This is a genomic window from Martelella sp. FLE1502, from assembly GCF_053484255.1.
The window spans coordinates 1-57,671 of record NZ_JBAKFQ010000017.1 but is presented as its reverse complement, the minus strand read 5'-3'; the positions used below and the strand labels follow the sequence as shown (position 1 = coordinate 57,671).

Annotated in this window: 48 protein-coding genes and 1 tRNA gene (1 of these 49 running past the window's edge); 29 read left to right on the top strand and 20 right to left on the bottom strand. The window is 61.6% G+C overall.

Translation table 11 applies throughout. The features are described 5' to 3' along the window. Positions 1–1,868 carry the 5' portion of an aconitate hydratase AcnA gene (gene acnA / locus V6767_RS15045; protein ID WP_448474224.1) on the bottom strand. It extends 826 nt beyond the left edge of the window, so 1,868 of the gene's 2,694 nt are visible here — the first part of the coding sequence; the start codon lies at positions 1,866–1,868; its stop codon lies off the left edge, out of view. 281 nt (positions 1,869–2,149) lie between these two features. Between acnA and ccmA the strand changes: the two genes are divergently transcribed. From ccmA to V6767_RS15020, 5 genes are read left to right on the top strand one after another with little or no spacing between them, the layout of a single operon-like run. After that, on the top strand, positions 2,150–2,809 hold the full coding sequence (gene ccmA / locus V6767_RS15040; protein ID WP_448474264.1) for a heme ABC exporter ATP-binding protein CcmA: 660 nt from the start codon (positions 2,150–2,152) through the stop codon (positions 2,807–2,809). 3 nt (positions 2,810–2,812) lie between these two features. Next, a complete protein-coding gene (gene ccmB, locus V6767_RS15035) occupies positions 2,813–3,472 on the top strand; it encodes a heme exporter protein CcmB (protein ID WP_448474223.1) in 660 nt (219 codons plus the stop codon). Between the two features lie 34 nt (positions 3,473–3,506). Then, positions 3,507–4,277, top strand: a complete 771-nt coding sequence (locus V6767_RS15030; RefSeq protein WP_448474222.1) for a heme ABC transporter permease — start codon at positions 3,507–3,509, stop codon at positions 4,275–4,277. After that, positions 4,274–4,435 carry a heme exporter protein CcmD gene (gene ccmD / locus V6767_RS15025; RefSeq protein ID WP_448474221.1) on the top strand — a complete coding sequence of 54 codons (162 nt, stop codon included), beginning with the start codon at positions 4,274–4,276 and terminating at the stop codon, positions 4,433–4,435. The genes V6767_RS15030 and ccmD overlap by 4 nt, the downstream gene beginning before the upstream one ends. After that, complete coding sequence (locus V6767_RS15020) at positions 4,432–5,019, top strand: DsbE family thiol:disulfide interchange protein (protein ID WP_448474220.1); 588 nt, start codon at positions 4,432–4,434, stop codon at positions 5,017–5,019. The genes ccmD and V6767_RS15020 overlap by 4 nt, the downstream gene beginning before the upstream one ends. Before the next feature lie 4 nt (positions 5,020–5,023). On the opposite strand, the gene V6767_RS15015 is transcribed toward V6767_RS15020, so the two are convergent. The 6 genes from V6767_RS15015 to V6767_RS14990 form a co-directional block, all read right to left on the bottom strand. Continuing rightward, positions 5,024–5,671, bottom strand: a complete 648-nt coding sequence (locus V6767_RS15015; RefSeq protein ID WP_448474219.1) for a septation protein A — start codon at positions 5,669–5,671, stop codon at positions 5,024–5,026. A 202-nt stretch (positions 5,672–5,873) separates the two neighbouring features. Beyond that, the gene (locus V6767_RS15010; RefSeq protein WP_448474218.1) at positions 5,874–6,878 is read right to left on the bottom strand and encodes a Gfo/Idh/MocA family protein; all 1,005 of its coding nucleotides are present in this window, start codon (positions 6,876–6,878) and stop codon (positions 5,874–5,876) included. Then, entirely contained in the window at positions 6,875–7,162 is a 288-nt protein-coding gene (locus V6767_RS15005; RefSeq protein WP_448474217.1) for a YciI family protein, read from the bottom strand. The genes V6767_RS15010 and V6767_RS15005 overlap by 4 nt, the downstream gene beginning before the upstream one ends. 5 nt (positions 7,163–7,167) lie before the next feature. After that, entirely contained in the window at positions 7,168–8,142 is a 975-nt protein-coding gene (locus tag V6767_RS15000) for a CobW family GTP-binding protein (RefSeq protein ID WP_448474216.1), read from the bottom strand. A gap of 3 nt (positions 8,143–8,145) precedes the next feature. Beyond that, entirely contained in the window at positions 8,146–9,534 is a 1,389-nt protein-coding gene (locus V6767_RS14995; protein WP_448474215.1) for an amidohydrolase family protein, read from the bottom strand. Between the two features lie 213 nt (positions 9,535–9,747). Beyond that, positions 9,748–11,004, bottom strand: a complete 1,257-nt coding sequence (locus tag V6767_RS14990; protein WP_448474214.1) for a hypothetical protein — start codon at positions 11,002–11,004, stop codon at positions 9,748–9,750. A 194-nt stretch (positions 11,005–11,198) separates the two neighbouring features. Here V6767_RS14990 and V6767_RS14985 point away from each other — a divergent pair, with 194 nt between their 5' ends. Then, positions 11,199–11,984 carry a DeoR/GlpR family DNA-binding transcription regulator gene (locus tag V6767_RS14985; protein WP_448474213.1) on the top strand — a complete coding sequence of 262 codons (786 nt, stop codon included), beginning with the start codon at positions 11,199–11,201 and terminating at the stop codon, positions 11,982–11,984. On the opposite strand, the gene V6767_RS14980 is transcribed toward V6767_RS14985, so the two are convergent. After that, entirely contained in the window at positions 11,976–13,007 is a 1,032-nt protein-coding gene (locus V6767_RS14980) for an NAD-dependent epimerase/dehydratase family protein (protein ID WP_448474212.1), read from the bottom strand. The two genes, V6767_RS14985 and V6767_RS14980, sit on opposite strands and share 9 nt — an antisense overlap. A 78-nt stretch (positions 13,008–13,085) precedes the next feature. On the opposite strand from V6767_RS14980, the gene V6767_RS14975 reads away from it, so the two are divergent. The 12 genes from V6767_RS14975 (at position 13,086) to V6767_RS14920 (ending at position 31,691) form a co-directional block, all read left to right on the top strand. After that, positions 13,086–13,643, top strand: a complete 558-nt coding sequence (locus V6767_RS14975) for a TetR/AcrR family transcriptional regulator (protein WP_448474211.1) — start codon at positions 13,086–13,088, stop codon at positions 13,641–13,643. A gap of 151 nt (positions 13,644–13,794) precedes the next feature. Continuing rightward, positions 13,795–14,922 carry an ABC transporter substrate-binding protein gene (locus V6767_RS14970; RefSeq protein WP_448474210.1) on the top strand — a complete coding sequence of 376 codons (1,128 nt, stop codon included), beginning with the start codon at positions 13,795–13,797 and terminating at the stop codon, positions 14,920–14,922. Between the two features lie 129 nt (positions 14,923–15,051). After that, positions 15,052–16,080: a LacI family DNA-binding transcriptional regulator gene (locus V6767_RS14965; RefSeq protein WP_448474209.1), complete on the top strand. Its 1,029-nt coding sequence runs from the start codon at positions 15,052–15,054 to the stop codon at positions 16,078–16,080. A gap of 23 nt (positions 16,081–16,103) precedes the next feature. Beyond that, complete coding sequence (gene xylB / locus V6767_RS14960) at positions 16,104–17,561, top strand: xylulokinase (protein ID WP_448474208.1); 1,458 nt, start codon at positions 16,104–16,106, stop codon at positions 17,559–17,561. Positions 17,562–17,639: 78 nt separating this feature from the next. Next, positions 17,640–18,950, top strand: coding sequence for a xylose isomerase (gene xylA / locus V6767_RS14955; RefSeq protein WP_448474207.1), 1,311 nt, complete (start codon positions 17,640–17,642; stop codon positions 18,948–18,950). Positions 18,951–19,068: 118 nt separating this feature from the next. Next, positions 19,069–22,020, top strand: coding sequence for a DNA polymerase I (gene polA / locus V6767_RS14950; protein WP_448474206.1), 2,952 nt, complete (start codon positions 19,069–19,071; stop codon positions 22,018–22,020). A 21-nt stretch (positions 22,021–22,041) separates the two neighbouring features. Then, complete coding sequence (locus tag V6767_RS14945; RefSeq protein ID WP_448474205.1) at positions 22,042–22,386, top strand: DMT family transporter; 345 nt, start codon at positions 22,042–22,044, stop codon at positions 22,384–22,386. Positions 22,387–22,727: 341 nt separating this feature from the next. Next, positions 22,728–24,116: a dipeptidase gene (locus tag V6767_RS14940; protein WP_448474204.1), complete on the top strand. Its 1,389-nt coding sequence runs from the start codon at positions 22,728–22,730 to the stop codon at positions 24,114–24,116. A gap of 407 nt (positions 24,117–24,523) precedes the next feature. After that, positions 24,524–26,605: a transglycosylase domain-containing protein gene (locus tag V6767_RS14935; protein ID WP_448474203.1), complete on the top strand. Its 2,082-nt coding sequence runs from the start codon at positions 24,524–24,526 to the stop codon at positions 26,603–26,605. 453 nt (positions 26,606–27,058) lie between these two features. Then, positions 27,059–29,023 (top strand): TRAP transporter permease, encoded by a 1,965-nt coding sequence (locus V6767_RS14930; RefSeq protein WP_448474202.1) that lies wholly within the window; start codon positions 27,059–27,061, stop codon positions 29,021–29,023. A gap of 48 nt (positions 29,024–29,071) precedes the next feature. Next, entirely contained in the window at positions 29,072–30,094 is a 1,023-nt protein-coding gene (locus V6767_RS14925; RefSeq protein WP_448474201.1) for a TAXI family TRAP transporter solute-binding subunit, read from the top strand. Positions 30,095–30,257: 163 nt separating this feature from the next. Further along, positions 30,258–31,691 (top strand): amidase, encoded by a 1,434-nt coding sequence (locus V6767_RS14920; protein WP_448474200.1) that lies wholly within the window; start codon positions 30,258–30,260, stop codon positions 31,689–31,691. Positions 31,692–31,822: 131 nt separating this feature from the next. On the opposite strand, the gene V6767_RS14915 is transcribed toward V6767_RS14920, so the two are convergent. Next, entirely contained in the window at positions 31,823–33,601 is a 1,779-nt protein-coding gene (locus V6767_RS14915; RefSeq protein ID WP_448474199.1) for a DUF4422 domain-containing protein, read from the bottom strand. Positions 33,602–33,827: 226 nt separating this feature from the next. Between V6767_RS14915 and V6767_RS14910 the strand changes: the two genes are divergently transcribed. The 8 genes from V6767_RS14910 (at position 33,828) to rfbA (ending at position 42,194) form a co-directional block, all read left to right on the top strand. Next, complete coding sequence (locus tag V6767_RS14910) at positions 33,828–34,901, top strand: NAD-dependent epimerase/dehydratase family protein (protein ID WP_448474198.1); 1,074 nt, start codon at positions 33,828–33,830, stop codon at positions 34,899–34,901. A 94-nt stretch (positions 34,902–34,995) separates the two neighbouring features. Continuing rightward, positions 34,996–35,877: a glycosyltransferase gene (locus tag V6767_RS14905; RefSeq protein WP_448474197.1), complete on the top strand. Its 882-nt coding sequence runs from the start codon at positions 34,996–34,998 to the stop codon at positions 35,875–35,877. Beyond that, complete coding sequence (locus tag V6767_RS14900) at positions 35,874–37,730, top strand: methyltransferase domain-containing protein (RefSeq protein ID WP_448474196.1); 1,857 nt, start codon at positions 35,874–35,876, stop codon at positions 37,728–37,730. The genes V6767_RS14905 and V6767_RS14900 overlap by 4 nt, the downstream gene beginning before the upstream one ends. Positions 37,731–37,733: 3 nt before the next feature. After that, positions 37,734–38,813 (top strand): acyltransferase family protein, encoded by a 1,080-nt coding sequence (locus tag V6767_RS14895; protein WP_448474195.1) that lies wholly within the window; start codon positions 37,734–37,736, stop codon positions 38,811–38,813. A 38-nt stretch (positions 38,814–38,851) separates the two neighbouring features. Beyond that, positions 38,852–39,409 (top strand): dTDP-4-dehydrorhamnose 3,5-epimerase, encoded by a 558-nt coding sequence (rfbC, locus tag V6767_RS14890; protein WP_448474194.1) that lies wholly within the window; start codon positions 38,852–38,854, stop codon positions 39,407–39,409. Positions 39,410–39,418: 9 nt separating this feature from the next. Next, positions 39,419–40,462, top strand: a complete 1,044-nt coding sequence (gene rfbB / locus V6767_RS14885; RefSeq protein WP_448474193.1) for a dTDP-glucose 4,6-dehydratase — start codon at positions 39,419–39,421, stop codon at positions 40,460–40,462. Then, positions 40,459–41,307 (top strand): dTDP-4-dehydrorhamnose reductase, encoded by an 849-nt coding sequence (gene rfbD / locus V6767_RS14880; protein WP_448474192.1) that lies wholly within the window; start codon positions 40,459–40,461, stop codon positions 41,305–41,307. Before rfbB ends, rfbD begins: the two co-directional genes overlap by 4 nt. Beyond that, a complete protein-coding gene (gene rfbA / locus V6767_RS14875; RefSeq protein WP_448474191.1) occupies positions 41,304–42,194 on the top strand; it encodes a glucose-1-phosphate thymidylyltransferase RfbA in 891 nt (296 codons plus the stop codon). The genes rfbD and rfbA overlap by 4 nt, the downstream gene beginning before the upstream one ends. A gap of 89 nt (positions 42,195–42,283) precedes the next feature. On the opposite strand, the gene V6767_RS14870 is transcribed toward rfbA, so the two are convergent. From V6767_RS14870 to V6767_RS14830, 9 genes are all read right to left on the bottom strand, one after another. Continuing rightward, complete coding sequence (locus V6767_RS14870; protein WP_448474190.1) at positions 42,284–42,844, bottom strand: type 1 glutamine amidotransferase domain-containing protein; 561 nt, start codon at positions 42,842–42,844, stop codon at positions 42,284–42,286. A gap of 194 nt (positions 42,845–43,038) precedes the next feature. Continuing rightward, positions 43,039–43,263, bottom strand: coding sequence for a formate dehydrogenase subunit delta (locus V6767_RS14865; RefSeq protein WP_448474189.1), 225 nt, complete (start codon positions 43,261–43,263; stop codon positions 43,039–43,041). A 42-nt stretch (positions 43,264–43,305) separates the two neighbouring features. Next, entirely contained in the window at positions 43,306–46,179 is a 2,874-nt protein-coding gene (fdhF, locus tag V6767_RS14860; protein ID WP_448474188.1) for a formate dehydrogenase subunit alpha, read from the bottom strand. 4 nt (positions 46,180–46,183) lie between these two features. Continuing rightward, positions 46,184–47,755 carry a formate dehydrogenase beta subunit gene (locus tag V6767_RS14855; RefSeq protein ID WP_448474187.1) on the bottom strand — a complete coding sequence of 524 codons (1,572 nt, stop codon included), beginning with the start codon at positions 47,753–47,755 and terminating at the stop codon, positions 46,184–46,186. Beyond that, on the bottom strand, positions 47,752–48,231 hold the full coding sequence (locus V6767_RS14850; protein WP_448474263.1) for a formate dehydrogenase subunit gamma: 480 nt from the start codon (positions 48,229–48,231) through the stop codon (positions 47,752–47,754). The genes V6767_RS14855 and V6767_RS14850 overlap by 4 nt, the downstream gene beginning before the upstream one ends. Positions 48,232–48,348: 117 nt before the next feature. After that, on the bottom strand, positions 48,349–49,230 hold the full coding sequence (locus tag V6767_RS14845; RefSeq protein WP_448474186.1) for a LysR family transcriptional regulator: 882 nt from the start codon (positions 49,228–49,230) through the stop codon (positions 48,349–48,351). A 110-nt stretch (positions 49,231–49,340) separates the two neighbouring features. Then, positions 49,341–51,023 (bottom strand): OFA family MFS transporter, encoded by a 1,683-nt coding sequence (locus tag V6767_RS14840; protein WP_448474185.1) that lies wholly within the window; start codon positions 51,021–51,023, stop codon positions 49,341–49,343. Between the two features lie 367 nt (positions 51,024–51,390). After that, a tRNA-Phe gene (locus V6767_RS14835) sits at positions 51,391–51,466 on the bottom strand. Between the two features lie 146 nt (positions 51,467–51,612). Beyond that, positions 51,613–51,945 (bottom strand): ArsR/SmtB family transcription factor, encoded by a 333-nt coding sequence (locus tag V6767_RS14830; protein ID WP_230719226.1) that lies wholly within the window; start codon positions 51,943–51,945, stop codon positions 51,613–51,615. Between the two features lie 448 nt (positions 51,946–52,393). On the opposite strand from V6767_RS14830, the gene V6767_RS14825 reads away from it, so the two are divergent. After that, positions 52,394–54,169, top strand: coding sequence for a sugar phosphorylase (locus V6767_RS14825; RefSeq protein WP_448474184.1), 1,776 nt, complete (start codon positions 52,394–52,396; stop codon positions 54,167–54,169). Positions 54,170–54,305: 136 nt separating this feature from the next. Beyond that, the gene (locus tag V6767_RS14820; protein WP_448474183.1) at positions 54,306–55,199 is read left to right on the top strand and encodes an MBL fold metallo-hydrolase; all 894 of its coding nucleotides are present in this window, start codon (positions 54,306–54,308) and stop codon (positions 55,197–55,199) included. Between the two features lie 9 nt (positions 55,200–55,208). Here the strand turns inward: V6767_RS14820 and V6767_RS14815 are convergent, their stop codons facing one another. Then, entirely contained in the window at positions 55,209–55,976 is a 768-nt protein-coding gene (locus V6767_RS14815) for a molybdopterin-synthase adenylyltransferase MoeB (protein ID WP_448474182.1), read from the bottom strand. 66 nt (positions 55,977–56,042) lie between these two features. Here V6767_RS14815 and V6767_RS14810 point away from each other — a divergent pair, with 66 nt between their 5' ends. Beyond that, positions 56,043–56,246: a SlyX family protein gene (locus V6767_RS14810; RefSeq protein WP_448474181.1), complete on the top strand. Its 204-nt coding sequence runs from the start codon at positions 56,043–56,045 to the stop codon at positions 56,244–56,246. Here V6767_RS14810 and recF read toward each other — a convergent pair. Beyond that, entirely contained in the window at positions 56,240–57,373 is a 1,134-nt protein-coding gene (gene recF, locus V6767_RS14805; protein WP_448474180.1) for a DNA replication/repair protein RecF, read from the bottom strand. The two genes, V6767_RS14810 and recF, sit on opposite strands and share 7 nt — an antisense overlap. Positions 57,374–57,671 lie beyond the last annotated feature (298 nt).

Sequence of the window (57,671 nt, the reverse complement as noted above, 5' to 3'; positions counted from 1 at the left end):
TTTTCGTCGCCCTTGAAGACGTCGGCATATTTGGTCTCGTAGAGTTCGCGGGTGACGTATTTCTCGATCGTCTCCTGCACTTCCTTCGAGGACGGCCAGATGTCCTTGAGGTAGACCGGGTTGCCGTCCTTGTCCTCGCCGAGCGGTTCGGTGGTCAGGTCCTTTCTGACCGTGCCGGCCAGCGCATGGGCGACGACCAGCGGCGGGGAGGCCAGGTAGTTGGCCTGAACGTCCGGCGAGATGCGGCCTTCGAAGTTACGGTTGCCGGACAGAACGCCGGCGGCAATCAGGCCCTTGTCGTTGATGGTCTTGGAGACCGGGCCTGGCAGCGGACCGGAATTGCCGATGCAGGTGGTGCAGCCGAAACCGACGAGGTTGAAGCCGAGCGCGTCGAGATCCTTCTGCAAGCCGGCCTTTTCGAGATATTCGGCGACAACCTGCGATCCGGGCGCGAGCGAGGTCTTGACCCAGGGCTTGGTCTTCAGGCCCTTCGCCACGGCGTTGCGGGCGAGAAGCCCGGCGGCGATCAGCACCGTGGGGTTGGAGGTGTTGGTGCAGGACGTGATCGCGGCAATGGCGACATCGCCGTGGCCGAGATCGTAATCGGCCCCTTCGACGGCATAGCGCTTGTCGATCTCGCCCTTGTCCTTCTTGTACATGTCGACCATCGCTTCGGAAAAGCCGGAGGCGATGTTTTCCAGCGCGATGCGGCCTTCCGGGCGCTTCGGGCCGGCCATGGACGGCACGACGTCGCCGAGGTCGAGTTCCAGCGTGTCGGTGAAGACCGGGTCTTCGCCGCCCGATTCGCGGTACATGCCCTGCGCCTTCGAATAGGCGTCGACCAGCGCGATGCGCTCCTTGGTGCGGCCCGACATGTCGAGGTAACGCAGGGTTTCGAAGTCGACGGGGAAGAAGCCGCAGGTCGCGCCGTATTCCGGGCCCATATTGCCGATGGTGGCGCGGTCGGCGAGCGTCATCGAATCAAGGCCGGCGCCGAAGAATTCGACAAACTTCGAGACGACGCCCTTTTTGCGCAGCATCTGGACGACGGTGAGCACGAGGTCGGTCGCGGTGACGCCTTCCTTGAGCTGGCCGGTGAGCTTGAAGCCGATGACTTCCGGCAGCAGCATCGAAACCGGCTGGCCAAGCATCGCGGCTTCCGCCTCGATGCCGCCAACGCCCCAGCCGAGAACGCCGAGGCCGTTGATCATCGTGGTGTGGCTGTCAGTGCCGACGCAGGTGTCGGGATAGGCGATTTCCGAACCGTCCTCTTCCTTGGTCCAGACGGTCTGGCCAAGATATTCGAGGTTCACCTGGTGACAGATGCCGGTGCCGGGCGGCACGACGCGGAAGTTCTTGAACGCCTGCTGGCCCCATTTCAGGAAGCGGTAGCGTTCGCCATTGCGCTTGTATTCATATTCGACATTGTGGGCGAAGGCCTGCGGCGTGCCGAATTCGTCGACGATGACCGAGTGGTCGATCACGAGGTCGACGGGCACCAGCGGGTTGATCTTTTCCGGATCGCCGCCGAGATTGACGATGCCGTCGCGCATGGCGGCGAGGTCGACGACGGCGGGAACGCCGGTGAAGTCCTGCATCAGCACGCGGGCCGGGCGGTAGGCGATTTCGGCGCCGGCGGTGCCCTTGTCGTTAAGCCACTTGGCGACAGCAAGAATGTCGTCTTTGGTGACCGAGCGGCCGTCTTCATTGCGAAGGAGGTTTTCGAGAAGAACCTTCATGGAGAAAGGAAGCTTCGAGACGCCTTCGAGCCCGTTCGCTTCAGCCTTCGGCAGGCTGTAGTAGACATACTCTTTTCCGTCCACATCGAGTGTGGAACGACATTCAAAACTGTCCAGTGATTTAGCCACGGATAAAACCCCGCTCATTCTGATTGGCCTAGACCAGCCGTGCGAACGCCCATGTACTTACGACATCAGGATGCGGGTACGACCATTTCCGCTGTCCGCACGTGGGACAAATGTCCCAGGTTCGGCGCAAGGATGTGATTCACGCCGGCCGCTGGCGTGGTTGCGCATCTTATAGATAATTTCTAAGAAAGGTGCCAGATCAACTGTGTTGAAATTTGAATTTTTTTTAAATTTGCCGTTCGGGCGGCAGAGACGGCTCCAGGGACAGAGACATCATGACAATTGCCGTCAGGGCCGATGATCTGACCGTGAGCCGGGGCGACATGCTGATCTTCAGCGGGCTTTCGCTGTCGCTTGGCGCCGGCGAAAGCCTGGTGTTCACGGGCCCGAACGGGGCGGGAAAATCGACCGCGCTCAGGGCAATGCTGGGGCTTGTCGGCGGGGCTGAGGGCAAGGCCTGGTTTTCTGCCGGGGAGGGCGCCGAACCCCTGCCGCTTGCCTTCGCCGCCCACTATCTTGCTCACCTGAACGCGATGAAACCGGAAATGACCGCGCGCGAAAACCTCGTCTTCTGGAAGGCGCTGACGGGCGATTTCGGCGACGGCGCGGGCATGGCGGTCGATGATGCCGCCGATGCGGTTGGCCTGATCGATGTGCTCGACCTGCCCTTCGGCTTTCTTTCGGCGGGCCAGAAGCGGCGGATCGCCTTTGCGCGGCTGCTCAGCAGCCATCGCCCGGTATGGCTGCTCGACGAGCCGACCGCGGCACTCGACAGCGCGGCGAAGACGCTGTTTTCCGGCCTCATGAATGCGCATCTTGCCGCAGGCGGGATCGTGATCGCGGCGACCCATGAGCCGCTCGATCTCGTAAATGCGAAGGAAATCCGCTTTGCCGGCCCGGTGCGGCTTGCCGCCGATCCGTTCATGGATGCGGAGGCTTAGGCGATGTGGGCGCTGTATCGCCGCGATGTGCTTCTGTCTGTCCGCGCCGGCGGCGGGGCGCTGGTGGGCCTGTTGTTCTTTCTTTCGGTGATCGCAGTCGTGCCCTTCGGCGTCGGTCCCGATCTGGCGCTGCTGGCGCGGATCGGCCCGGCCATGGTGTGGATCGCGGTGCTGCTGTCGACGCTGATCGGGCTCGACCGCATGTTCCGCGCCGAGCGCGACGACGGCTCGCTCGACATTTTGAAGATGCGCGATGAGCCGCTGGTGCTGATCGTGCTGGTCAAATGCCTGGCGCACTGGACGGGCTATGTGCTGCCGCTGGTGATCCTGTCCCCGGCCATGGGTCTGTTGATGAATATCGGCCCGCTTGGACTTGGCGCGGCCTTCGTCACGCTTCTCGTCGGTTCGCCGGCGATCACCTTTATCGGCGCGGCGGGGGCGGCGATCGCGGTTTCGCTGCCGCGCGGCGGGCTGCTGGTGCCGATCCTGATCCTGCCGCTTGCAATCCCGGTGCTGATTTTTGGCGTCGGCGCGAGCTATGCGGTGACGTCGGATATCGATCCGTTCCTGCCGCCCTTCCTGCTGCTCATCGCGATCACATTGTTTTTTGCGGTGGTCGGCCCGGTTGCCGCGGCTGTGGCCTTGCGTCAGGCGGATGATTGAGCGAAACCATGCCCAAGAGGAAACGGTGACGGCGATGAACCAGACGACGGTAAAGGGCGGAATGTTTTCGGGGCTTGCGAACCCGACCCGGTTTCTGGGCCTCGTCAGGCGGGTGCAGCCCTTCATGATCGCCATCACGGTCGCGCTTTTCGCCGTCGGGCTGTGGCTGTCCTTCACCTCCGAGGCCGATTATCAGCAGGGCGATACGGTGCGGATCATGTATATCCACGTGCCCGCCGCCTGGCTTTCGATGATGTGCTATGTGGTGATGGCGATTGCCGCGCTCGGCACGCTGGTCTGGCGTCATCCGCTCGCCGATGTCGCCCACAAGGCGGCTGCCCCGATCGGCGCCGCCTTTACCTTTCTGGCGCTGCTGACCGGCTCGCTCTGGGGCAAGCCGATGTGGGGCGCATGGTGGGTGTGGGATGCGCGGCTGACCTCCGTGTTCATCCTGTTTTTGATGTATCTCGGCATCATCGCGCTGCACCGCGCGGTGGACGAGCCCCAGCGCGCCGCCCGCCTTGCCGCGATCCTGATTCTCATCGGCGTCGTCAATATCCCGATTATCAAGTTCTCGGTCGACTGGTGGAACACGCTGCATCAGCCGGCAAGCGTGATCCGGCTGGACGGGCCGACGATCGATCCGGTGTTCCTCTGGCCGCTCGGGGTGATGGCGCTCGCCTACACTTTTGCCTTTTTCACCATGCATCTTGCCGCCATGCGCAACGAGATCCTGCGCCGCCGCGTTTCCGCCATGCGCCGGGTCGCGGCCAGCCGGGCGGAAGCGCCGAGGATGACCCATTGAGCCACGCCTTCTTTATCTACGCCGCCTATGGCGCGACCGCGCTGGTATTCGCCGCGCTGGTGCTCTGGCTGCTCATCGACGGCCGTGCCAGACGGCGCGAGCTTGACGCCCTGGAAAAGGCAGGCGCCGCCCGCCGCAGCGTCCGGGGGCGTTCATGAGCGAAAGCGAGAAGGGCAAAACGCGCCGCTATCTCGTCGCGGCCATTCCGCTGGTCGTGGTTGCCGGGCTCTTCGGCGTGTTCGGCTGGCAGTTCGTCTCGGGCCACGATCCGTCCGAAATTCCCTCCGTCCTCATCGGCAAGCCGGCGCCTGCGATCGATCTGCCCGCGCTCGACGGCAGCAACCGTCCGGCGCTTAACGACGGTGAAATCGAAGGCCGGTTCACGCTGGTGAACGTCTTTGCCTCATGGTGCATCCCCTGCCGGGCCGAGCACCCTTATCTCATGGAATTGTCGAAGGATCCGGCGATCAACCTCGTCGGCATCAATTACAAAGACAAGCCGGCCAACGCGCTGAAGTTCTTGAACGAGCTCGGCAATCCCTATGCCGCGATCGGCGTCGACGAGAATGGCGCGGAGGCGATCGATTGGGGCGTCTACGGCATTCCCGAGACCTTCGTGGTCGGCGCCGACGGCACAATCATCTTCAAGAAGATCGGCCCGATCGACCAGGGGTCCTATGAAAAGGAAATCCTGCCGGTGATCAACCGCAGCATCGGCCCGGCATCGAAGCTGATGAACTGAGACCTCAGCTCTCCTCCGCTTCCTCTTCCGCCGGGTCCACCGTATGCCGGTTGATCAGCGGCATCTGGAAAAGCGTGAAGGCGATGGTGATCGGCATCGTGCCCCAGACCTTGAAGTTGACCCAGAAATCGGCGGAGAAATTGCGCCAGACCACTTCGTTGAGCACGGCGAGAAACACGAAGAACACGCCCCAGCGGAAAGTGAGTTTGCGCCAGCCCTCGTCATCGAGCTTGAAGGCGGAGTGGAACACGTAGCCGAGCAGCGAGCGCCCGAACACGAGCCCGCCGAGAAGGACCGCGGCGAACAGGCCGTTGACGATGGTCGGCTTCATCTTGATGAAGGTCTCGTCCTGCAGCCAGATCGACAGCGCGCCGAACACCATCACCACCGCGCCCGAAACCAGAGGCATCAGCGGAATATTGCCGAGCACGATGCGCGATCCGATCAGCGATATCAGGGTCGCGATCATGAACAGCGCCGTCGCCACCAGAAGCGGCGTGCCGAACACGGAAAGCGCCGGAAAGGTGTTCATCAGCCATTCGCCGCGGAAATTCGCGAAGAAGAACACCATCAGCGGGCCGAGTTCGAAGGCAAGCTTCAGGAACGGTTCTTCCTTCTGCTCCGTGGTCAGTTTCTTGGTCGTCTCGCTCATGTTCCCGCCGGTTCTTTTGGGTGTGATCTGCTAATTGGCCTGTCGGCCGCGCCTCATCAACCCCAAAAGCGGCGAATTTGGGTATGTGAGGCGCAAAAATGGCGTTCAGCATGAGAGAGCGCTTGCGTTCTGTCGCAGGGCTACCGTCGGGAAGCCACTGAAAAGACTGAAGGGGCGCTGTCGGCGCCTCTTCATTAATGTTCTAGAGAAGAACCCGTTCGCCGGTTCGGCTGCTTTCGATCACCGCCTCCAGTAGCGCCGCGGTGTTGATCATCTCGGCGGTGGTGATCGGGTAGGGGGTCTTGCCGCGGATTGCGCCGGCGAAGGCGACGATATTGTCGCGCACCGGTTCGGCGGGGCCGATTTCCTCAACCGCGATCTTGCTGCCGGTCGAGGCGCTGGTGACGATCCAGCCGTCCGGGGCTTCGACATGGGCCTTGTCGCGGATATCGACCCAAGCCTTCGAGCCGAACAGAGAGCAGCGCGATACGAACGGCATGGCGAGATTGGCCGAGATCGTGGCCGTGCCGCCGCCCGCAAAGCAGATGAAGGTCGAGATCGTGTCGCCCTGCGGCAGGCTGGACGCAAGCGTCTCGCATGAGGCGACAACGCTTTTGGCCGGCCCCATCAGCCGGACGGCGAGGTCGAGGAGATGGATGCCGGTCGCCGTCATGCCGGCCGCCGGCGCGTCCTCCGCGCCCAGCCGCCAGTTGGTCGGATCGAGCGCCAGGAACTTGTCGTGGCTGAAGGTGGCGTCGAACTGCATCAGCCGGCCAAAGTCCCCGGCGTCGGCGGCCCTGATCATGGCCGCGATCGGCGGCTCGTAGCGCCGTTCGTGGCCGGTGGCGAGGATGAGGCCGGCGGCCTCGACGGCTTTGACGGCGGCCTCCGCGCCGACCCGGGTCATCGCAACCGGCTTTTCGCAGAACACGTGCTTTCCGGCGGCAGCCGCAGCGGCGATCTGCTCCGCGTGCAGCTTGTGGGGCGTGACCAGCAGCACGGCCTCCACCGCCGAATCGGCCAGCGCCGTCTCAAGATCGGCGCTGACGGGCACATTGTGGGCGGCGGAAAAGGCGCTGGCGATCTCGCCGTTCGGCTCCACGGCGCGAACGATGGTGACGTCATCGGGCGCGGCCTTCAGCACGGCGGAAATTTTCTGGCCCCACCAGCCAAGGCCGACAAGCGCAATACGGACCGGGGCGCTCATGAGCGGTTGTCCACGCGTTTGTTGAACGGACGGATCGAGACCTTCTCCCAGAGGCCGGCGGCGTGGAAGGGATCGTTTTCATGAAATTTCATCACCGCGTCCATGCTATCGGCCTCCACCAGGAAACAGGAGCCGATCATGGTTTCCTCGTCATCGGCCAGCAGCGGACCGGAGATCAGCGTCTTGATCGGATTGCTGGCGAGGTAGGCCTTGTGGGCGTCATAGTGATCCAGCCGTTTCTGGACGTTGCCTTCGTAATCGAGGCAATGGACGATGTAATGCATGAAGATCACTCCTTGTGATGGACAGGCGCCGCGCCGAGACGGGCGGCGAAAGCTTCGATGGCCGGCGTGGCCGGCGCGCGGGCGATGACCACGATCCGGCTGACGCCGCCGCCGGTCTCCGGCGTGAGCCGCACCGGACGGTAGATCTGGTCGCGCACCATCTGGATGGCGAGCGGACGCGGGTCGTCGCGATCGACAACGATTCCTTTGAGGCGGAGAAGCGCCGACCCGGCCGCCCGGCTCATGCGCGCGATCTGTTCGGTCAGCACGGTCCAGCGCTGCGGAGAAAACTCGATCACCCAGGACCGGATGGCGTCCTTGTCATGGACATGCACGGTTCCGGTTGCCCGCAGCCAGCGGTTCGGCTGCACCGCGCCGGTTGCGCTGTCGATCAGCCCGGCATTGAACAGCACCTCCGGGCCGGGCAGGGCGGCCGCATCAAAAAGCGGCGCGGTCGGATTCATACCGGCAAGATTTCTGCGGATGTCGTCGGCGCGTGAGGCCGGGACGAGGTCGGTCTTGGAGAGAACGATCCGGTCGGCGGCGGCGAGATGTTCCGGTCGGGCGTCGTCAGGCGCGGTCGCATCCACGACGGCCATCGCCGCGTCGAGGCGCACCAGCGCGCGCAGAACATGATCGGCGCCGATGCGGGCGATGACGGCGGAAAGATCGGCGACGCCGGAGGTCTCCACCAGGATGCGCCGGAGCGGCGTCTCGGCCGCCGCTATCATGTTGCGGACGACCTCCGACAGGTCGTTTCCGGGCCGGCAGCAGATGCAGCCGTTCTGCAGCAGCGCCAGACTGGTCCTCGGCGCGGCGGCAGAAAGCAGCAGGTCGTCGACGCCGAAGGCGCCGAACTCGTTCACCACCACGCCGGTTTTCGCCATGTCGGGCCGCGCCAACAGGCCGGCGATCAGCGTCGACTTGCCAGCGCCAAGCCCGCCGCCGATCACGGAAAGCGTGGGTCGGTCACGCGTCATGGCCTAAAACTCGCTGTCGTCGGCGGCCTCGAACGGGCGCGGCAGCCAGGAGCCGTCGGCGGGAACGCCGGCGCGTTCGAATAACCGGTCGCGGGCCGTCTCCACCCTAGTCTTGAAGCCGGCATGGTCGAAATCGACCAGCTTGAAATCACGCTTGCGCACCGTGCCGCCGACGATCACCGTTTCGACATTGCCGGTATGGGCGGCCTCGACCACGATGCCATAGGCGTTGTTCATCGGCATGGTGTTGAGCGCGTTGCAGTTGACCAGGACAATGTCTGCCTCCTTGCCGACGGTCAGCGAGCCGGTCCGGTCGCCAAGCCCGCAGGCGATCGCGCCCTGAAGCGTTGCGAATTCGAGCACGTCGGTCGCCATCAGCGGCAGCGGGTCGACGATCACCTTGTCGATCAGCGCCTGGTTGTTGACCACGGCGCGCGTGCTGGAAAGCAGCGCCCGCATGGCGGAGAACATATCGTCCGGCACGGTGGTCACCACGTCGATCGAGATCGACGGGCGCACGCCGACGCCGAGCAGAGAAAGCGTCACCGGGAAACCGTGGCCCATGTGCAGCTCGAGTTCGGGCGAAATCGAGGCGGTGCCGCCGGTATCGCCGATGACCCGAAAATCCTCGTCATGCAGCGAGTTGCAGTGCACATAGGTGACGTCCGATCCGGCAAGGCCCTCGCCGAGCAGTTCCACCACCGGCTTGTTCATGCCCCAGAGCCCGTCGCCCACATGGACGCTGATCCTGAGGCCGAGATCACGCGCCTTGACGAAGTCCTCGCGGGTGACGCGCATTGTGGCGAACTGGTTGCCGCGGGCGGCAAAGCCCATGGTCACGAGTTGATCGTCGGAGGAGAAATATTCGCGGCGAACGCGGGCGACGTCCTCGAAATCGGTCGGCTTGTCGCTGACCGGCACCCATTCGGCGTTGGAATTGCCATAGCCGAACACGGCGCGCATCCCGGCCGCCTTCAGGCCTTCCACCGCGGCGGAGGCGTGGTCCGGCGTGTTGTTGTTGTGCGACCAGTCGTAAAGCGTGGTGATGCCGGCATCGAGCGCTGCGATCGCGCCAAGATGGTTGCCGATCTTCATGTCGTCGGGCGTGTAGAGATCGCCCATCACGCCGCGCACGCCCGCGAAATACTGCGCCAGCGTCCAGTCCGCGCCGGTGGCGCGCAGCAGCGCCTGCCAGGTGTGGCGGTGGGTATCGACGAAGCCGGGAATAGCAATCCTCCCCTCGCCGTCGATCACCTCTGCGTCACCGGCATCGATGTTGGGGCCAATCGCGGCGATCTTCGAACCCTCGATCAGAATATCACCGCGCGGCACGACGCCGATTTCGGGATCGATCGAGATAATATACGCGTTCGTGATGACCTTGCGTGACATGCTGGCCTCCTCCATAGCCGAATTGTTCTTGCGGCCGGCGGCGTCCTCTCAGCCAATGCCGGCCTTGCTCTCTCCATCAATGGCCGTTCGAGACACGATACTGCCCGAAAAAATTCCCGAAATGAAAAAATGGGTGCGCGAAACGCTCTGGTCGCACAAAAAGAAAGAGCCGCCGGAATGGCGGCTCGGGCAGGGGATAAAACGGTGGTAGCCTTACTCGGCTTCGCGGGCGCGGATGGCGAAGATGTCGAGCGGGGTGCCGGCGCCGTTGAGGTCGCTTAGAATCATCAGCCGGCTCGGCAGCACGCCCTGGCTTGGATCGAGCCGGATGACCATGCTGTCGCGATGGGCGGTGGCGGTGAAGCGGTGGCGCTGGCAGCCCTCGATCGTGCCGTCGGCGCAATAAATGCCGACCGGCTGACCGCCGCCATCAGGCGCGACTGCACTGATTTCAATCAGCACCGGTCCGCTTTCCAGCATGCCGCGCACGGCAACCGGCAGCGCGATCGCCACCGCGCCGGCATCGCCGGTCGCGTTGGAGGCGATCTCCACGGCAGGCGCATCGTCGAAAGTGACGGTCTCAAGACTTGCCTGGGAACCCGGCGTCAGCACATTCGCGGTGCCCGGCTGGAAGATCGTGGTCCACCCAGAAGCGCCTTCGAAATCCTCGGCCTCGATGCGTGGGGCGGGATTGGGAACGGCCGTGTCGAGGCGTTCGGGATTGAGCGCGAAATTGGAATCGACCACCCACCATCCGCCAAGCAGCAGGAAGGCGATCACGATCACGCCGATCATCATGGTGGTGAGGGTGCGTCGCCGCCTGACCGGCTTCTGGTGCCTCTCGGCCTTCGCCGCCGCCTTGCGCTGTTTACGCGTCATGCGGCGCGGGCGCGGATCGGCCTTCACGCTGCCGGCAAGCGGCGCGCGGTCTTCGTTCGTCACCGCGATATCGCCCATTGGCGAAAGCGCCTCGCGGTCCAGATGACCGCTTTCCACCTGCGGCGCCATGGTGAAGCCGGCCTCGGTGAAATCGACATTGTCGGCCTCCTCCGAGGCGATCACCGGGCTTTCGGGATAGGCGAAATGCGCGTCCGGCTCGTCGTCGAAAGCCGGTTCGGCGGTAAAGCTCTCGCCGGGCGTGATCGCGCCAATCTCGTCTTCGAGCGAGGGGGCGGGCTTTTCCGGCGCGCGGCCGACGGCGAAGGGATCGTCGAACATGGGCCGGGCAGGGGCCTTTTCGGCCTCGCGCGCCTTACGGGCGGCAGCCGCCTCTTCCTGTTCGATGGCGGTGATGATGTCGTCGAGCCTGCGGCGCTGGCGGGCAACCGCGCCGGGCTCGGTTATGTTCTGGTTGGCAAGGCCCTTTTCCAGCGCCTGCCGTGCGGATTGATAGACCCGGGCGCGCTGGTTGGCGTCCCGCCGGTCCGTGTTTTCCAGCGCTGTCCTGATGGCTGTTTCAAGTCCGCTCACTTTATCTTCCCGTCCGTTGAAGCTGGCTTATCGCTTTTGACAGTGTTTCAGCCGCGCGATCAAGGCAAAATACCGTCAGTCGCATCGTTCAACGCATAACCGGTTCAAACCGTTGCAAATCGTGGCGAAAAATGCCTCTTTTGCGGATGAGAGTGAACGCGCCGTGGAAGATCACGGCCAAACCGGGGAAGGCCGTGTCGCAAACGTTCCGCCTTGACGATCTGATGCAGATGGCCCGCGAAGAGGGCCGGATTGTGGCCGAGGATGCCGCAAGACGCCTCGGCGTCACCGTGCAGACCATCCGTCGCGATCTGCTGACCCTCGCCGAAAGGGGCAAGCTCACCCGCGTTCATGGCGGCGCGGTGCTGCCGTCGGGCACCGCCAATATCGGCTATGATGACCGCCGCGCGCTCTATGCCGCCGAAAAGGCGGCGATTGCCGAGGCCTGCGCCGCGGCGATCCCGGAAAACGCTGCGATCTTCATGAATATCGGCACCACGATGGAGGCGGTGGCCGAGCGGCTTCTCGGCCACAAGAACCTTGTCGTCGTCACCAACAACATCAATGTCGCCAATATTCTGGTCGCCAATCCGGGCTGCGAGATCGTGGTGGCCGGCGGGCAGCTGCGTCGGGCCGATGGCGGACTGGTGGGCCCGCTCGCCAACCGCATTGTCGAGCAGTTCAAGTTCGATCTCGCCGTGATCGGTTGTTCGGCGCTGGATGGCGATGGCGATCTGCTGGATTTCGACATGATGGAGGTCGGCGTCAGCCAGACGGCGATCCGCCGGGCCCGCAAAACCGTGCTGGTCGCCGACCATTCCAAATTCGCCCGCACCGCGCCGGCGCGGATCGCAGGCCTTGCCGATATCGCCACCTTCTTCACCGATCAGCCGCTTGCCGCACCGCTTGCCGAACGCTGCCGGGAGTGGGGCACCGAAGTCGTGGTGTCGGGCGCACGCAAGGTCGCAGCTTCAGGCTAGTCCCCGGGCCACCAGCGAGCGGCCCATATCGCCGATCATGGTTTCGGCGGAACGGGGCGGGCGGCCGAGAAGCGCCGCGCCGCGGCTTGAATCGAGCGCGGGCGCGTAGCCGAGTTCGTTGATATTGGCTCTGATGTCGCCATCGAACAGCGCCAGCAGGCGCACGAGAAAGTCGGGCGCCTTTCGTGTGGGGATCCTGCCGGCGCGTTCGGGCACTTCGCGGACGAGCGTCGCGGCAAGCGCGGCGATTTCCATCTCGAAAAAGGCGGCGGGATTGCGTTTGCCGAGCGCATCCGGCGCCGTCAGAGCCGCGACATGAATGCGGGCGAGGTCGCGGACGTCGACCATATGCAGGTGAAGGCGCGGGAGCATGGGCACCTCGCCCTTCATCAGTCTGACGAAAAGCGCGCCGGATGTGCCCGGGTCGTCGTCCAGCAGTGGCCCCAGGATGAAGCCGGGATTGATGACGGCAAGGGCAAGGCCATCATGTTCGGCGATTTCCCATGCCTTGCGCTCGGCCAGCACTTTGGAAAGCTGATAGGCGTTGAGCCGACCCTCATCCGGGTCCGGCCAGTCATCGGGGCCTAGCGCATTCTTCCTGCCGGCCGGTCCCCGGCCGTTGACGATTGCGACGGAGGAACTCGTCAGCACCACCCGCTCGACGCCCGCCCGCCTGGCAGCGCCCAGTGCCCGCTCCGTTCCGCTCACAGCGGGGCCGACCAGTTCATCGGGATCTTTCGGCATGGTGGTCACGAAGGGCGAGGCGCTGTGGATCACGAAGCGCGCGCCGCGCGCGGCGTCAAACCAGCCCTCGTCCTCGGTCAGGTCGAGCGTCACGAACTCAAGTCGCGATGTGTTGGCGCCGGCCTCTTCCAGCGCCTTGCGGGTCGCGTCAGCCCGCTCCCCGTTTTCGCCCGGATTGCGCAGGCTTCCCCGCACGCTATAACCGGCATTGAGAAGTTCGACGGCGATATGGCCGCCCAGAAAGCCGGTAACGCCGGTCAGTAGGACAATATCGTTCATTTCGGACTCCGTAATTGAACGTTTTGAACTATATATGTTCATATCGTTCAATTTAGGCAATATGCAAGAGGAAAAACAGTGCCGGCTCCAAAATCAGAAGCGCGAACGAAGAAAATACTGGCGGCGGCCCAGGTCGAGTTTCTGGCAAACGGCCTGCGCGCCACCACCATGCAGGGCATCGCCAAACGCGCGGGCGTCGCCAAGCCCACGCTCTATGCCTATTTCCCGGACAAGGAAGCGGTGTTTCAGGCAACGCTCGCCGCGGTGCTTGATGACATGAAAGCGGAAGCCGAAAAAACGCTGGAGGGGCCCGGCAGCGCTGTCGAGTGCGCGGCGGCGGCGCTGCAGAACAAATTTTCCCGCATGGCGGCGCTGCTGAGCAACTCCCCGCATGCCGTCGAGCTTCTAGCCAATACCGAGGCCTTTGCCGAACAGGCGCTGGCGGAAATCAATGCCTGGCTTTCTGCAAGGCTCGTCGAATTGCTCGCCGGCGAAGGGTGGCCGCGCGATCAGGCCACCCGCCGCGCGGATCTGGTGCTTGCCTGCGTCGACGGTCTGTTTGGGGCCTATGCCGGCAGCCGCATCGATCCCGCCGATGTCGGCTTCGTCGTGCGGCGGCTGCTTGCAGCGCCGTGACGCTCCGTGAGGCGCCGGCTCGGCATCACCTGTAATTCAGGCCCTGTGGAACATTCCGCCGGGATTCGGCTTTCTTCTGCAGTTGGCAGAATTTCTGAAATCGATGCAGGATCGCGCCCGCCGTCGCGGCGCTGGATTGGAGCTTGACTGTATGACGACCTTGAAGGGCATGACCTGGACCCATCCGCGCGGCTTCGAGCCGCTGGCGGCGAGCGCGGACGAATGGCGGCAGAAGACCGGCGTCGCGGTCAAGTGGGAGAAGCCCGGCCTTGAGGAGCTGGAGGATTTGACGCCGGTGGATATTGCCCGCGACTATGACCTGATCGTCATCGATCATCCTCATCTCGGGCAGATCACCGCCGACAATTGCCTCGCGCCTCTCGATGTCGAGGGATGGGAGGATGAGCGCGAGGCGATGAAAGAGGGGTCGGTTGGCGGCGCCTTCGAGGCCTTTCATTACAAGGCGCATCAATGGGCGTTTCCGATCGATGTCGACGCGCAGGTCATGGCCTACCGCCCCGACCGTGCCCCCAGCCTGCCGGAAAACTGGGATGACCTCATCGAACTTGCCGAAGAAGGACACGTGCTGTTGCCGCTCAGGCCGCCGCACAACCTGCTGACATTCTTCACGCTCGCCGCCAATGCCGGCACGCCCTGCCGCAATGACAGCGCCGGGAACGTGATCGACGAAGACGACGGCATTGCCGCCTATGAACGTCTCGTGGAGCTTGCGCGGCTCGTGCCCGAGGACAATCAGGCGATGGATCCGGTCGCGGTGCTCGAGGCGCTTTCGGCGCCCGATACCAAGGCGAGCATCTCGCCCTATGTCGCCGGCTACGCGCTTTATGCGCGCGACGGGTTTCGCCACCACCGGCTCGGCTTCGCCGATATTCCGGGGCTGGGTGAGCGCGGGCCGGCGGGATCGGTGCTCGGCGGAACGGGCATCGCCGTCTCCGCCTTCAGCGAAAACCGTGATGCTGCGATCGACTATGCCTACTGGATTGCAAGCGGCCCGGTACAGGCGACGCTCTACGCAGGAGCCGGCGGTCAGCCCGGCCACGCCGACGCATGGAAAAGCCTTGAGGTGAACAGCGCCGTCAACGGCTTCTATCGCAATATCGCCGATACCGTGGCCCACGCCTATATGCGGCCGCGCCACAATGGCTATATCCGTTTTCAGCGCGAGGCCTCCGACGTTCTCAACGAGGCGTTGCGCACCGATGCGCCCGCCATCGCCGTTATCGGCCGGCTCAACAAGCTTTTCGAGGACAGTTTCTGATGTGAATTCCCGCGCCTGAAATCCGGTGCGGGAATTTTTGATTTACGTACATCAAACGGCGCGCTATAAGGGAGGCATAACAAGGTCCGGGCCGCGGACCGCGGAGGAAATTGCCAGGCGGGGGGAGACATGCGCCCGACAGTGCATGACATAGCCATCAAGGCAGGCGTCAGTCTGGCGACCGTGGACCGCGTCATGAATGGCCGGCCTGGCGTGCGCGAAAAGACGAAGGCAAAGGTCGAGGAGGCGATCCGCTCGCTCGGCTATGTCCGCGATGTCGCCGCCGCCAATCTCGCCAAGGGCCGGGTCTATCCTTTCACCTTCATTCTGCCGCTCAACGACAACGCCTTCATGGCGGAGCTGCGCGCGGCCGTCGAACAGGCCGGCGAACGCGGGCGGATCGAGCGGACCGAGATCAGCATCATCGACGTGCCGGCCTTCGATGGCGATGCGCTGGCGAAAGCGCTGATCGCGGCAGGTGAGGAAGAGCCGGCCGGCATCGCACTGGTCGCGGTTGACGCCGATCCGGTGCGCGCGGCCGTTGGCGCGCTGAAGAAGAAGGGCATCCCGGTCGTCACCCTGGTCTCCGATCTGGAGGACAGCGGCCGTGACCATTATGCCGGCGTCGACAATCAGGCGGCCGGCCGCACGGCCGCGACCCTGCTTGGCCGGTTCACTGGTCAGCGCGCCGGGCGCATCGCCATTCTCGTCGGCTCGTTTTCGGTGCGCGACCACCAGAACCGGCTTTCCGGGTTTTCCGAAGGCATGGCGCTCGATTTTCCGAACCTCGAACTGAGCCCACCGATGGAAGGCCGCGACGATGCGGCGGTTGCCGAACGGCTGGTGGACGAAGCGCTCGCCCGCGACCCGGATATCATCGGCATTTACAGCCTTGGCGCGGGCAATCGCGGCCTGATTGCAGCCCTTGAAAAGGCGCGCGCAAATGGCCGCGAAATCGTCACGATCGCGCACGAGCTTTCCGACCATTCGCGCTCAGCGCTCGAAAGCGGCCTGTTCGACGCGGTGCTGAACCAGGATGCCGGCCACGAGGTCAGAAGCACGATCCGGGTGCTGAAGGCCGAGGCCGACGGCCTGGCGGTGATCGCCGCGCAGGAGCGCATCCGCATCGACATTTTCATCAAGGATAATCTGCCCTGACGGGCGGGAAAGGGAAGAACGCCATGTATCTCGGGCTCGATCTCGGAACCTCCAGCCTGAAGGCCATGCTGATCGATGACGGCCAGAAGGTGATCGCCAGCGCCGATGCGCCGCTCTCGGTCGCGCGGCCACATCACGGCTGGTCGGAGCAGAACCCGGCGGACTGGATCGACGCCTGCCGGATCGCCGTCGGCCGTCTCGCCGAACGCCATCCGGGCGAACTTGCCGCGGTAAAGGGTATCGGCCTCTCCGGCCATATGCACGGCGCGACGATTCTTGACGGCGACGGCGAAGTGTTGCGCCCCTGCATTCTGTGGAACGACACGCGTTCCTATGTCGAGGCAGCCCAGCTCGACGACGATCCGCGTTTCCGCGCCATTACCGGCAATATCGTGTTTCCCGGCTTCACCGCCCCGAAACTGGTGTGGGTCAAGAAGAACGAGCCCGAGTTTTTCGGCAAGGTCGGCAAGGTGCTGCTGCCGAAGGATTATCTGCGTTACTGGCTGACCGGCGAATACATTTCCGAAATGTCGGATTCGGCCGGTACCTCCTGGCTCGATACCGCAAAGCGCGACTGGTCGGACGAGCTTCTCGCCGCCACCGATCTGTCCCGGTCGCAGATGCCGGCGCTGGTCGAGGGTTCGGAGGTCGGCGGCACGCTGAAATCCGCGCTCGCCGCCGAATGGGGCATGACCGGGCCGGTCGTGGTGGCCGGCGGGGCCGGCGACAATGCGGCATCCGCCTGCGGCATGGGCACGGTTGCCGATGGCGCGGCCTTCGTCTCGCTCGGCACGTCCGGCGTGCTGTTTGCCGCCAATGACCGTTACCGGCCCAAGCCCGAAAGCGCGGTCCACGCCTTCTGCCACGCGCTGCCCGGCACATGGCACCAGATGGGCGTGATCCTGTCGGCGACGGATACGCTGAACTGGTACGCCAAAATCACCGACAAGAGCCCGGCGGAGCTTTCCACCGAGGTTGGAGACACGCTGCAAGCACCTGGCGACGTCACCTTCCTGCCCTATCTTTCCGGCGAACGCACGCCGCACAATGACGCGGCGATCCGCGGCGCTTTCATCGGCCTCGCCCATGAAAGCGACCGCCCGGCCATGACCCGCGCGGTGATGGAAGGCGTCGCCTTTGCGCTCCGCGACAATCTCGAGGCGCTGCGCTCCGCCGGCACCGAGCTTTCAAGGATCACCGCGATCGGCGGCGGCTCGCGCTCGCGCTACTGGCTGAAGGCGGTGGCGACGGCGCTCGGCCTGCCGATCGACATCCCCGCCGATGGCGATTTCGGCGCGGCCTTCGGGGCCGCCCGGCTCGGCATGCTGGCGGCGACCGGCGGCGATCCGCTTTCCGTCTGCACCCCGCCGAAGACGGCGGAAACGGTGGAGCCGGAAACCGTGCACAAGGCCGCCTTCGAGGAGGCCTATCAGCGCTATCGCGCGCTCTATCCGGCGATCCGCGCCGTCACGAAAGCCTGACGCAACACACTGAAATGAACCCGGCATGCCCGCGCGGCAACCGGCCGGATTTGAGAATAACCGAATGGGAGAATTGATATGAGCACCGGTTTTTTCGGCGATATCGCCAAAATCAAATATGAAGGCCCGAACAGCGACAATCCGCTGGCCTTCCGGCATTACAACCCGGACGAGGTCGTCCTCGGCAAGCCGCTGAAGGAACATCTGCGCTTTGCCGTCGCCTACTGGCACTCGCTGGCTTGGGAGGGCGGCGACCCCTTTGGCGGGCGCACTTTCGACCGCCCCTGGTATGATGGCGGCATGGACAAGGCGAAGCTCAAGGCAGACGTCGCGTTTGAGCTGTTCTCGCTGCTCGGCGCGCCCTATTACTGCTTCCACGATGCCGACGTGCGCCCGGAAGGCGGCAATTTCGCCGAGAGCACGAAGAACCTCAACGAGATCGTAGATTACTTTGCGAAGAAGCAGGAAGAAACCGGCGTCAAGCTGCTGTGGGGCACGGCCAACCTGTTCTCCCACCGCCGCTTCATGTCCGGCGCGTCGACCAATCCCGATCCTGACGTGTTCGCCTACTCCGCCGCCACCATCAAGACCTGCATGGATGCCACCATGAAGCTCGGCGGCGAGAACTATGTGCTTTGGGGCGGTCGAGAGGGCTACGAGACCCTGCTGAACACCGATATGAGCCGCGAATTCGACCAGATGGCCCGTATGCTGTCGATGGTGATCGAGTACAAGCACAAGATCGGCTTCAAGGGCCAGATCCTGGTCGAGCCGAAGCCGCAGGAGCCAACCAAGCACCAGTATGATTACGACGTCGCCACGGTGTACGGCTTCTTGCAGAAATACGGGCTGGAGAAGGAAGTGAAGCTCAATATCGAGCAGGGCCACGCCATTCTCGCCGGCCACACTTTCGAGCATGAACTGGCACTTGCCCGCACGCTCGGCGTGCTCGGCTCGATCGACATGAACCGCAACGACTATCAGTCCGGCTGGGATACCGACCAGTTCCCCAATAATGTGCCGGAAATGGCGCTCGCCTATTACCAGGTTCTGCTGGCCGGCGGCTTCACCTCCGGCGGCACCAATTTCGACGCCAAGCTGCGCCGTCAGTCGATCGATCCGGCGGACCTGCTTTACGGCCATATCGGCGGCATGGATTGCTGCGCGCGCGGCCTGAAGGCCGCTGCCCGGATGATCGAGGACGGTGCGCTGTCAAAGCCGCTCGACGAGCGCTATGCCGGCTGGAACGGCGACACCGCAAAGAAGATGCTCTCCGGCGAAATGACGCTGGAAGACATCGCCGCCATGGTGGAGAAGGACGATATCAACCCCGAACCGAAATCGGGTCGCCAGGAATATCTGGAAAATATCGTCAACAAATATGTGTGACGGCTGACTGCCGGCGATTTGCCAAATACCGAAAAATGCGCAGGCCGGGCTTCGAAAGCTCGGCCTGCAGCGTTTTGGGGCCATGGACCTTTGCCGCCCGAGCGGCTATGGATTCGCCATGAAAAAAGACGATCACCTTTTCCTGATTGACGGCTCGGGCTTCATCTTCCGCGCCTTCCACGCGCTGCCGCCGCTGACGCGCAAATCCGATGGCCTGCCGGTGGGCGCGGTTTCCGGTTTCTGCAACATGCTGTGGAAGCTTCTGACCCAGGCGCGCGATACCTCCGTGGGGGTCACGCCGACGCACCTGGCCGTGATCTTCGACTATTCCTCGAAGACCTTCCGCAAGGAGATTTATCCGGATTACAAGGCCCACCGTCCGCCGCCGCCGGAGGATCTGGTGCCGCAATTCGCGCTGATTCGCGAGGCGACCCGCGCCTTCAACCTGCCCTGCATCGAGATGGAGGGTTTTGAGGCCGACGACATCATCGCCACTTATGCGCGGATGGCGGTGGAGGCAGGCGGCGACGCCACCATCATCTCCTCCGACAAGGATCTGATGCAGCTCGTCGGGCCCAAGGTGCACATGTATGACGGCATGAAGGACCGCCAGATCGGCGTGCCGGAAGTGATCGACAAATGGGGCGTGCCGCCGGAAAAGATGATCGACCTGCAGGCGCTGACGGGCGATTCGGTCGATAATGTTCCGGGCGTTCCCGGCATCGGACCGAAGACGGCGGCAACGCTGCTGGAGGAATTCGGCGATCTCGACAATCTGCTCGCCAATGCCGAGCAGATCAAGCAGAACAAGCGCCGCGAAAACATCATCGCCAACCGCGAGCTGGTGTTGGTGTCGCGCCAACTTGTGACGCTGAAGCAGGACTGCCCGGTCGATGTGCCGCTCGATGCGCTGTCGCTGGAGCCGCAGGATGGGCCGAAACTGGTCTCCTTCCTGAAGGCGATGGAGTTCAACTCGCTGACGAGGCGCGTGGCCGAGGCCACCGGCGCCGAGGCGCAGGCGATCGAGGCGGCGCCCGTCAATGTCGAGTGGGGGGCTGAAGCGCACGGGCCGGATCTCGATCCGGGGGATGGTACGGCATCGGCCGCCGCCCCCGCGCCCGGCGCGACCGACGGCAAGCGCCCGGCCGATCTTGCCGCGGCGAGGGCCGCGCGCTTTGCTTCGCTGCCGATCAAGCACGAAAATTACGAGACGATCCGCGATCTCGTCACGCTGGAAGGCTGGCTGGAAACGGCGCGCGAGCGCGGACTTGTCGCCTTCGACACCGAGACCACCTCGCTCGACGCGATGCAGGCCGAACTCGTCGGCTTCTCGCTGGCGCTTTACGACGAGGATGCCGCCGATGACGGCGCGGTGATCCGCGCGGCCTATGTGCCGCTCACCCACAAGGCCGGGCAGGACGATCTGCTCGGCGGCGGGCTTGCCGAGGGGCAGATCCCGTTCGACGCTGCACTTGCGGCGCTGAAGGGCCTGCTCGAGGACGAGGCGGTTCTGAAGATCGCCCAGAACCTCAAATATGATTATCTTGTCATGCTGCGCCACGGCATCACGGTGAAGAATTTCGACGATACCATGCTGCTCTCCTATGTGCTCGATTCGGGTATGGGCGCGCATGGCATGGATGCGCTCTCTGAAAAATGGCTCGGCCACCAGCCAATCCCCTACAAGGAGGTTGCCGGTTCCGGCCGCAACATGGTCACCTTCGACCATGTCGATATCGACCGCGCCACGGCTTATGCCGCCGAAGATGCCGATGTGACGCTCAGGCTCTGGCTGGTGCTCAAACCCCGGCTTGCCGCCGAACGGGTGATGACCGTCTATGAGCGGCTCGAACGGCCGCTGCTGCCGGTGCTTGCCCGCATGGAAGAACGCGGCATCTCCGTCGACCGGCAGATCCTGTCGCGCCTTTCCGGCGAACTGGCGCAGAAGGCGGCGGCGCTCGAGGATGAAATCAACGAACTGGCGGGCGAGAAATTCAATATCGGCTCGCCCAAGCAGCTTGGCGATATCCTGTTCGGCAAGATGGGGCTTCCCGGCGGCAAGAAGACCAAGAGCGGGCAATGGTCCACCGCCGTGCAGGTGCTGGACGATCTGGCGGCCCAGGGCCTGCCGCTGCCGCGCCGCATTGTCGACTGGCGGCAGATGACCAAGCTGAAATCGACCTATACCGATGCGCTGCCGGGCTATATCCACCCTCAGACCAAGCGCGTCCACACTTCCTATTCGCTGGCCTCGACCACGACCGGGCGGCTCTCCTCCTCGGAGCCGAACCTGCAGAACATTCCGGTGCGCACCGCGGAGGGCCGCAAGATCCGCACCGCCTTCATCGCCAATCCGGGCCACAAGCTGCTGTCGGCGGACTACAGCCAGATCGAGCTTCGCGTGCTAGCCCATGTCGCCGATATTCCGCAGCTCAAACAGGCCTTTGCCGATGGCATCGACATCCATGCCATGACGGCATCGGAAATGTTCGGCGTGCCGGTGGAAGGCATGCCGGGCGATGTGCGCCGGCGCGCCAAGGCGATCAATTTCGGCATCATCTACGGCATTTCCGCCTTCGGCCTTTCCAACCAGCTCGGCATCGAGCGCTCTGAGGCAAGCGACTATATCAAGCGCTATTTCGAGCGTTTCCCCGGCATTCGCGACTATATGGACGCCACCAAGGAACGGGCGCGCGATGTCGGCTATGTGGAGACGATTTTCGGCCGCAAGATCCACTACCCGGAGATCAAATCCTCCAACCATCAGGTCAGAAGCTTCAACGAACGCGCCGCCATCAACGCGCCGATCCAGGGCTCGGCCGCCGATATCATCCGCCGCGCGATGACCCGGATCGAGCCGGCGCTCGGCGAAGCGGGGCTTGGCGAGCGGGCGAAGATGCTGCTTCAGGTCCATGACGAACTGATTTTCGAGGTCGAGGATGACGCCGTCGACGCGACCCGCGCCGTGATCGTCGAGATCATGGAAAACGCCGCCATGCCCGCCGTCTCGATGGCGGTTCCGCTCAAGGTCGATGCCCGCGCCGCCCATAACTGGGACGAGGCGCACTGAGTTTTTGAAGAAGGAACGGACATGAATCCTGCACTCGCGGCCTATGGCGCGCTCGGTATCGCGATCGTCTGCGAGGTGGTCGGTTCCACCCTTCTGCAGAAATCCTACGGCTTTACCCGGCTGTTGCCGACGATCGGCGTCGCGGTGTTCTACATCATCGCCTTCTTCTGCCTGTCGCAGGCGCTGAAGACGATCCCGCTCGGCGTCGCCTATGCGATCTGGGCCGGGCTCGGCATCGTGCTGACGGCGGCCGTCAGCGTTGTCGTCCTGCGCCAGAATCTCGATCTCGCCGCCTGGGTCGGCATCGCCATGATCGTTGGCGGCGTGCTGGTGATGAATCTTTTCTCCAACGCCGCCGGCCACTGACAGCGCAATCGTCGAAATTTTGCTTCAGATTACTGATTTGTAACGAAACGGGGCCCCCGCGTCCCTTGAATCGACACATTTCGAAGTACATCTAATAACCAACGGCGCTTGATCACGCCGCTGTTCGAAGAAGGCCCGTCCCCCGCCTCTTCGGACAAAAGGACAAAGGCTCCATCCCCCTCTCCGGCCTTTGTCCAAAAAAGCAGCCGCCATGGTCAGTCCCCCCCTCCAGGCCATGGCGGCTTTTTCTTTGCCCGCTTCTCGCCCTGATCGAGGTTTTCAATCGCTGCCTGCTGGCCTATGGTCCTGCCAGTGATTTGCCCGCCTACCGGAGGTTTCCCATGACCCAGCTCGACGCTATCTTGAAGCGCGCCGACGACAACCTGCCCTCAAGCCTCGACAAGCTGTTCGCCCTGCTGCGAATTCCGTCGATTTCCACCGATCCGGCCTACAAGGAAAAATGCGCTGAAGCCGCCGACTGGCTGGTCGCGGAATTGAAGACGCTCGGCTTTCTGGCAGAAGCCCACAAGACCAAGGGCCATCCGATGGTGGTGGCGACCAGCGAGAATGCGCCGGAAGGCGCGCCGCATGTGCTGTTTTACGGCCATTACGACGTTCAACCCGTCGATCCGCTGTCGCTGTGGGAAGACGATCCCTTTGACCCCAAGGTCAAGGATAGTGCGGCTGGCACCAAGGTGATCACCGGGCGCGGCACCAGCGATGACAAGGGCCAGTTGATGACCTTCCTCCAGGCCTGCCGGGCCTATCGTGAGGAAAATGCCGAACTGCCGGTCAAGATCACGATCATGTTCGAGGGCGAGGAGGAATCCGGTTCGCCCTCGCTGCCGGCCTTCATCGAGGAGCATGGCGACCTGATCAAGGCCGATTTCGCGCTGGTCTGCGATACCGGCATGTGGGACCGTGAAACGCCGGCGATCGCCGCCACGCTGCGCGGTCTGGTAGGCGACGAGGTGGTGATCACGGCTGCCGACCGCGATCTCCATTCCGGCTTCTTCGGCGGCGCTGCCGCCAATCCGATCCATATCCTCGCCGATATCCTCGCCGGCCTTCACAACGAGAATGGCCGGGTGACGCTGCCCGGCTTCTATGACGGCGTCGAGGAAACGCCGGAGGAAGTAAAAAAGGGCTGGGAGCAGCTTGGCGAGACCGACCAGCGTTTTCTTGGCGAAATCGGCCTCTCCAAGCCGGCCGGCGAAAAGGGCCGCTCGGTGCTGGAACTGACCTGGACCCGCCCAACGGCCGAGGTCAACGGCATTACCGGCGGCTATACCGGCGAGGGCTTCAAGACGGTGATCGCCGCTCAGGCCTCCGCCAAGGTCTCCTTCCGCCTCGTCGGCCAGCAGGACCCAGTGAAAATCCGTGAAAGCTTCCGCGCCTATGTGCGCTCGAAACTGCCGGAAGATTGCAGCGCGGAGTTCCACCCCCATGGCGGTTCGCCGGCAATCCAGCTCGATTACAACGCGCCCTTCCTGAAGAAGGCGCAGGCGGCTCTTTCGCAGGAATGGCCAAAGCCTGCGGTGGTGATCGGCATGGGCGGCTCGATCCCGATCGTCGGCGATTTCCAACGCAAACTCGGCATGGATTCGCTGCTGGTCGGCTTCGGCCTCAACGACGACCGCATCCATTCACCCAACGAGAAATACGAACTGACGTCCTTCCACAAGGGCATCCGCTCCTGGATCCGGATCCTCGACGCGCTTTCGCGCTGAGGGGGCTCTCAGTTCATAATCTCTCCCCTTGAGGGAGAGATGCCTCGACAGGGGAAGAGAGGGGTGAACCCTTTCGGCAAAATCGGAGCTTGGGGCTTATGTCCATACCCCTCTCTGTCGCTTTCGCGACATCTCCCCCTCAAGGGGGGAGATTGTTGGCTGCATGAGCCTTGCACAAAACCGGCTCTTGAGTGGTCGGTCAGCATCAAAGCAAACCGGCACAAGAAGCTGACAGCTTCCAGGATTACGAAACCGATCGTGTGAAACCCGGCCCCGTTCAGCCTGCGTTAACCCTCTATGATATCTTTTGCCGCAATGCGTCTGCCGCAACACGCGCGCCTTAATACCACCTTAAAGTGGTCGGGTTAGAACCGGAGACGGAAACGAAAGGCGCCGATGGCTCCGTAATGGCAAGCAAGAAGAACAAGCGCGAAAGAACTGAACCCTCGCTTTTCGGCCTTGGCGGCGGGGCGCCGGCGAAGCCTGCGAAGAAGAAGCGGAAGAAGTCGAAGAAGAAGGCGCGCGCCGCGTCCGGCGGCGGTTTGATGCGCGTCTTCCGCTTCGTGTTCTACTGGGGCATGGTCGCCGCCGTCTGGGGCGCGATCGCCGTTATCGGCATCGTCATCTATTACGGCTCCAAACTGCCGCCCGTCGATGAATGGGCGGTGCCGGACCGCGCGCCCAACGTCAAGATCGTCGCCACCGACGGATCGCTGATCGCCAATCGCGGCGCGACCGGCGGCGAGGCGCTGTCGCTCGACGAGATGTCGCCCTTCATACCGATGGCCGTCGTCGCCATTGAGGACCGGCGCTTCTATTCCCATTTCGGCGTCGACCCGATTGGCATCACCCGCGCCATGATCACCAATCTCCAGCATGGCGGTCTCGTACAGGGCGGCTCGACCCTGACCCAGCAACTGGCCAAGAACGTGCTGCTCTCCCATGCCCAGACGCTGGAGCGCAAGGTGCAGGAAGCGCTGATGGCGCTGTGGCTGGAGCATGAATATACCAAGGACCAGATCCTGGCGATGTATCTGAACCGGGTCTATTTCGGGTCCGGCGCCTATGGCGTGGAGGCGGCCTCGCAGCGCTATTTCGATAAATCCGCCCGCGACGTAACGCTTGGCGAGGCGGCGCTGCTGGCGGGCCTTCTGAAAGCGCCCTCGCGGCTTTCGCCCGCCCGCGATCCGGAGGCGGCGGAAGAGCGCGCCCAGGTGGTGCTGGCCGCCATGCACGACCAGAACATGATCGACGACAGCGATATGGCGACCGCCATGTCGCGCGAGCCGACGCGCGCGCCAAGCTACTGGACCGGACCGGAAAACTACGTCGCCGATATGGTGATGCAGCGTCTTGAGCCGATGATCGGCGAGGTCACGACCGATATCGTGGTCGCCACCACCATCGATCCCGGTCTCGAGCGCGCCGCCGGCGAAAGCCTGAAGAGCGCGCTTGACACCAACGGCGAGAAGGACCGGGTGGAGCAGGGGGCGCTCGTTTCCGTCGATGCCACCGGCGCGATCCGGGCGTTGGTCGGCGGGCGCGATTATTCGAAGAGCCAGTTCAACCGCGCCGTCACCGCCAAGCGCCAGCCGGGCTCGGCCTTCAAGCCATTCGTCTATGCCGCGGCACTCGAAATCGGCGACCGGCCGGGCTCGGTCAGAAACGACGCGCCGATCACCATCGATGACTGGACGCCGGAAAACTACGAGAAGACCTATTCCGGACCGATGACGCTGACCAATGCGCTGGCGCATTCCGTCAACACCATCGCCGCCCAACTGGTGATGGAGGCAAGCCCCGGGTATGTCGTCGACGTCGCCCACCGGCTCGGCATCACTTCGGATATCACCGCCAATGCCTCGCTGGCGCTCGGCACGTCCGAGGTTTCGCTCTTGGAACTGACCGGAGCCTATACCCCCTTCATGAATGGCGGCTTCAAGGCGACGCCCTATCTGATCGAAAGCGTGAAGACCGCGGGCGGAAAGGCGCTTTACCGGGCCGTGCCGCCCGCGCCTGAGCGGGTGCTGTCGCCACAGACCGCGGCGAACATGAACGGCATGCTGATGCGGGTGGTGACCGAGGGCACCGGCAAGGCCGCGCAGATCCCCGGCTGGCAGGTCGCCGGCAAGACCGGCACCACGCAATCCTCCCGCGATGCGCTGTTCGTCGGCTTCACCGCCAATCTGACCACCGGCGTCTGGGTTGGCAATGACGACAATTCCCCGATGCGCCACGTCACCGGCGGCAAACTGCCGGCCCGGATCTGGCAGGATTACATGGCGAAGGCGCATCATGGACTGAAGCCGCAACCGCTTTATGGCGGCGGCAGGTTGATCGAGCCGAGGGCTGCGCCGCCGGCAAATGACAATGATCCGAAGACGCTGGTCGAGCTTCTCGGCCAGCTCGGAGAGGAGAGGCAGCCCGCCGCCGAAACGCCCTCCGCGCCGAAGCGGCGAACCCTGATGCAGATTCTCGGCGGAGGGTGAGGACGGCGAGTGCGATGCGTGCTTCCGTGACGATCTGACAACAGGATGACGTCTGGCGGACCTGCGGTTCGATCCGGTCTTCACGCCGGGCGCTCGTACTGAGAATCAGGCCGGTGTGCCAGCTCGGTTTTATCGCAAGGGCCCCTTCGCCAACGGGCTTTGACCCGTGAAAATGCCTGAGCGATACATTTCCTGTATCGGATGAGAAGATATTCCGTCTTTTCATTTTCGCTATCGGGTAGACAATAGGGGCAAGGCGACGGGAGCACCGGCCCGGGTCATCCGGTCCCCGCCGCAGGAGGAGTTGCGGTATTACGTTCGGAATTCACGGCAAGGCGCCTGGCGGCGGTTAACCCGCCGATCGAGGGGCTGCTCGTTTTCCGAAGCCGCAAGTTGATTGCCTGACGGCCGCAATGCGGTTGCAGCCGTTCGAGTGGCGTCACCGGGGGCGAAATGACGGATAGATCCGAATTACAACCCGAATTTCCGACGAGCGAAGGCGGCGCGTCTGCCGTTGTCGGGGATCCGTTCTCCCGCGCATTGCGGGTCGTGGGCATGGCGCTCGCCGCGCTGATTGCGCTCAACACAATCTACGTTGCCTATGCGGGTCAGGTCGTGGGCCTCGAACTGTTGCGGTCAGGGTCGCTTTTCGTCTGCGCAGCGATCGTTGTCTTCACCACGCCCCTTGCGCAGAACCTTCGCGTTAAGGCCAGACCTGCCGTCTATGCGTTGTGGGCTATCGATGTGCTGCTCCTGGCGAACCTTGCCTATGCCTGCTTCAATTTCCTGAACAAGATCTACGACATGGAGAACCTTGTCGCGGTCTTCTCGCCGGTCGATCGCGGGACGGCGCTGGTTGCCGTGCTGACACTGATCGAACTGACGCGCCGGACCTTCGGCGGCGTCCTCGCAAGCGTCGGGCTGATCACGCTCGCCTATTGCCTGTTCGGCGCGAACCTGCCGTGGATATTCCATCACTCCGGCTTCAGTCTGGAAATGACCATGGAAATCCTGTGGTTCGGTGTTCAGGGTATTTTCGGCGATCCCGTGGGGATCGTCATCCTGCTGATTTTCATCTTCATCGTATTCGGTGCATTGCTTGAGGGCACCGGCGCCGGCGAGGTGATGATCCGCATGGCTCTGGCCGCAACCGCCCGCACCCGCGGCGGTCCCGCCCATGCGGCGATCATAGCCTCAGGCGTCTTCGGCATGTCGTCGGGCTCCGTGGTCGCCAATGTGGTCGGCACGGGGGTAGTGACGATCCCGCTGATCAAGAAAAGAGGCTTCAAGGGCAATTTCGCCGGCGCGGTCGAGGCCGCCGCCTCCACCGGCGGGCAATTGATGCCGCCGGTCATGGGGGCTGCGGCATTTCTGATGGTCAGCCTCGTCGGCGTTCCCTATCGCACGATCTGCATCGCCGCCCTGATCCCGGCGCTTCTCTACTATGGCAATCTCTTTCTGGCCGTGGTGCTGGAATCGCGACGGCTTGGGCTGGAGCCAACGCCACGGGCTGAGCGCCGCAAGATCGAGAGACGCGACTGGGTGCAATCGCTGATGTTCTTCATCCCGATTGGCGCCATTGCCGTCACGCTCGGGATCGGCTTCTCGCCTTCGATGGCCGGCTTCTGGGCCGTGGTTACCGCCGTCATATCGGGGCTCATGTTCAACAAGACGCTTCGTCAGCGACCCTGGCGACTCGTCGAGGCCTTGGCCCGGGGCGGCGTCGCCGGGGCCCGGATCATGATGGCCGTCGGCACGATCGGCGTGTTGATCGGAGTATTCAATCTCACGGGTCTCGGCCTGAAGTTCGCCACGCAGATTGCGTTGCTTGGCGATCACTCGCTGTTTATCGCGCTGGTGCTGGCGGCGCTCTCGTGCCTGATTCTGGGGATGGGCATGCCCACCTTGCCGGCCTATCTCATTATCGTTCTGGTCCTGGGTGTGGGGATCAGGAAACTCGGCGTGCCGGATCTTTCGATCCACCTGTTCGTCTTCTATTTCGGCGTGCTGTCGGCGGTGACGCCACCAGTGGCGCTGGCGGCCGTGGCGGCTGCCCCGATTGCGGGGGCGGAACCGGTGCGCACCGGCATCAACGCGCTGAAGCTGTCCCTGGTCGGCTTCATCGTTCCCTTCATGTTTATCTATGAACCGACAATTCTTCTTGTCGTATCGGACTTTCACCTGCCGGAATTCCTGTGGGCGATGGGCCGGCTGTGTTTTGCGATCTGGCTGCTGGCGACAGGCTTCATCGGTTTCGCAACGACGCCGCTGCCGTACTGGTCGCGTATTCTTCGCCCGTTGGTCGGGATCGCCGTCATTGCAACACACACCGAACTTCAACTGGCCGGCATAGCGGCCGGAATCGCCTTGACGAGCCTGGAGTTTATCGGCGCCCGCAAACCAGCAGGTGCGCCATGATGTGATGCCACTGAAAGAAACCAAGTCTGTCAAAGGGAGGAAACAGACATGAAACGACGTGATTTTCTTGCCGCCGTCTCGGCGCTCGGGGCGATCGTGCCATTGAGGGGCGGTTTCGCGCAATCCAAGACCTTTCTGACGATGGATGGCTTTCCGCCGGGATCGTCCGCCGGCCAGCTCAGCATCGCGTTCTCGCAGATCGTGCAGAAATATCTGCCGGTAGAAATCCAGGTTTCCGTCGGCAAACCATCGACAAAATCGGCCCTGGATGCAGCCCAGGACAAGGTCGACCTGTTCGTCAGCGCGCCATCGATAAACCAGTACATGAAGACCCAGACGGCAATGTTCGCGAAGGTCGAGAACGCGCCGGAAATGGTGACCAATCTCCGCAATATCCTGGCCTACAAGATCGGCGAACTCCACATCGTCGCCTACGCGGATTCGGGCATCACGAAGCTTGAGGATTTCAAGGGCAAGAAGGTTTTTCTGGGCCCGCCGGGAAGCGCGGCGACCAGTGTCTATCTGAACATGGTGGAAGCCGCGACCGGTCTCGTTGCCGGGGAGGACTACGAGGTCATGCGCTATGACTGGCAGTCGGCCGAAACGGCGTTTCTCGACCGGCAGATGGATGTCTATATGATCGCGACCTACCTGCCGAGCCCCTCGATCCAGCAGTTTGCCATGGTCAACCCGATCCGGCTGATCGGATTGAGCGAGGAACAACTGGCGAAGCCGGGAATGAAGGCTGTGCTCGATCTTCCGGGCCGAACCGTCGAGGTGATCCCGGCGGGTTCCTACGAAAACCAGGTCAACAGCGAAGACATCGTGACGCTCGGCACCTGGGGCAGTCTCGATACCAACAAGTGGCTGGACGAGGAAATGGTCTATGCGATGACCGGCGCGGTTTTCGACCACCTCGCCGAATTCCAGTCCACCGCAGCATGGATGAGCTCGATCAACAGGAATACCGTCTTTACCAAGGGCAACATCCCTCTGCATATCGGGGCTTACCGCTATTACAAGGAAAACGGGTTCGACATCCCGGCGGATCGCATTCCCCCCGAAGCGTGACGGCGCGAGAGCGTCGATGCGGGCGGGGCTGGTCCTTGCCCACTGTATCCGGCGCCCGGCATGGAAAACGGCGGGGTGCCGCAACAGCTCGGCATCGGAAAATCCGGCGTGAGGTTTTGCGGGCCGCGCAATCGCCTGACGTTGCTTTGGGAGGAGCACGGCCATGGACGCAATCGAGACTGCCGGTCTGATACGCAGCGGCAGGATGTCGGCCCGTGAGGCCGTGGAAGAAGCTATCGGGCGGGCCAAACAGATCGATCGCCAGATCAACGCAATCGTCTGGCAGCGTTTCGATGCAGCGCTCGAAGACGCGCGGTCGGGCCGGTTCAATGAAGCGGGGCCGCTGGCGGGCGTGCCGACGCTGCTGAAGGACTTCGCCACGCCGGCCGCGGGCGAACCGGAGATCGAGGGCAACAGGGTTCTGCGGGATATGGGTTTGACCGCTTCCGTGGATAGCAGTGTGGTTGCGAGGCTGCGGAAGGGAGGGCTGATTTCGCTCGGCCGCTCGCATTCTCCGGAATTCGCCGTTGGCAAGGCCGGCGCCGCCTGCGAGACGGAAGCATTCGGGGCGACCCGAAATCCCTGGCGGCCCGAACTTTCGACCATGGGGTCGAGCGGCGGCGCGGCGGCCGCGGTGGCAGCGGGCATTGTGCCGGTGGCGCATGGCAATGATGCCGGCGGCTCGATACGGATGCCGGCCAGCGCCTGCGGCATTGTCGGGCTGAAGCCTTCCCGCGGACGGATATCCTGGGGCCCGCTCGCCGGCGAAGTGCGCAATGGCGCGGCGACCCAGGGCATGCTGACCCGCACCGTGCGCGACGCGGCGTTGACGCTGGATATCCTGTCCGGATACGAAACCGGCGACCACTATACCGCCCCGCCGCCCGAACGCCCGTTTCTGGAGGAAATCGGTCGCGAGCCGGGTTCGTTGCGGATCGGCTTTTGCGCCGATCTGCCGGACGGGGTGGTCGATCCACCCTGTATCTCGGCCGTCAAAAAGGCGGTCTCATCGCTGTCGGCTCTGGGACATCATGTGGAACGGGCGCATCCGGACGCCTATTTCGAGCGTCAGGCGCTCCTGAACCATCGGGCCTATGTTGGCGCTTGCCTCGCCTCGACGCTCGATGGATACCGGGATCGCATCGGGCGTGAATGGACGGCCGACGACATGGAAGATGGAAGCTGGCTGGCCTATCAGCAGGGCAAGGCGCTTTCGGCTGCGGATTATCTGCGTATCGTCCGCGAGACCAATCAATACGCCCGCCGGCTGGCCTCCTGGTGGGAAGAGGACGCCGGCTTCGACCTCCTGGTGACGCCGACCCTTTCCGCCCCGCCGCCTGCGATCGGCTATCTGACCGAGGGAGACTATTCCGAACGCCGGAACCGATCGCGAAACCTTGTCGCCTTCACCGTTCAGTCCAACATTTCGGGCCAGCCCGCCATTTCGCTGCCGCTTCACTGGACGGACGACGGCATTCCGATCGGCGTGCAGCTCGTCGCGCGGTTCGCCGCGGAGGCTCTGCTGATAAGAGTGGCAGCGCAGTTAGAACAGGCGCTCCCCTGGGCGGACCGGTATCCGGCCATCTATGCCGCATGACGGACGGCTTCGGTCAGATCGCGTGAAGGGCTCTGGATCATCGGGCGGTTAATCTGAACCGCCCGATTATCCAGCTCTTTGTTTCGACGCATCGGGTTATCAAAACCGGATTCCACTTTTCGCCCGATGCTCTATGACGTCATGCTGCGCTCGAACCGCCGGTCGCGCGCCCTGAGCAGCCGGCGGGCCTTCTGGATCAGCCGCCGCTTGCGGGCCTCGCCGGCGGTCTCCGCCCAGGGCGTGCGGTTGCGGTAATCCCAGTAGAGCTCGGTGAAAGGGTGGGTGCATTTGGTGTGCCAGGGCTTTTTGACGTCGGTGAAATGCACGATCGAGGGCGCCCGCGCCGCCTCATAGGCCTCCTCCTCGCTGTAGGCGGGCTCCAGCGGATTGGCGCGATAGATGCGCGTGCCGGCGTTCCACGACAGCGGCAGGGTTTTCGTGTCGTTTTCGAACAGGATGTTCAGCAGGTCCTGATCCTGCGAGACGATATAGGGGCCCTTCTTGCGAAAGGCCGAAAGCACGTCTTCCGCGATATCCATCTCCCGGAACCGGGCGATGTCGAATACCATCACGCCGGCATTGAAATAGCGGTGGTCGGCCGAAAGCTGCAGCCGGCGCGCCTGGTGGAAGCCGGCGTCATCCGGCGCGCCGGCGACGGGATGGCCTTCGAGATCGATATCCCAGAGGTTTTCGAGCGGTTCGACGACGATCGTGTCGGCGTCGATATAGATGGCCTTGTCCACGTCCTCCGGCAGGTAGCGGTGCATGACCAGCCGGTAATAGGTGGCGATTGAGACATAGTCGCGGTTGAGCGGAAGAAACCGCAGGTCGCGGTCATCGATATCGATGAATTCGAGCCGGCCGCCGGCCGCCGTGACCGTTTCGGCAAGCTTGGACCGGCTCGCCTCGGAAATATTGCCGCCATTCAGGATGAAAAAACGCAGCCGACCGGGCGTTTCAGTTGTCTTCAGGGCGGAGAGCATCGTGACGGCGGCGTGGGGCGCGTAGCGGTCGTCAACGGAGAGCACGACATTGATGTCGTCTCCCTCATCCGTCGCGCGCGCGACGACGGCGTCTCGCTTCATCCGTGCGGATTCAAGCACCTCTTCGGGGGCCACTGGCGGGCGGGGCCGCATGCCCCAGGTCAGCGGCAGTTCCCGCGCTCTGGCATCGTGAACCGCCTTGGCGTAGTGCACATAGGCGTTGGTCAGATATTCCGACAGGAAGCCCCAGATTCTCTTCTGGTAGGGGTCGTAGTCACTGGTATCGATCCGCTGTTCCGCCGTTTCCAGCGTCTCGAACAGGAAATCGCAATACTCCTGAAACAGCGGTTTGCGCATCACGGTGATGCTGTTGAAGAACACTCGGCGTCCCGCCAGCACCTGCACCAGAAACGGATAGATCGCCGGGAAACGGGCCTTCACGATCTCCTCGACGATTTCCATGTCCTTGGCGTGATGCTGATGGGCATAGAACGCGCCGGCCGACATCGGCACCTCGGTTAGGCCCGGCAGATAGATATCGCGCATCTGCGGCGTCAGGATATCTGCGCCCTCGCAGGCCTTCTCGATGAGATCGTCCTTCCAGCCGTAGCGCTCGATCTCGCGCGCCGTGACCTCGGAAAAGGCAAGGCGCTTCGGCGGCTTTTCGGCAAACACCAGCAGCCGGCGATAATGCATCATCCCGTAGACCTCGGCATCAACATTGTGCCGCATCCAGTAAAGCGCCGTCAGTTCATTCCAGCTGACGTTCTTCTCCGAGATATTGACGCCGGTATCATCTCCGATCGCGTCGGGAAACGCATGCCGCCCCAGCGCGCGGCCGGCCTGGATCGGGTTGAGATAACCAGTTTTGATCAACGGCGCCGCTTTGAAATAGACGACGGAGATGAAGATGTTTTTCGAGGTCATGAGGATTCGCATCCTTGCTTGCCGCTTGCTTCGTAAGTGAGGTTTATCAGTTGCCATTTTTCTTGACGTTTGAAGCCAGCCGGATAACCCAGATATGCCGAAGCTCATATGCTAGGAAAACGAACGTCCAAAAACCTTCCGAGTTGGTTGCGGTAACTCTTAAGCTGAGCTAGAGATGGCCGGAATTGCAATGGGCCCGATCTGCAAAAAATATAAGGCTTTGTAAATGAAAGAATGCATCTTGGTTACTGGGGGAGCCGGTTTTATCGGTTCAGCGTTAAGTAAATTTCTTGTTGAAGATCGGCAATCAGTTGTAGCCCTTGACAGCTTCTTGGATCAAGTTCATCCGTCTGGAATCCCTTCCGAGTTTTTGCATCCTGACGTCATATTGCTCAAGCGGGATGTCACCGAACGCGATACTTGGGAAAGCTTTCTGGACGAATACGACCCAAAAACTGTTGTTCATTTGGCCGCTGAGACAGGGACTGCACAGTCGTTGACCGAAAGTGTTCGCCATTCCAGAGTGAATGTTCTAGGCACATCGGAAATGCTTGATGCATTTTCGAGGCGGGGGCGCAAGCCCGATAGGATCGTCCTGGCGTCAAGCCGTGCCGTCTATGGCGAGGGCGTTTGGCGCGATCGGGAAAGCGGCCGGACGTTTCTGCCGAGTCCGCGCAGTCATGCGCAGCTTGCGGCGGGCAAGTGGGATCCGCTTAGCCCTAACCAAGGCCAAGTAGAGGCTTTGAGGCATCACGCCGCTACTGTTCCCGCGAACCCGACGAGTATTTACGGAGCAACCAAACTCACCCAGGAGCATATTCTGAAAGCCTGGTGTGGAGCATTTGGCGTACCTCTTGCGATCCTGCGCCTCCAGAACGTTTATGGCGAAGGGCAGTCGCCGCATAATTCATATACAGGCATCATAAATATCTTTCATAAGCTTGCTCATTCAAAGCAAGCCATACCGGTATATGAAGATGGTCAAATTGTTCGCGATTTCGTGCATATTGATGATGTCGTGCGGGCAATATTGGCCTCGCTGGGAGGAGCGGCAGATGATCGAGGAGCTATCGACGTTGGATCCGGGTTAGCTACATCCATCCTTGATGCAGCCCGCATCATTGCAGAAATGCATGGAGCGCCTGAACCCGTCATCTGCGGCAAGTTTCGGGACGGAGATGTGCGTAGCGCATGCGCCGATATCTCCGAGCTTGTTTCTCTGGGCGTTGTTCCCTCCGTTGATTTTGAGGAAGGCAGCCGCCGGGTGGGGCAATGGTTGGTTACCCAGCGTCATATATAACCTATGTTGGTTTTGATGCGTTCCTCTACTTCTAAAGGTTATTCTTGTCATGCCTATTTCAACTGAGCGCTCCCGTCCGACCCGGGATGCAGTAATGCAGGTGCAATCAATTGTATACGGACTGGGTCTGAAAGAAATTGAGAGGACCCTCGAGAGTCTGTCTCGAGGGTTCGAGTTAGCTCATACGGACGGCGTGCTGAAAAGCCTGCGTTTTTTTATGGGAGACACATCCTCTGAGCGCTGCATTTCGGATATCGATCTCGATTCCTTACGTCGGCGATTTGGTGACGCGATAGAGATCGATTACCACTTTTTCAACAAGAATGTTGGCTCTGCGGCGGGGCATAACTATCTCGCCGAACACGCGGAGTCTGACTACCTTATGATACTGAATCCCGATGTAGTTGTTTCCCCACGTCTTTTGCAGCGAATGATTGCTCCATTTGAATCTCGCTCTGTAGGGATGACCGAAGCTAAGCAGCTTCCTATCGAACATCCGAAAGATTATGATCCCCGTACAGGCGAAACATCTTGGGCAACCACAGCCTGTGCTGTTACACCCACGGATTTCTTCCGTGAGCTTCAAGGATTCGATTCAGACACTTTCTTCCTCTACTGTGACGACGTGGATTACTCTTGGCGTGTTCGGGAAGCGGGCAAGAAAGTTATTTTTTTGCCAGATGCTATCGCATTTCACGATAAGCGGTTAGGGCAGAGCGGGGCGTGGAAGCCGTCCTCAGCGGAGATTTATTATTCGGCACAGGCATCACTGCTCATGGCTTATAAATGGTCGAATCAAAAGCTGCTGAACAAGTTACTTTCTTTATACGAGAGCGGCCCAGAGCACGAGAGGGCTGCGTTCGAGTACTTCAGGAAAAAGCAGGAAAGTAATGCACTGCCTGAACCTCGGGATAAGTCTAATCGCATCGCGACGTTCGAAGGCTTCATGTACGCTAAACATCGGTATGCGCTATGATTTTTAATAGCAACACTCTCTACGATCACGCCTTCGAGTCCGATAATGTTTATGGTCATGCCCTCGATTTGCTCGACGAATTTGCGGAGCGCGTGGCAGATCTCCCTTCCGAGGGAGTGCATCTGGATCTTGGTTGCGGGTTTGGGCGCATCGCTGAACCGCTAACCGAGCGCTTCAATGTGACCTATGTTGGGGTAGACGGGGACGACCGTGGGTTAGAGTCGCTTGCTTCGCGAGGCTTTGAGACTCACAAGATTTTTTTCGGATCAGAGGGTCGGCTGCTTCAAGATTTGGAGGGCCTGCTGAACGGACGCCGATTGTGCTCCTTAACCATGTTGGACACACTCGAACACCTGCCAAACGGGACGGAAGTTCTCAATGTTATTCGTACTTTGATTGCTAAGTCCGCTTGCCCGGCGGTTATCAGCGTGCCGAATGTGGCGCACCGCGACATCGGCTTCAAGCTGGCGATGGGAGAATGGGACTATACTGAAGACGGCCTTTTGGATCATACCCATTGCCGTCTTTTCAACCAACGAGGTTTGGACCGGTTTCTTCGGCATTCCGGCCTGCAGACGGTTGCACGAAAGCCTGTGCGACGCTTTAGGAGCGATCAAGCTTATCCGGCAGGGCATCCGGCAGTTTCCGCCGGCTCTACGCTCAACGAAATCCTCAGCTATGTCAGGCAGGGCGTAGACGACACCGGATCCATAAATCAGTTTGTGCAACTTGTTCAGGCCGGACCTCAGTCCGCGCCTGAGCCGTTTTCTCTTGACAACCGAGAGGATTCCCGTCGTCCGTTCCTGTCAATCGTCACGCGTACTCAAGGAAAGCGCATCACAGGCCTCGAAGAGGTGGTCCTTTCTTTGACGGCACAGGAGGATACCGATTTCGAGCTTCTCGTGATTGGCCACAAACTGGAAGTCGAAGCGCAGAAGGCTGTTGAACGGGTCCTTGACGATTCTGTTGAATGGATACGTAAGAAAACTCGCGTCATACTGGTCGATGATGGTAACAGGACGCGTCCACTCAATGTGGCATTCTCTCAAGCCGCTGGGCAATATATTACGATTCTTGACGATGATGATCTGCCGCTCGCAAATTGGACGGCAACTTTCAGAAAGCTTGCAAAAGAGAAGCCGGGTGCAGTTCTGAGATGTGTCGCCGCTAAGCAGATTGTAACAACAACAAGGGCGCGCCCTGCTGGTGTCGGCATCAGAGCCATCGGAAGCTTTGAGCCATATCCGCCTGCGCTCGATCTTTTTTCGCACCTTTCTTATAATGAAACCCCGCCTGTATCGTTCGCGATTCCACGTAGTCTATTCCAGGATATTGGCATTCACTTTGATGAAACCCTGTCGACAACTGAGGACTGGGACTTCTTGGTGCGTTGCGTCTTGGTGGCAGGCGTCGCCTGTTCACCGGAAATAACTTGCATCTACCGATGGTGGTCAGATGCTGATCAGTCATCACGGACTGATCACGACCATGACGAGTGGCTTAGAAACCACGATGTTATTCTGCGAAAGTTCGATCAGCTTCCCCTGATCTTTCCTGCCGGGACCAGCCGTAGAATTCGCCAGTTGATGGGGGCGCGACAGGCCTCGTCATTGCAGGACGAGGAAGCGAGACGAATTGCGCTTTTGAGGAGCATATCCGGGGTTCTCAACTCTTGGAGCTGGAGGTTGACGAAGCCCCTTCGCTTGCCGGCCCGCTTACGGGGCAGGAAAGACCCTAAATTTAGAAAATGCTTTGACATGACCGAACAACAGTTGGCGTTTTTAGAGAAGAAGCTGCGCAATAGCGGGTCATGGCGCAAGACAGCGATTTTTAGAAAAAGGAACAGGAAGTAGCTTATGTCAGTCGGTAAGCGGTTTGCTGCCCAGCCGATGGCGCGGCATCAGGACAATTTTGCTGCGTTGCGCATGTTCGCTGCGGTGCTGGTCATCTTTGGCCACTCCTATCCGCTTACAGGTTCCGTAGCGCCAGGTTTCTTGGGGAACGCCGTACATACGATCGCGCTGAAAATCTTTTTTGTGATTAGCGGCTACCTTATAACTGAAAGCTGGATGAGGGATCGCTCGCTCATCAGGTATTTCACAAAGCGAGTGCTGCGTATTATTCCGGGGTTGGTGGTCCTGATTTTGATAACGGCTTTTGTAGTAGGGCCGATAATCACAAATTTAAGTTTTGTTGACTACTTCAATTCGAGGTCGTTATACAATTATTTTAGCAATGTTTTTCTTTATCCACGGTATAATCTTCCTGGTGTTTTTGACGGAAATCCATATCCTGTCGCGGTCAATGGCTCCCTATGGACGCTGCCGGTGGAATTTCTAATGTACATTCTTGTTCCCTTTTTATTTAAAGGTAGAATTGGTAAATATATTGTATTGCTTTCTTTGGTGATTGTTACCTTTTTCAGTGTTCTATTTTTTATTTATAAAATTTCTCCGGTCGTAATTTACGGCACAAATCTTATTAATGCGCTTGAGCTCGCGCCATATTTTCTTGCGGGTGCCGCCTACAGAGTTTGGGACGGCAGACGATTTCTCAATCTCCAAGTTGCGTTAGCTATTTTGCTGATAGCGCCATTGGCTGTGCAAGGCCGGGTCAGCGCCGAGATTCTACTTCTGATTGTCTTGCCTTATTCCGTGCTAGCCTTCGGGTTCAGTTCTCCGCCTGTTTTCAGAGGCCTAGATAGGTTCGGTGATATTTCCTATGGGGTCTATCTTTACGCCTTTCTCGTGCAGCAGATATTCTGTCAGTATCTGGATTTGGCGGGAAGGCCCGGAATCAATTTTCTACTCTCGGTAACTGTAGTCATTCCATTGGGCTGGCTGTCTTGGCATTACGTCGAAAGCCCTGCGCTTAAGTTAAAGCCGCGAAAGTCGCGCAAGCCTGAGCCTCTTGCCGCGTCCAATATCGTGGTGTAGTTCGAGGCAGCAATTTATGGAACGAGAGGCAACCGGCCATGGACATTCAGAAACTCGATATTCCAGGGCTGCTGCTCATCACTCCCCGCCGGTTCGGCGACGAGCGGGGGTTCTTCTCCGAGAGCTGGAACCGCAAGGCGCTTGAGTCCCACGGCGTCGATATCGATTTCGTGCAGGACAATCATTCGCTTTCCAAGACGGTGGGCACGGTGCGGGGGCTGCATTTCCAGGCGCCGCCGCATGCGCAGGCGAAGCTGGTGCGGTGCGGGCGGGGTCGGCTCTTTGATGTGGCGGTGGATGCGCGCAAGGGCTCTCCGACCTTTGGCAAATGGTTCGGCGTCGAGCTTTCCTTCGACAACGGCCAGCAACTGCTGATCCCGGAAGGGTTTCTGCACGGCTTCATGACGCTCGAGCCCGATACCGAGATCATCTACAAGTGCTCGGATTATTATGCGCCGGAATGCGACGGCAGCGTGCGTTTCGACGACCCCGACATCGGCATCGACTGGCCGCTCAAGGATATCGATTTCACCGTTTCGGCAAAGGATCGCGATGCGCCGTCCTTTACGGCTTTCGACAATCCCTTCACATTCTGAGGTCCACTCATGAAACTTCTCGTCACCGGCGGGGCAGGCTTTATCGGTTCGGCCGTGGTGCGGCTCGCGGTCGCGCGCGGCTTTGACGTCGTCAATCTCGATGCGCTCACCTATGCCGCCTGTCTCGAAAATGTCGCAAGCGTGGCCGACAGCCCGCTTTACGCCTTCGAGCAGGCCGACATCCGCGATCGCGCGGCGCTCGACCGCGTCTTCGCAAAACACCAGCCTGACGCGGTGATGCATCTTGCGGCCGAAAGCCATGTCGACCGCTCGATCGACGGGCCGGGCGATTTCATCGAGACCAATATCAACGGCACCTACAACATGCTGGAGGCGGCGCGCGCCTATTGGGTCGCTCGCGGCCGGCCTGAAGGGTTCCGCTTCCACCATATCTCGACCGACGAGGTGTTCGGCTCGCTTGGGCCGGAGGGTATGTTCACCGAAGAAACACCCTATGATCCGCGTTCGCCCTATTCCTCTTCCAAGGCGGCGTCGGACCATCTGGTGCGCGCCTGGCACGAAACCTATGGCCTGCCGGTGCTGGTGACCAATTGCTCCAACAATTACGGGCCCTATCACTTCCCCGAAAAGCTGATCCCGGTGGTGATCCTCAATGCGCTCGCCGGCAAGGAAATTCCGGTTTATGGCAAGGGCGAGAACATCCGCGACTGGCTCTATGTCGAAGACCATGCCGACGCGCTTTTGACCGTCATCACCAAGGGCAAGGTCGGCCGCAGCTACAATGTCGGCGGTGAAAACGAACGCACCAATCTGGAACTGGTGCGCACCATCTGTGCCATTCTGGACGAGAAGCGGCCGCGGGAGGCCGGCAGCTATGCCGATCTCATCACCTTCGTCACCGACCGGCCGGGCCATGATCTGCGCTATGCGATCGATCCGGCGCGTATCGGCGCGGAGCTCGGCTGGCGTCCCTCCGTCAGCGTCGAGGAGGGGCTGGCGAAGACGGTTCAGTGGTATCTCGACAATGAGGCATGGTGGCGGGCGCTGCAAAGCCGCAAGGGCGTCGGCGAACGGCTCGGGGTGAAGGCATGATCCTGGTTTTCGGACAATCCGGCCAGGTCGCGACCGAGTTGAAGCGAATCCTGCCGGATGCGGTGTTTCTGTCGCGAGAGCAGGCCGATCTGGCGAACCCTGCCGCCTGTGCCGCGGCAATTGCCGAGCATAGGCCTGCCGCCGTCATCAACGCCGCCGCCTACACAGCCGTGGACAAGGCCGAAAGCGACGAGGAGACGGCGCTGAACGTCAATGCCACGGCGCCCGGCGCCATGGCGCGCGCTGCAGCCGGGCTCGGCATCCCCTTCGTCCATATCTCGACCGATTACGTTTTTGCCGGCACGGGCGACAAGCCGTTTTCGCCGGACGATCCGACCGCGCCGCTCGGCGCCTATGGCCGCACCAAGCTTGCCGGCGAACAGCTTGTGGCGCGCGCCGGCGGGCCTTTCGCGATCCTGCGCACAAGCTGGGTGTTCTCCGCCCATGGCGGCAATTTCGTCAAGACGATGCTGCGTCTCGCCGAAAGCCGCGACAGCCTGACCATCGTCGCCGACCAGATCGGCGGGCCGACCTCGGCGCGCGCGATCGCGCTTGCCTGCAAGGTGATGGCCGAGCAGCTGATCAGGGACCCGGCGAAATCCGGCATCTATCATTTCTCCGGCGTGCCGGATACGAGCTGGGCCGATTTCGCCCGCGCCATCTTCGAAATGGCGGGCAGGGCGGTCACGGTCACCGATATTCCGACATCGGAGTATCCGACGCCAGCCGCGCGTCCGCTGAATTCTCGGCTCGATTGTTCGACGCTGTCCGCCTTCGGCCTCGCGCGGCCGGACTGGCGGACGGATCTAGCGCACGTTCTGACTGAACTGGGGGCATTATCATGAAGCCACGCAAGGGCATTATTCTGGCCGGCGGGTCGGGCACGCGGCTTTATCCGCTGACGATGGCGGTCTCGAAGCAGCTGATGCCGATCTATGACAAGCCGATGATCTATTATCCGCTGTCGGTGCTGATGCTGACGGGCATTCGCGAGATCGCGATCATCACCACGCCGGACGATCAGGATCAGTTCAAGCGGCTTCTGGGCGATGGCAGCCAGTGGGGTCTGAGCCTCACCTTCATTACCCAGCCCTCGCCGGACGGGCTTGCGCAGGCCTATATCCTGGCGGAGGAGTTCCTCGATGGCGCGCCATCGGCGATGACGCTCGGTGACAATATCTTCTTCGGCCACGGCCTGCCGGAGTTGCTGGCCGCGGCCGATGCCAAGACATCCGGCGGCACGGTGTTCGGCTATCATGTCGCCGATCCGGAGCGCTACGGCGTGGTCGCCTTTGACAGGGACGGCAACGCAAGTCAGATCATCGAGAAGCCGGAAGTGCCGCCATCGCATTATGCCGTGACGGGGCTTTATTTTCTTGATGGCGAGGCCCCGGAACGCGCCCGCGCGGTCAAGCCATCGCCGCGCGGCGAACTGGAGATCGTCACGCTGCTGGAAAGCTATCTGCACGAGGGCAAGCTTGCGGTGGAACGGATGGGGCGGGGCTATGCCTGGCTCGACACCGGCACGCATTCAAGCCTGCTCGACGCCGGCAATTTCGTGCGCACGCTTTCGGTGCGGCAGGGCATGCAGTCCGGATGTCCCGAAGAGATCGCCTACCGCAATGGCTGGATCGATGCGGAAGTGCTGCGCCAGCACGCCGAAATCTTCCGCAAGACCGATTACGGACGATATCTGTTCGAGTTGCTGACAGCTGAGCACCAGCTCGGCTGATCCGCGCTTACCTTGAGCGAAAAAAGAACCCGGGCCTGGGCCCGGGGCACTTACGTTATAGGCAATGTCCGTGATCGAAGGAACTGTCCTCAGGCCGCCTTGCGCGGATGGCGGCCCTCTTCGACCTCCTCGACGATCTTGTCCACGAAGGCCGGCAGGTCGTTGGGGTTGCGGGAGGTGATGATGCCGTTGTCGGTCACCACCTCGCGGTCGACCCAGTTGGCGCCGGCATTCTTCATATCGGTGCGGATCGACGGATAGGAGGTCGCCTCGCGGCCCTTCAGCACATCGGCCTCGACCAGCATCCACGGACCGTGGCAGATCGCCGCGACGATCCGGCCGGAGCTGACGAATTCCTTGACGATGGCGACGGCCTTTTCACTGGTGCGCAGTACATCCGGGTTGATCTGGCCGCCGGGCAGCACGATGGCATCATAGTCTTCGACATTGACGTCATCGACCGTCAGATCGGCATCGACGCTGTCGCCCCAGTCCTTCTCGTCCCAGCTCTTGATCGGGCCTTTCTTGAGGGAGGCAATCGTCACGGCTGCGCCCTTCTGCTTCAGACTATCGAGCGGCACGCGCAGCTCGGAGCGTTCATAGCCGTTGGTAGCAAGAATAAGAATCTTGGATTGGGTGATACCAGGCATGGTGTCCTCCTGACTTATCGTTGTGGCAGGGCCTTCCGCAGGCCGCCTTCTGCTCACAAAACGCCGCAGGTTCGAGGACGTTCCAAATTTTCGGGAAACAGTTCACCCGAAGTTCCCGGATGCTTTTGGTCGAATGCACAAGGCGGCGTGCAAATCGCGGAGTTGCCTGGCACCCGCCTGATGGCCGCAAACGCTCAGCCCCGCTTCGCCACCGGCCGAATGCTGTTTCCGGCCTCCACCACCAGCGGGTCAAATCCGCTGCCGGGCTGTTCCAGCATCTCGAAAAGCTGGGCGCGCATGCGCGGTTCCCAGAACTTGCTGATGTGGTCGGCCACGCCGGCCACCGCCTCGTCATGCGGGCGGGTGCGGAAGAAGGCGGCGATCTGGTTTGCCATATGGGTGAGCTTTTCAGGTGCCATTTATTTGTCCTTAGCCAAAGGGGGTACCGGCGGGCGACAGATCTACTCTGCCGCCTCGACCCGCCGGGCCTGTCTCGAAAAGCTTTCATACTCTTCCTGCCAGTCGGTCGGGCCGTTGGAGGGCGAGACCTGAACCGCCGTCACCTTGTATTCCGGGCAGTTCGTCGCCCAGTCGGAGAAATCCGTGGTGATGACATTGGCCTGGGTGGCCGGGTGGTGGAAAGTTGTATAGACGACGCCCGGCGACATCCGGTCGGTGATCTTCGCCCTCAGGCTGGTTTCGCCGGATCGGCTCTGCAGCTTCACCCAGTCGCCGTTCTTGATGCCGCGAAGCTCCGCATCATGCGGATGGATTTCGAGTACGTCTTCCTCGTGCCAGACGACATTGTCCGTCCGCCGGGTCTGCGCGCCGACATTATACTGGCTGAGAATGCGGCCCGTGGTCAGAAGCAGCGGGAAGCGCGGTCCGGTCTTCTCGTCGGTCGCCACGTAATCGGTGCGGATGAAGCGGCCCTTGCCGCGCACGAAGCCGTCGATATGCATGATCGGGGTGCCGTCCGGCGTCTTGTCATTGCAGGGCCACTGGACCGAGCCTTTCTTGTCCAAGAGTTCATAGGTGACATTGGCAAAGCTCGGCGTGGTCGCGGCGATCTCCGCCATGATCTCGGACGGGTGCGTATAGGACCAGTTGCCGCCCATCGCGTTTGCGAGCAGTTGCGTCACCTCCCAGTCGGCATAGCCGGCCTTCGGCGACATCACCTTGCGCACCCGGTTGATGCGCCGCTCGGCATTTGTGAAGGTGCCGTCCTTTTCCAGGAAGGTCGAGCCGGGCAGGAAGACATGGGCGTAATTCGCCGTCTCGTTCAGGAAGATGTCGTGGACGATGACGCATTCCATCGCCGCCAGTCCGGCGGACACATGCTTGGTGTCGGGGTCGGACTGCAGAATATCCTCGCCCTGGCAGTAAAGTCCCTTGAACGTGCCATCGACGGCGGCATCTAGCATGTTGGGAATGCGTAGGCCCGGCTCATCCGAGATCGGCACGCCCCAGGCCTTTTCAAAGATATCGCGGACATCGGCATTGTTGACGTGGCGGTAACCCGGCAGTTCGTGCGGGAAGGAGCCCATGTCGCAGGAGCCCTGAACGTTGTTCTGGCCGCGCAGCGGGTTCACGCCGACGCCACGGCGACCGATATTGCCGGTCATCATCGCAAGATTGGCAAGGCCGATGACGGTGGTCGAGCCCTGCGAATGTTCGGTCACGCCAAGGCCGTAATAGATCGCCGCATGGCCGCCCTTCGCATAAAGCCGGGCCGCTTCTCGAACGGTTGCGGGCGGAATACCCGTCAGCGCCTCGACGGTTTCCGGGCTGTTGGCAAGCTCGGCGGCGAAGGCCGCGTAATCCTGAAACTCATCCCAGTCGCAGCGTTCGCGGATAAAGGCCTCGTCGTAAAGCTTTTCAGTGACGATCACATGCGCAAGGGCGGTGACGACGGCGACGTTGGTGCCGGGGCGCAGCGCCAGATGATGGCTTGCCGCCACATGCGGCGTCCGGACCAAATCGATGCGGCGCGGATCGATGACGATGAGCTTCGCGCCCTGCCGCAGACGCTTTTTCAGCCGCGAGGCAAACACCGGATGCCCGTCGGTCGGATTGGCGCCGATGACGAGCGCGACATCAACGTCTTCAACACTGTCGAAATCCTGCGTTCCCGCCGAGGTGCCGAAGGTCTGGCCGAGGCCGTAGCCGGTCGGCGAATGGCAGACGCGGGCGCAGGTATCGGTATTGTTGTTGCCGAAAACGGCGCGGGCGAGTTTCTGCACCAGATAGGTCTCTTCATTGGTGCAGCGCGACGAGGTGATGACGCCGATCGAATCCTGCCCGTAATTCGCTTGGAGACGGCGCAGCCGGGACGCCGCAAAGCCGAGCGCCTCCTCCCAAGAGACCTCGCGCCAGGGGTCGGTGATGTTCTCCCGGATCATCGGGTTCAGGGCACGGTCCTTGTGGCTGGCGTAGCCATAGGCGAAACGGCCCTTGACGCAGGAGTGGCCGTGATTGGCCTTGCCATCCTTGTAGGGCACCATGCGCACCAGTTCCTCGCCGCGCATTTCCGCCTTGAACGAGCAGCCAACGCCGCAATAGGCGCAGGTGGTGACGACGGAATGTTCCGGCTGGCCGATATCGATGATCGACTTTTCCTGAAGCGTCGCCGTCGGGCAGGCCTGTACGCAGGCGCCGCAGGACACGCATTCGGAGCCGAGGAAATCATCGCCGAAGCTGCCGGGCGACACGCGGGATTCGAAACCGCGTCCCTCGATCGTCAACGCGAATGTGCCCTGCACTTCCTCGCAGGCGCGCACGCAGCGCGAGCAGACGATGCATTTCGACGGGTCGTAGGTGAAATAGGGGTTGCTCTCGTCCTTCGGCAAATAGCGGGCGTTCACCTCGCCAACGCCGTCGCGCGTCTTCACATGGTTGCCGCCGTCATAGCCGTAGCGCACATCGCGCAGGCCCACGGCGCCGGCCATATCCTGCAATTCGCAATCGCCATTGGCCGCGCAGGTGAGGCAATCGAGCGGATGGTCCGAGATGTAGAGTTCCATCACGCCGCGACGTAGCGTCTTCAACTGGTCGGTCTGGGTCGAAACCACCATGCCATCGGCAACCGGCGTGGTGCAGGAGGCCGGCGTGCCGCGCCGTCCCTCGATTTCCACCAGACACAGCCGGCAGGAGCCGAAGGCGTCGACCATGTCTGTCGAGCACAGCTTGGGGATGGCGATCCCGGTTTCCATGGCCGCCCGCATCACCGATGTGCCTTCCGGAACGGTGACCTTGAAGCCGTCAATCGTGAGCGTGACCGTCGCTTCCGATTTCGAAGCCGGGGTGCCGTAATCGATTTCCTTGATCAGGGACATGTCACTACTCCGCTGCTTCTGCCGGTTGGGGACGCGACTGAGGACGCGGTCCGAAATCCTCAGGGAAATGGGTGAGCGCGCTTGAAACCGGATAGGGCGTGAAGCCGCCCAGCGCGCAGAGCGAACCTAGCCGCATCGTGTTGCAGAGGTCGTCCAGTAGCGCCTTCTGCTCCGTCACTCCGGCGCCGGCGGCGATCTTGTCGATCACCTCCGCGCCGCGCACCGCGCCGATGCGACAGGGCGTGCATTTGCCGCAGCTTTCCGCCGCGCAGAATTCGAAGGCGAAACGCGCCTGCTTCATCATGTCGGCCGTATCGTCAAAGACGACGATGCCGGCATGGCCGATCAGCCCGTTATTGGCGGTGAAGGCTTCATAGTCGAAGGGAATATCGAAATGGCTCGTCGGGAAATAAGCGCCGAGCGGACCGCCCACCTGCACGGCCTTCACCGGCCGGCCGCTTGCCGTGCCGCCGCCGATATCGTAGATCAGCTCATTCAGCGTGATGCCGAAGGCGGTCTCGAACAGCCCGCCATGTTTGATATTGCCGGCAAGCTGAATCGGCATGGTGCCCCGCGACTTGCCGATGCCGAAGTCGCGGTAATAGTCCGCGCCGCGGTCCAGAATCAGCGGGATGGAGGCCAGCGACAGCACGTTGTTGACCACGGTCGGACAGCCGAACAGACCTTCAAGCGCCGGCAGCGGCGGCTTGGCGCGCACCACGCCGCGCTTGCCCTCCAGGCTGTTGAGCATGGAGGTTTCCTCGCCGCAGACATAGGCCCCCGCGCCGACGCGTATTTCCATATCGAAAACATGACCGGAGCCGAGCACCGATGGCCCCAGAATGCCCTCCCGGCGCGCGATCTCGATCGCCTTCCGCATGGTCTCAATCGCATGCGGATATTCGGAACGGGTGTAGATATAGCCCTTGGTGGCGCCGGTCGCGATGCCCGCAATCGCCATACCCTCGATCAGAACGAAGGGATCGCCTTCCATGATCATTCGGTCGGCAAATGTGCCGCTGTCGCCCTCATCGGCATTGCAGACGATGTATTTCTGCGGGCCTGCCGCCTTGCGCACCGTGTCCCATTTGATGCCGGTGGGAAAACCCGCGCCGCCGCGCCCGCGCAGGCCGCTGTCGGTGACAGTCTGGACGATATCCGCGCTTTCCATCGCGATCGCGTTTTCCAGACCGCGCAGCCCCTTGTAATGGCGATAGTCGGCGACCGACAGCGGATCCGTAACGCCGCAGCGGGCAAAGGTCAGTCGCGTCTGCCGCTTCAGGAACGGCAGTTCCCGCGTCTCGCCAAGGAAAAGCGAATGCGCCGCGCCATCGAGAAAGCCCGCATCGAACAGGCTTTCGACATCCGGCGCCTTCACCGGGCCATAGGCAACGCGGCCATGGTCGGTGCGCACCTCCACCATCGGCTCCAGCCAGTGCAGGCCGCGCGAGCCATTGCGCACGATTTCGGCCTCCAGCCCGCGCGCGACAAGCATTTCGGAAATCGCCGACGCCACCCTGTCGGCGCCAACGGCGAGGGCTGCGGCATCGCAAGGGATAAAGATTACGGGTTTCATTGTCCGGCCTCCGCAACGACATCCTTCAGCGTCGCTTCGTCAAGCCGGCCGTAAAGCGCGTCATCCAGCATCGCCGCCGGCGCGCAGGAACAGAGCCCGAGACAGTAGACAGGTTCAAGCGTCAGCCTGCCATCCGCGGTCGTTTCGTGCCAGTCAAGGCCGAGGGCCAAGCGCAGACCATCGGCCAGCGCTTCCCCGCCCATGGACTGGCAGGCTTCGGCGCGACAAATTTTCAAGACGTGACGGCCGGCCGGTTCGCGGCGAAAATCGTGATAGAAGCTCATCACGCCATGCACTTCGGCGCGGCTGAGGTTCAGCATCTCCGCGATAAGCCGCAATGCGGCTTCCGGGATATGGCCAAATTCGCGCTGAACATCGTGCAGGACCGGCAGCAGCGGCGCTTCGCGCTGCAGATGGTCTTCGACAATCGCGGTTGTGCGTGCGGCAACCGCCTCCCGCTCGAAACCCAGATCCATCATGCTCCTCCGCCTCTACGACTGATCTCAAAAATGTCATATTTTTGGACGGACAATCAATGCGGCAGTTCCGTCGGCCGATGGCATTCACTTATAGATGACTGCAACACTCATGTTTCATGCCTCGGCCAGATGCCGCACCTGCCGCAGAAAGGCCGAGATCAAGGGCGCATAGGGCTCGCGATGCGTGGCAACGAGGCCGACCTCGGACCCGGCCACGGGATCGATGATCGGTATGGTCTTCAGGGTCTCGTTTGCAAGGCTCGTCGCCAGGCTCTCGGGCATGATGGTCGACCACAGCCCGGTCTGCACATGGGCAAACAGCGTGACGATCGAATCCGATTCCAGCGTCGGCGCGACATCGGCGGAAACCTGCGTGAGGATGCCGTCGAGTATGCGCCGGTTCTGCATGTCCTTTGTCAGAAGACAGAGCGGCAGGCGGCTGACGTCGTTCCATGTGATCCGCCTGGCCTCGCCGAGATCGGTTTCGGCATGGGTCACGAGGCAATAGGTCTCGCGGTAGAGCGGGATCTGCGTGACCTTCCCCACCGGTTCGTTCTCGAGATAGGTGATGCCGACGTCGATCTCGAGATTTTCCAGAAGTGACAGGATTTCGGCGGAGGAACGCGACAGCACCGAGACCGTGACGCCGGGATTGCTCGCGACAAACGGCGCCGTCAGCGTCGGGACATAGGAAAGCGCGGTGGGGATGGCCGCAACCCTCAAATGACCGCTCAAGCCCTCGCGAACGGCCTTCAGTTCCTGCTGCATGGTGCGCGCGTCGGCCACCAGCCGCCGCGCCCATTCCAGCACCCGCTGGCCTTCGGGCGTCAGCCCCTGATAGCGCGAGCCGCGTAGCACCAGGAGAACGCCCAACTGCTCCTCAAGCTGTTTGATCGATGCCGAAAGCGCCGGCTGCGAAACCCCGCAGGCTTCCGCCGCGCGCCCGAAATGCCGCTCACGCGCCAAAGTTATGAACATTTCCAGTTTCTCGATCATGCATCTTCCATTCGGGGCAAACACGCATAGGGCACGCTTTATGCACTTTGCCAAGGCGGCGGCGATTGCGCCACCGCCGGGGCCAGTTTGTTCACCGGTCGCTTGCGCCGTCACATATGGTGCTTTTCATGCACCGGCCTCACCAGAAAATTGGCAATCAGCGCGATGACCAGCAAGCCGGCCATGGCGTACATGGTCGTGTTGTAGAGGCTCGGCGTCGGGTCGACGGTGCCCGCCGGCGCGATCTCCATCAGTTGCGCGATGGTCACCGTCTTGGCGGCGATCAACTGGTCGAGCTGATCGATACCGGCACCGAATTTCTCGGCAAACGCCGCCGGGTCGACCTTCGACGCCAGATCGTGGAGCGCGTTGTTCAGCGACATGTTGCGCAGGCCGGTGATTGCCAGCGGGCCGAGGACCCCCGCCGTGCTCCACGCCGTCAGCAGCCGGCCGTGGATGCCGCCGACGAACTTGGTGCCGAAAATATCCGCCAGATAGGCCGGGATGGTGGCGAAACCGCCGCCATACATGGTGAAGATGATCATCGTTGCGGCATAGAACATCACCAGCCACAACACTGCCGGGTTGATGCTGACCTGATGCGCGGCAAATGGGATCGACAGGTAGAGGATCGTGCCGAGCACGAAGAAGCAGTAATAGGTGTTCTTGCGGCCGATATAATCCGACATCGAGGCCCAGAAGAACCGGCCGAGCATGTTGAACACGGAGATCATGAACACATAGGTCGCGGCGAAGGCGGAATTGACGATCAGCGGCAGCGTGGTACCGAAAATCTCCGTCATCATCGTCTTGGCGACGCCGATCACGCCGATGCCGGCCGTCACGTTGAAGCAGAGAATGATCCACAACAGATAGAATTGCGGCGTCTTGAGCGCCTGATCGATGTGAACGTGGCTCTGGGTGATCATCTTGCGCGATGCGGCATCCGCCGTCGGCGGCGTCCAGCCTTCCGGTTTCCAGCCCTCCTGCGGGACGCGATAGGAGAAGGCGGCAATCATGATGACAACAAAATAGACGATGCCGAGCGTGAAGAACGTTCCTTCGGCGCCGGTATTGCCGGTGCCCACGACGTAGACGCCGGGATCAATGGCGATGGGCGCCTCGGCCGCCTGCCGGGCGGTGGCCACCACCACTTCGACAAGCTGGCCATTGACTTCGGCCATGCGCTTGCCGCCCTCGATGACGATGTTGACGGCGTCCTGGGGCCCGAGAAGCTGCGGCGCCTTGTAATAGAGCCCCAGAAGGAATTCCTGGATCGGCGTGGCGATCATCGCCCCGCCGCCGAAGCCCATGATTGCAAGGCCGGTCGCCATGCCGCGCCGGTCGGGAAACCATCGGATCAGGGTCGAGACCGGCGAGACATAGCCAAGCCCGAGCCCGCAGCCGCCAATGGCGCCATAACCGAGATAAAGCAGCCAGAGCTGGTGGGTCATGATGCCAAGTCCGCCGATGATCAGCCCGCCGCCCCAGCAGAACGCGGCGACAACGCCGACCATGCGCGGGCCGACTTCCTCCAGCCATTTGCCCGCGAAAGCGGCCGACAGCCCGAGAAACACGATCGCCACGGAGAAAATCCAGACGACGGAGGACAGGCTCCAGTCGCCCGGCGCCGGCGCAACCACGCCGAACTGCTTGACCAGCGGCGGGTTGAAAATGCTCCAGGCATAGACGGAGCCGATGCACAGATGAATCGCGATCGATGCCGGCGGAACCTTCCAGCGGTTGAAACCGTCTTTCGCGACGATGTGTTCTTTCTTCAGCTTATCAAACATGTGTCGTTCCCTCCCAAGAACGCAATTCGCCGCGCCCGCTTGCCCAATCGATAGGTCTATCTGGCGCAGCTTCGTTAGTTCCTGAGCTGATGACGCAGTAACGCATCGCAGGCTGGAGCACAGAATCGCAACGCCCGCGATCGAACGCAGCTCGGAGGGAGGGTATTCTACGCCCATCCTGTTTCAATTAAATAAAATAATGATTTTCTCAAATTTATATTTTATTAGTGAAATTTAATTATTATATATACTTTGAGATTTATCTCAAAAATATTTTTATCGATAATAAAATTGAATTTTATAAATATCTCAGCCGCCTGCATCAGGAAGCCGGAGCGCAGCTATATGAAAAGTAGGTTTAGAGAAATGGTGCCCAGACGCGGATTCGAACCACGGACACGCGGATTTTCAATCCGCTGCTCTACCAACTGAGCTATCTGGGCCATCGCCCGGAGGGCGAGGAGAGGGCGGCAGGCGCCCCTGAGTGAGCGCGTTTATAGCATCTTGTTTTTTCAAGTCCAGCGGCAAAAAGCGGAATTTCCAAGAATTTTAACAGGCGAAAGCGGCGCGCCGGAACTGGCCGGCCCTCTCAGTTCGGATTTCGCCCGACGATGCGATCTGCCAGGCGCACGACCTCTCCCAGCCGCGGGTTGCCGAGTTCGTAGACCGTTTCATTATTCTGCCGCCGCATGACGATCAAGCCGGACTGCAGAAGCTTCGCGATCGTCGAGATCAGCGGCTTGAAAGCCAGGCCGGTGGCGTGGCTGAGTTCAATCAGCGTTCTGGAGCCGGACTGGAGCGCTCTTGCTATGGCAAGCCGATGGTCGAAGGCGAGTGCCGACAGGAGTTCAGCCGCGCCGTGAAGCTTTGCGTCTGCTTCCGTCGACCGGTTGAGGCGAATGACGACGCCGTTATGATTCATGATGTTGACCCATATTTTTTAAGTAAAATCTAATTTAGGTAATGATTTTACTTTATTTGGTTTTCTTTCCGAACTTCTAATTTAGCGGATACCTGGTAAAAATCCAGTTGGAAGCGGATTTTTTAGCGCTTCTATTGGCGGGTGTTTTGTGTTCGATTGTTAGCGCTGTCAACTGTATTTTTTATTGTCCGGGAATTCAGGCGCGGCGCGTGGCTCTCCCGCACCTGAATGTCTCATGGGGGCATCAAAACGAAAACGCACCGGCGATTTGTTCAGCGCGGGCGAATGCAACCTGACCACGGAGAAGATCCGGCTGCGCATCCCCGAACCGCTAACGATTGCTTCTGCTGCGGCGCAACAAATGGGGACGTTCATATTGCGGTGCAATTCACAATTGCCAATCGGATGCGACGTGATAACCTTGGTCCCAAGGGGAAAGCAGGTAAGAATGACGACAGTTTCCGAGACGCCGCCAAAGCCTATGGTTATCACCCGCCGGTTGCGGGAAAGCATCAGGCTCCATCTTGAGAATATCTATCCGGATCATGATTCCCGCGCGCTGACGCGGCAGGTGCTTGAGGCCTTCTGGAGCGACGGCGTTGTGCCGCGCAAACGCGGCCGCACCGCCGGCAACAATATGTGGAGCGCGGACAACACCTATGTCATCACCTACGGCAACTCGATCATCGATGGCGAGCACAAGCCGCTTTCGCTGTTGCAGGATTTTCTGACCGAGAATCTGAAGGGCGTGATCAAGGGCGTGCACATCCTGCCCTATTTCCCCTATACATCGGACGATGGTTTCGCGATCACCGATTACCGGGTGGTCGACAGCGGGCTGGGCGGCTGGGAGGATATCGAACGCATCAGCCGCGAGTTCCGTCTGATGTCGGATTTGGTGCTGAACCATTGTTCCAGCCAGAGCGCCTGGTTCAACGAGTTCCGCATGGGTCACGCGCCCTATAAGGATTTCTTCTTCACCGCCTCGCCGGAGGACGATCTTTCCGACGTCGTGCGCCCGCGCGCCCATCCGCTGCTGCGCAAGGTCGAGACAGCCGATGGCGACAAATATGTCTGGTGCACCTTCAGCCACGACCAGGTGGATTTCGACTTCTCCAATCCGGAAGTGCTGCTGGAATTCCTGCGCATCATGCGCTTCCACATCAATCGCGGCGTGCGCACGATCAGGCTGGATGCCTGCGCCTTCATGTGGAAGGAGGTCGGCACCTCCTGCATTCATTTGCCGCAGACCCACGAGATCATCCGGCTGATGCGCGTGCTTGCTGATTTCAGCGAGGAAAGCGTCGTTCTCATCACCGAGACCAATGTGCCGAATGTCGAAAACCTCAGCTATTTCGGCAATCGCAACGAAGCGCACATGATCTACAATTTCTCGCTGCCGCCGCTGATCGTGCATGCACTTTTGAACGGCACCTCGCAGTTTCTGAATGCCTGGCAGATGGCGATGCCGCCGGCGCAGATGGGCTGCGCCTATTTCAACTTCACCGCCTCGCATGACGGCATTGGGCTTCGCCCGGCCGAAAGCCTGCTGTCGGAAGAGGCGATCACCGGCATGGTCGAGACCATCCAGCAGTTTGGCGGTCGGGTATCGATGCGGCAGCTTTCCGATGGCTCGATGCGGCCCTATGAGATGAATGTGTCGCTGTTCGACGCGCTGAAGGGCACGGTGAGGGGCGAGGACGAGCACAATATCGCCCGCTTCCTCTGCAGCCAGACGATCGCGATGGCGCTGGAGGGCATACCGGCCTTTTATATCCATTCGCTGCTGGCGACCAGCAACGATGCCGAGGGCGTCGAGAAATCCGGCCACAACCGCGCGATCAACCGCCACCGCTGGAACTACGACAAGCTGCAGCAAGCCCTTGGCGACGAGACAACGCAGCATGCCAGGGTGTTCAACGAAATGTGCCGGCTGATCGGCATCCGCACAAGACAGCAGGCTTTTCACCCGAACGCGACGCAGTTCACGCTTCATCTCGGCGAAAAGCTGTTCGGCTTCTGGCGCCAGAGCGTCGACCGCTCGCAGAGCGTGTTCGCGATCAACAATGTCACCGACGAGGCGCTGGAGATTCCGGCCATGTCGCTCAACCTGATCGGCGGCGAGAACTGGACGGACCTGATTACCGGCGAGCAGATCACCGCCGGAGGCAACAAGATCTCCTTTGCGCCCTATCAGTGCCGCTGGATATCGAACCGGGCATAGCGCGCAGGGCGAGCACGAAGTCCGGTTTTCGCGACACCTTCCCGTGACAGGGCAGTGTGCGACAATTCTGCGTCTTGAATTCGACTTCTACAAATGACATCTCTTTTGGAAAATAATTCCAATAGGAGGAGACGTCATGAACATGCCCCTTCCTTTCACGCCGGACCCGGCGCTGAAGCCCGAGGTCCATGGTTTTTTCGACCCCGCGACCAACACGATCTCCTATATCGTGAAGGACCCGGCCTCCGATGCCTGCGCGGTCATCGACAGCGTCATGGATTTCGACCAGGCCGCCGGCCGCATCAGCTTTGAAAGTGCGGACCGGCTGATCGAGTTTATCCGCAGCCATGGCTGGCGGCTGGAATGGATCATCGAGACCCATGTTCACGCCGACCATCTTTCCGGCGCGCCCTACATTCAGGAGCAGCTCGGCGGCAAGCTCGGCATTGGCGAGAACATCACCATCGTTCAGGATACGTTCGGCAAGATTTTCAACGAGGGCACCGCGTTCCAGCGCGACGGCTCCCAGTTCGACCGGCTGTTTGGCGATGGCGACAGCTATCAGATCGGCACGATGACCGCCCATGTCATGCACACGCCCGGCCATACGCCGGCCTGCATGACCCATGTGATCGGCGATGCCGCCTTCGTCGGCGATACGCTGTTCATGCCGGATGGCGGGTCGGCGCGCGCCGATTTCCCTGGCGGCGATGCCCGCACGCTCTACCGCTCCATCAAGCGCGTTCTTGCGTTGCCGCCGGAAACGCGGCTGTTCATCTGTCATGACTACGGGCCGAATGGCCGCGATATCGCTTGGGAAACCACGGTCGGTTCGGAGCGCGAACACAACATCCATCTCAGAGACGGCATCAGCGAGGACGAGTTCGTAAAGATGCGCGAGGCGCGCGACGCCACGCTCTCCATGCCCCGGCTGATCCTGCCCTCGCTGCAGGTCAACATGCGCGCCGGCGAAATCCCGAAGGACCAGGATGGCCGGCCGATGCTGAAACTGCCGATCAACGCCCTTTGATATTGCCGCTTACCGCGCCGGTTTGCGCGCGTAGTAGATCGTCTCGAAACGCGCGCCGAGCCCGTCATAGAGCAGAAGCCGGCCGATCAGCGGTTCGCCCGCGCCGGTGATCAGCTTTACCGCCTCCATAGCCATCAGCGTGCCGATCACGCCGGTAACGGGGCCGATCACGCCGGCCTCGGCGCAGGACGGCACGAGGCCTGCCGGGGGCTTTGTCGGATAGAGGTCGCGGTATCGCGGGTTTAGCGTCCCGTCCTTGCCTGTTTCATAAGGCTTCAGCACCGTCAGCGAGCCGTCGAAGCGGCCGACGGCGCCGGTCACCAGCGGGATTTCCGCCCGCTCCGCCGCATCGGCGGCGCGATAGCGCGTGTCGAAATTGTCGGAACCGTCGATCAGAAGATCGAAGCCCTTCAGCACGGCGTCGATATTGCCGTCCTCAAGCCGCTCGTCATAGCGCCGGCAGATGACATGCGGGTTGAGGCGGGCGATTGCGCGGGCGGCGCTTTCTGTCTTGCTTTGGCCGATCGTGCCGGTGTCGTGGATAACCTGCCGCTGCAGGTTGGAAAGGCTGACGCCGTCATCATCGGCGATGCCGAGCGTGCCGACGCCGGCAGCCGCCAGATAGGCAAGCACCGGCGCGCCGAGCCCGCCCGCGCCGATCACCAGCACGCGGGCGCGTTTGAGCGCCTGCTGGCCCGGGCCGCCGATTTCCGGCAGCACGATGTGGCGGGCGTAACGCTCTATTTCTTCGGCGGAAAAGGGTTCAATGTCGCTCATCATTTCACTATATCAGGCGCGGCAGGAACGGATAGCCAAGAACCCGCAAACGTGATGGAAAACCCCATGCGTGACGACCGTATTCTTAAACTGGAAGAAACCGTCGCCTACCAGGCGAAAACCATCGACGAATTGTCGGAACAGCTTGCCGCCCAGTGGAAGGAAATCGACCGGCTGAAGAAGCAGTTCGAGGTGTTGACCGACCGGTTCCTGACGCTGGAAGAGACCGCCGGCGAACGCCCGGCAATCACCAAGCCGCCGCACTATTGAGACTTTTCCTCGGCGATGCTGCCGGCGGCGACGTTGAAGAACTGGCCGCGTTCGCCAAGCGCGTCAAACAGCGTCCTGTCGGTGCCGGTCATGAAGGCCTGGCCGCCGATATCGTCGATCCGCTCGAACAGGGCCGCGCGCCTGCCGGCATCGAGATGGGCGGCGACCTCATCGAACAGCATGATCGGCGGATGGCTACTAATGCGGCGGGTGAGCTTGGCATGGGCCAGCACGAGGCCGATCAGTAGCGCCTTCTGCTCGCCGGTGGAGCAGAGCGCCGCCTCCATCGCCTTTGCGGCGTGGCGCACCTCCAGATCGCTGCGGTGCGGGCCGTCGAGCGTGCGTCCCGCGCCGGCATCGCGGAAACGCTCCTCCTCCAGCAGCGCGCGGTAGCGGTCCTCGAGGTCGATGGCCGGCGCTTCGGCGTGATCGGCGAAGAAGCCGGAAAGCGCGATCTCGGGGGCAGGGAAGGGCGAGCCGCCCGTCGTCTCTTCGATCAGCGCGGCAAGCAGCGTGACCAGTTCGCGCCGCGCCAGCGCCATCGCCACGCCGAGACCCGCCATCTGCTCCTCCAGTCCGGAAAGCCAGGCCGGCTCCATGCGCCGTTCGGACAGCAGCCGGTTGCGCGAGCGCATGGCGCGCTCGAAATCGGCAACCCGGCGGCCATGGCTGGGATCGATCGACAGAACCATGCGGTCGACGAAGCGGCGGCGGTCGGCGGCCGCGCCGGTGAATAGCCCGTCCATCGCTGGTGTCAGCCAGATCACCCGGGCATGGTCGAGAAGCTCGTCGCCGGTCGCCGCTGGCGTGCCGTTGATGCGCACCTTGCGGCCCGCCCCCTCGACGCCATCCGTGCCGGTGCCGATCGAGACCGACCCCTCCATGCCTTCCAGTTCGGCAAACACGGTGAACCCGGCCACCGCCTCCTTGCGCGTCACCTGCCCGTAGGCCGCCCGCCTCAAACCACGGCCCGGCGAGAGAAACGAAACAGCCTCCATCAGATTGGTCTTGCCCGAGCCATTATCCCCCGTCAGCACCACATGCCGCCCATCAAAGGAAAGCGCCGCCTTTTCATAATTGCGGAAATCCGTGAGCTTCAGCGCGGTGAGGAAGATCGAGGGCAGCATGGCACCGGTGTTCGGTTCAAATCAGTCCGCTTCTTATGCGGCAAAAGCGGACGGGGTGAAAGGCCGGCGATGATATTGCACTGCCAGCGGCTCTTCCACTTGGTTTAATATGGTAGCGCGACACCCGCCCTTCCTTCTTGAGTCATGCTCGGACTTGATCCGAGCATCCAGGCGGTTCAAGCCGCTGAATTTGTAAAGATCTATAACGAGACTTTGCTGGGCGACCTGGATCCTCGGGTCAAGTGTAAAGCCCGGAGACATCCCTTACAGGTGTTCGGAGAGATGCCTGACAGTTATT

Bases quoted from the DNA above. Each gene is read 5' to 3' on its own strand.
- ccmB (WP_448474223.1), top strand. From the start codon at position 2,813: ATGTGGGCGCTGTATCGCCGCGATGTGCTTCTGTCTGTCCGCGCCGGC.
- V6767_RS15030 (WP_448474222.1), top strand. From the start codon at position 3,507: ATGAACCAGACGACGGTAAAGGGCGGAATGTTTTCGGGGCTTGCGAAC.
- V6767_RS15020 (WP_448474220.1), top strand. From the start codon at position 4,432: ATGAGCGAAAGCGAGAAGGGCAAAACGCGCCGCTATCTCGTCGCGGCC.
- V6767_RS15015 (WP_448474219.1), bottom strand. From the start codon at position 5,671: ATGAGCGAGACGACCAAGAAACTGACCACGGAGCAGAAGGAAGAACCG.
- V6767_RS15010 (WP_448474218.1), bottom strand. From the start codon at position 6,878: ATGAGCGCCCCGGTCCGTATTGCGCTTGTCGGCCTTGGCTGGTGGGGC.
- V6767_RS15005 (WP_448474217.1), bottom strand. From the start codon at position 7,162: ATGCATTACATCGTCCATTGCCTCGATTACGAAGGCAACGTCCAGAAA.
- V6767_RS15000 (WP_448474216.1), bottom strand. From the start codon at position 8,142: ATGACGCGTGACCGACCCACGCTTTCCGTGATCGGCGGCGGGCTTGGC.
- V6767_RS14995 (WP_448474215.1), bottom strand. From the start codon at position 9,534: ATGTCACGCAAGGTCATCACGAACGCGTATATTATCTCGATCGATCCC.
- V6767_RS14980 (WP_448474212.1), bottom strand. From the start codon at position 13,007: ATGAACGATATTGTCCTACTGACCGGCGTTACCGGCTTTCTGGGCGGC.
- V6767_RS14970 (WP_448474210.1), top strand. From the start codon at position 13,795: ATGACGACCTTGAAGGGCATGACCTGGACCCATCCGCGCGGCTTCGAG.
- V6767_RS14965 (WP_448474209.1), top strand. From the start codon at position 15,052: ATGCGCCCGACAGTGCATGACATAGCCATCAAGGCAGGCGTCAGTCTG.
- xylB (WP_448474208.1), top strand. From the start codon at position 16,104: ATGTATCTCGGGCTCGATCTCGGAACCTCCAGCCTGAAGGCCATGCTG.
- xylA (WP_448474207.1), top strand. From the start codon at position 17,640: ATGAGCACCGGTTTTTTCGGCGATATCGCCAAAATCAAATATGAAGGC.
- polA (WP_448474206.1), top strand. From the start codon at position 19,069: ATGAAAAAAGACGATCACCTTTTCCTGATTGACGGCTCGGGCTTCATC.
- V6767_RS14945 (WP_448474205.1), top strand. From the start codon at position 22,042: ATGAATCCTGCACTCGCGGCCTATGGCGCGCTCGGTATCGCGATCGTC.
- V6767_RS14940 (WP_448474204.1), top strand. From the start codon at position 22,728: ATGACCCAGCTCGACGCTATCTTGAAGCGCGCCGACGACAACCTGCCC.
- V6767_RS14935 (WP_448474203.1), top strand. From the start codon at position 24,524: ATGGCAAGCAAGAAGAACAAGCGCGAAAGAACTGAACCCTCGCTTTTC.
- V6767_RS14930 (WP_448474202.1), top strand. From the start codon at position 27,059: ATGACGGATAGATCCGAATTACAACCCGAATTTCCGACGAGCGAAGGC.
- V6767_RS14925 (WP_448474201.1), top strand. From the start codon at position 29,072: ATGAAACGACGTGATTTTCTTGCCGCCGTCTCGGCGCTCGGGGCGATC.
- V6767_RS14920 (WP_448474200.1), top strand. From the start codon at position 30,258: ATGGACGCAATCGAGACTGCCGGTCTGATACGCAGCGGCAGGATGTCG.
- V6767_RS14915 (WP_448474199.1), bottom strand. From the start codon at position 33,601: ATGACCTCGAAAAACATCTTCATCTCCGTCGTCTATTTCAAAGCGGCG.
- V6767_RS14910 (WP_448474198.1), top strand. From the start codon at position 33,828: ATGAAAGAATGCATCTTGGTTACTGGGGGAGCCGGTTTTATCGGTTCA.
- V6767_RS14905 (WP_448474197.1), top strand. From the start codon at position 34,996: ATGCAGGTGCAATCAATTGTATACGGACTGGGTCTGAAAGAAATTGAG.
- V6767_RS14900 (WP_448474196.1), top strand. From the start codon at position 35,874: ATGATTTTTAATAGCAACACTCTCTACGATCACGCCTTCGAGTCCGAT.
- V6767_RS14895 (WP_448474195.1), top strand. From the start codon at position 37,734: ATGTCAGTCGGTAAGCGGTTTGCTGCCCAGCCGATGGCGCGGCATCAG.
- rfbC (WP_448474194.1), top strand. From the start codon at position 38,852: ATGGACATTCAGAAACTCGATATTCCAGGGCTGCTGCTCATCACTCCC.
- rfbB (WP_448474193.1), top strand. From the start codon at position 39,419: ATGAAACTTCTCGTCACCGGCGGGGCAGGCTTTATCGGTTCGGCCGTG.
- rfbD (WP_448474192.1), top strand. From the start codon at position 40,459: ATGATCCTGGTTTTCGGACAATCCGGCCAGGTCGCGACCGAGTTGAAG.
- rfbA (WP_448474191.1), top strand. From the start codon at position 41,304: ATGAAGCCACGCAAGGGCATTATTCTGGCCGGCGGGTCGGGCACGCGG.
- V6767_RS14870 (WP_448474190.1), bottom strand. From the start codon at position 42,844: ATGCCTGGTATCACCCAATCCAAGATTCTTATTCTTGCTACCAACGGC.
- V6767_RS14865 (WP_448474189.1), bottom strand. From the start codon at position 43,263: ATGGCACCTGAAAAGCTCACCCATATGGCAAACCAGATCGCCGCCTTC.
- fdhF (WP_448474188.1), bottom strand. From the start codon at position 46,179: ATGTCCCTGATCAAGGAAATCGATTACGGCACCCCGGCTTCGAAATCG.
- V6767_RS14855 (WP_448474187.1), bottom strand. From the start codon at position 47,755: ATGAAACCCGTAATCTTTATCCCTTGCGATGCCGCAGCCCTCGCCGTT.
- V6767_RS14850 (WP_448474263.1), bottom strand. From the start codon at position 48,231: ATGGATCTGGGTTTCGAGCGGGAGGCGGTTGCCGCACGCACAACCGCG.
- V6767_RS14845 (WP_448474186.1), bottom strand. From the start codon at position 49,230: ATGATCGAGAAACTGGAAATGTTCATAACTTTGGCGCGTGAGCGGCAT.
- V6767_RS14840 (WP_448474185.1), bottom strand. From the start codon at position 51,023: ATGTTTGATAAGCTGAAGAAAGAACACATCGTCGCGAAAGACGGTTTC.
- V6767_RS14830 (WP_230719226.1), bottom strand. From the start codon at position 51,945: ATGAATCATAACGGCGTCGTCATTCGCCTCAACCGGTCGACGGAAGCA.
- V6767_RS14825 (WP_448474184.1), top strand. From the start codon at position 52,394: ATGACGACAGTTTCCGAGACGCCGCCAAAGCCTATGGTTATCACCCGC.
- V6767_RS14820 (WP_448474183.1), top strand. From the start codon at position 54,306: ATGAACATGCCCCTTCCTTTCACGCCGGACCCGGCGCTGAAGCCCGAG.
- V6767_RS14815 (WP_448474182.1), bottom strand. From the start codon at position 55,976: ATGAGCGACATTGAACCCTTTTCCGCCGAAGAAATAGAGCGTTACGCC.
- V6767_RS14810 (WP_448474181.1), top strand. From the start codon at position 56,043: ATGCGTGACGACCGTATTCTTAAACTGGAAGAAACCGTCGCCTACCAG.
- recF (WP_448474180.1), bottom strand. From the start codon at position 57,373: ATGCTGCCCTCGATCTTCCTCACCGCGCTGAAGCTCACGGATTTCCGC.